This window comes from Serratia sp. OS31, from assembly GCF_014164835.1.
Lineage (GTDB): Bacteria > Pseudomonadota > Gammaproteobacteria > Enterobacterales > Enterobacteriaceae > Serratia > Serratia liquefaciens_A.
The window spans coordinates 288358-344156 of the sequence record NZ_JACJFQ010000001.1; the positions used below are offsets into that span (position 1 = coordinate 288358).

Genomic DNA, 55799 nt, shown 5'->3' on the forward strand with positions numbered 1-55799 from the left:
TTTCAGTGATACCACCTACGCCAGAACCAACAATCTTCACTTTCACTTCGTCGGTAGAGAGTTTCAACAGTGAATCCATGATGGCTTCACAAGAACCCTGTACGTCGGATTTCAGTACGATGTTCAGCTCGGAAACTTCACCGTCGGTCATGTTCGCAAACATGTTTTCCAGTTTAGATTTCTGCTGACGCGCCAGTTTAACTTCGCGGAACTTGCCTTGACGGTACAGCGCAACTTCACGCGCTTTCTTCTCGTCACGGACCACGGTCGCTTCATCACCGGCGGCAGGAACGCTGGACAGGCCCAGGATCTCAACCGGAATAGAAGGACCCGCAGAGGTCACTTCGCGGCCCAGCTCGTCACGCATCGCACGCACGCGGCCGTATTCGAAGCCACACAGAACGATATCGCCTTTGTTCAGCGTACCTTCCTGTACCAATACGGTAGCAACCGGACCACGACCTTTATCCAGGAAGGATTCGATAACTACGCCGCTGGCCATGCCGCTGCGTACTGCTTTCAGTTCGAGAACTTCGGACTGCAGCAGGATAGCGTTCAGCAGTTCGTCGATACCGGTACCGGCTTTCGCAGATACGTGAACGAACTGAGCTTCGCCGCCCCACTCTTCCGGCATAACGCCGTACTGGGACAATTCTTGCTTGACGCGATCCGGATCGGCTTCCGGCTTGTCAATTTTGTTCACTGCAACCACCAACGGCACCTGCGCTGCTTTCGCATGCTGGATAGCTTCGATGGTTTGCGGCATCACGCCGTCGTCGGCAGCAACAACCAGAACAACGATGTCAGTCGCCTGAGCACCACGGGCACGCATTGAAGTAAAGGCTGCGTGGCCTGGGGTATCCAGGAAGGTGATCATGCCGTTGTCGGTTTCTACGTGGTAAGCACCGATATGCTGGGTAATACCGCCGGCCTCGCCTGCTGCCACCTTGGTGGAGCGGATGTAGTCCAGCAAAGAAGTTTTACCGTGGTCGACGTGGCCCATGATGGTCACGACTGGCGCACGTGGCTCAGCCGCTGCACCGGTATCACGGTCGCTCATCAGCGCTTCTTCCAGCTCGTTCTCACGACGCAGGATAACTTTGTGGCCCATCTCTTCGGCAACCAGCTGTGCGGTTTCCTGATCGATGACCTGGTTGATGGTGGCCATTGCGCCCAGCTTCATCATCGCTTTGATGACCTGAGAGCCTTTAACCGCCATCTTGTTAGCCAGTTCGGCTACGGTGATGGTTTCGCCGATAATAACGTCGCGGTTAACCACCTGAGCTGGCTTGTTGAAGCCCTGCTGCAGAGTGCTTGGCTTACGCTTGCCCTTACCACCACGGGTAACGGCGCGCGCTTCTTCACGGTCTGCTTTAGACTCGGAAAGTTTGTTGCCTTTCTTCTGCTTGGTCGCTTTGCCACCACGAGTGCGGCTGCGGCGTTCGCCTTCAACTTTGGCGTCGTTTTCGTCTTCAGCTGCACGGGCGTGTTGAGAGGTGGTCACGTGGTAATCGGCTGTTTCAACCGCAGCGCTTGCTGCTTCAGCTTCGGCCCACTTCTCACCGTTCTCTTCGGCCATGCGGCGAGCTTCTTCCGCAACGCGTTTGGCGTCTTCTTCGACCTTACGGCGTACTTCCTCTTCCGCTTTACGTTTCAGTTCAGCGGCTTCGGCTTCACGGCGTGCTTTTTCTGCCTGAGCTGGCTTGGTCATTTCGTCGGTATGTTGATTCGTCACTTTTTCTTTTTCCGCTGAATTACGCTTAGCAATCTCCGCGGCCTCACGTTTGGCTTGCTCTTCGGCTGCGCGCTTCGCTTCTGCTTCGCGTTTCGCTAGCTCTTCCGCTTCGCGCTGTGCCTGCTCTTCCGCTTCACGCTGTGCCTGCTCTGCCGCTTCAGCCTGTTGGGCTTCTGGCGTATCGCGATTTACATAAGTGCGTTTCTTGCGGACCTCAATTTGCACCGATTTACTTTTACCGCCGGTGCTCGGAATATTCAAGGTGCTGCGCGTTTTGCGCTGCAACGTGAGCTTACCAGGCGCGCTACCGTGTTCACGGTTCAGGTGCGCCAGTAAGGCTTCTTTCTCATGTTGGGTTACAGAGTCTGTCTCAGACTTGTTAATCCCTGCATCAGCAAACTGCTGTACCAGGCGATCAACTGGAGTCTGAATCTCTGCTGCCAGCGATTTTACGGTTACATCTGTCGTCATGCTGTTCCTTCCTGCTACAGTTTATTACGCGTTGTCGCCAAACCAACAGATATTACGTGCGGCCATAATCAGCTCGCCGGCTTGCTCATCGCTAAGCCCTTCAATATCAGCCAGATCGTCAACACCCTGCTCGGCAAGATCTTCCAGCGTACAAACCCCACGCGCGGCCAGTTTAAAGGCCATGCTGCGCTCAAGACCCGGAAGGTTGAGCAAATCGTCAGCAGGTTTTTGGTCGCCCAGGCTTTCTTCTTGGGCCAGGGCCAGCGTGGTCAATGCAGCTTTGGCGCGATCGCGCAACGCTTCAACCATATCTTCATCCAGACCGTCGATTTCCAGCAGCTCTTTGATTGGCACGTAAGCCAATTCTTCCAGCGTAGAGAAGCCTTCTTCAACCAGTACGGTGGCGAAATCTTCGTCGATATCAAGATACTTGGTGAAGGTATCAATGGCGGCATGAGCTTCGGCCTGGTGCTTGGCCTGCAGATCGTCCGCCGTCATCACGTTCAGTTCCCAACGGTCGTCGTCACGATGTTGTTTTAACAGCTGGGATGCCAAACGCACGTTTTGGCCGTTACGGCCGATCGCCTGTGCCAGATTGCTGGCTTCAACGGCGATATCCATAGTGCAATTATCTTCATCAACCACGATCGAGGCAACATCTGCCGGCGCCATGGCGTTGATGACGAACTGCGCAGGGTTATCATCCCACAGGATGATGTCGATACGTTCACCGCCGAGCTCACTCGAAACGGCCTGAACGCGCGCACCGCGCATACCTACGCAAGCGCCGACCGGGTCGATGCGTTTGTCGTTGGTTTTCACTGCAATTTTCGCACGGGAGCCTGGATCGCGGGCTGCCGCTTTAATTTCAATCACTTCTTCGCCGATTTCCGGTACTTCGATGCGGAACAGTTCCTTCAGCATCTCGGCGCTGGAGCGGCTGACGAACAGCTGAGCACCACGGGCTTCGGGACGAACGGCGTACAGGATGCCGCGGATACGGTCGCCTGGACGGAAGTTTTCGCGTGGCAGCATGTCTTCACGGCCAATCACCGCTTCGGCGTTGCTGCCCAGATCCAGCGCGATGCTGTCACGGTTAACTTTCTTCACCACGCCGGTGACGATTTCACCTTCGTGCTGACGGAAAGCATCAACGACCATAGCGCGCTCGGCTTCACGTACTTTCTGTACGATAACCTGTTTCGCGGTTTGAGTGGTGATACGGTCGAAGGTAACAGATTCAATCTGATCTTCGATGTAACCGCCCAGCTCGATGCCTGGCTCTTCATACTGCGCAGCTTCCAGCGTGATTTCACGCGTTGGTTGAGTCACTTCATCTACGGCGACCCAACGGCGGAAGGTATCGAAATCGCCTGTTTTGCGGTCAATGCTGACGCGAACTTCGATTTCCTGCTCGTATTTTTTCTTGGTGGCGGTGGCTAATGCGGTTTCCAGCGCTTCGAAAATCTTCTCACGCGGAAGGGATTTTTCATTGGAAACAGCTTCAACAACAGCCAGAATCTCTTTATTCATCCTAGTTGCCTCATCCAAACTTTAAAAGTGGGGTACCAGGTTCGCTTTCTGGATATTGCTCAGCGCGAACACTTCATCTTTCCCTTCCACAGTAACCGTGATCATCTCGCCATCGACAGACTTGATAATGCCCTGCCATTTGCGACGGTTCTGTACGGCCATGCGCAGGACCAAGCTGACTTCATCACCGAGGAAACGAGTATAGTGTTCGGCGGTGAACATCGGGCGATCAAGGCCAGGAGAGGAGACTTCCAAGTTGTAAGCGACTGTGATTGGCTCTTCGACGTCCAATACAGCGCTGACCTGGTGGCTGACATCAGCGCAATCGTCAACATTGATGCCGTTTTCACTGTCAATATAGATACGGAGCGTCGATTGGCGCGCACGAATAAATTCGATGCCTACAAGTTCAAAGCCCAACGCTTCTACCGGTGCCGAAAGCATCTCTGTTAATTTTTGCTCTAATGTGGACAAGCCCACCCCCAAGACATAAAAAAAGGGCCTAATAGCCCAGTGATTCTGTTGCCAAATAACAAAAAACCCCGAAAATTCGGGGCTTTATGCAACTGGACCCTGTTTGCCGCTAAGCGGCTTCGGTGCAACTTTCTAACAAGTGTCATTTTCAAATGTTGATCGAGAAAAGCGGAATTCAATCGAAAAGTGTATTTGAAAATAAACACTTAAAGGAAAGTGGTTGCGGGGGCCGGATTTGAACCGACGACCTTCGGGTTATGAGCCCGACGAGCTACCAGGCTGCTCCACCCCGCGTCCGAAAACGTGGCAGATATTACGCCGATAATCGCAAAATTGCAAGTTATCTCTGGGATTTGGTACCGAGGATGGGACTCGAACCCACAAGCCCGTTAGGGCACTACCACCTCAAGGTAGCGTGTCTACCAATTCCACCACCTCGGTACTGATTCTTACTGCTAACGGCCGTTATTTTAATGAGGTAATAACAACCGTTTTCAAACTCTGTTACTGCATGCTGCTTACTGCGGGATGTCGCTGCTCGGCTTGGTTGGTGCTGCCGGCGCGGTAGTCTGCTCAGATTTCACTGGCTGACCCAGGTTTTCCCACTCGCTGCCTTTTTTGCTCTGGTTGGTGCTCAGGTTGCCCAGGATCAGACTGATGACGAAGAATAACGTCGCCAACACAGCCGTCATGCGGGTCATGAAGTTACCGGAACCGCTCGAACCGAACAATGTGCCAGAAGCACCTGCTCCGAATGAGGCTCCCATATCAGCGCCTTTACCTTGCTGCAGCATAATCAGAGCAACCAGTCCGATTGAGATCAGCAGGAAAATTACCAGAAGAGCTTCGTACATAGTTGTACCCGTATCCTTGCGGCTTCACCGCGTGCCAAATGCTTCACACCCCAAAGGCTTCTAATTCTATTAAGAAGTCGCAGGCGTTATATCAAACTGCCCACTGAAGCGGGTGTGAATACTAACCAAAGGCGCCAAACCACGCAAGGGCAATTTGCAGCCACCAGCGCGTTTGCGGAAAAAAACGCCAATAAAATTCGCAGGCTGTGATTTCCGAGGGCAGCGGTTGCCCCCGGATCGATCAAAAAAGCGTTAGCCCGCAGATTTCACCGCATCGGCAATACGATGTGCCAATGCCGTCACTTGCTGCTCGTCCTCGCCCTCCACCATCACGCGGATCAGCGGTTCGGTACCGGATTTACGCAGCAGTACGCGGCCACGGCCGGCCAGTTCGGCTTCAACCTGCTCGGTGATTTTACGCACATCTTCCGATTCCAGCGGGTTGTGCTCGCCGACGAAGCGCACGTTGACCAGGATCTGCGGCAGTAATTTCATGCCGCTGCACAGGTCGTGCAGGCTCATGCTGTTGCGGACCATCGCCGTCAGTACCTGCAGACCGGCAACGATGCCGTCACCGGTGGTGGTTTTGTCCAGCAAGATCACGTGGCCGGAGTTTTCCGCGCCAATACGCCATCCCAGCTCCTGCAGCTTTTCCAGGACGTAGCGATCGCCGACTTTCGCGCGAGCGAAGGGGATGCCCAACTGCTTGAGCGCCAGCTCCAATCCCATGTTGCTCATCAGCGTACCCACGGCACCGCCGCGCAGCTGGCCCTGGCGCAACCCTTCGCGGGCAATAATATAAAGGATCTGGTCGCCGTCGACCTTGTGGCCAAGGTGATCAACCATCATCACCCGATCGCCATCACCGTCAAACGCCAGACCGACGTGCGCTTTTTCCAGCAGCACGCGTTCTTGCAGTTGACGAACATCTGTTGCACCGCATTTTTCATTAATGTTCATGCCGTCCGGCTCAACGCCGATGGCAATCACCGTGGCACCCAATTCACGCAGTACGCTAGGCGCAATGTGATAGGTGGCGCCGTTGGCGCAGTCCACCACGATTTTCAGGCCCTTCAGGCTCAGTTCGCTCGGGAAGGTACCTTTGCAGAATTCGATGTAACGGCCAGCAGCATCGATGATCCGGCTGGCTTTACCCAATTCGGAAGATTCTACGCAGGTCAGCGGTTTTTCCATTTCAGCTTCAATGGCTTCTTCCACATGATCCGGCAGCTTTGCGCCATCAATGGAGAAGAATTTAATGCCGTTGTCGTAAAACGGGTTGTGGGAGGCCGAGATCACAATACCGGCTTCCGCACGGAAGGTACGCGTCAAATAGGCCACTGCCGGCGTCGGCATAGGACCGGTGAAAGAAGCAGACAATCCTGCAGCGGCAAGGCCGGCTTCCAGCGCAGACTCCAGCATGTAGCCGGAGATGCGGGTATCTTTGCCGATAATAATTTTACGAGAGCCGTGACGTGCCAGTACCTTACCCGCCGCCCAGCCCAGCTTCAGAACGAAATCAGGGGTAATAGGACTATCACCGACCTTGCCACGAATGCCGTCGGTACCAAAATATTTACGCTCGCTCATGTCTCTATCATCCCTTAGCTGAAATAGTTGCCTCGACGACACGCATCGCCTCGACGGTTTCTTTAACGTCATGCACTCTGACAATGTGCGCGCCCTGCATGGCGGCGATTACCGCACAGGCCACGCTGCCGATCATCCGCTGATCGGGCGGCACATTCAGCAGTTGCCCAATCATCGACTTGCGTGACATGCCGACCAACAGCGGCAGGCCGAAGTGATGAAACTCGAACAATCTGGCCAGAAGCTGATAATTGTGCGCTAAATTCTTACCGAAACCGAACCCGGGGTCGAGCAGCAATTTCTGATTTGTAATGCCGGCGGCATTACAGCGTTCAATATGATGTTGGAAAAAGGCGCTCACATCGCCAATAAGATCGTCGTAGTGCGGTGCCTGCTGCATGGTTCGCGGCTCACCCTGCATGTGCATCAGGCACACCGGCAACCCGCTTTCCGCCGCAGCGGCCAATGCGCCCGGCTCCTGCAATGAGCGAACGTCGTTGATCAGGTGCGCACCGGCCTGAGCCGACTCGCGGATCACCCCCGCTTTCGAAGTATCTACCGAGATAAAAACTTCAAAACGCCGGGCAATGGCTTCAACGACGGGGACTACGCGCGCGATCTCTTCGTCTTCGCTGACCTCAGCCGCTCCCGGTCTGGTCGACTCTCCGCCCACATCAATCATGGTCGCACCTGCCGAAATCAGCGCGTGCGCGTGCAGTAATGCCTGATTGAGCTGGTTGTGTTGGCCGCCGTCAGAAAAAGAATCCGGGGTCACGTTGAGGATCCCCATCACCCGCGGATGGGAAAGATCGAGAGTCATGTCTCGCACGGTTAACTGCATTGCTAATCCACCTTACTGTTGCCTGGTTCACTGCCCGCCGGGCAATAAAAAACCCCGGCATGCCGGGGTTCGATGTTATTACACAGCCAAAGTTACTTGTCTAGCTGTTCAGACATGGTATTGCCTGGGTTTGGTGTGCGCGGTTCATCAACCGGCGTCGGGGCTTTTGGTGTGCCACCGTTGTCGGAATTGCTGCCCTTGCCCACATCGTCCCAACCCGCTGGCGGACGCACGTCTTTACGGTTCATCAGATCGTCAATCTGCGGCGCGTCGATGGTTTCGTACTTCATCAGGGCGTCCTTCATTGAATGCAGGATGTCCATGTTTTCCATCAACAACGAACGCGCTCGCACATAGTTGCGTTCAATCAGGGATTTGACTTCCTGGTCGATGATGCGCGCGGTTTCGTCCGACATGTGTTTCGCCTTGGCCACGGAACGGCCCAGGAACACTTCGCCCTCTTCTTCCGCATACAGCAATGGCCCCAGCTTCTCGGAGAAGCCCCATTGGGTCACCATGTTGCGGGCAATCGAGGTTGCCACTTTAATGTCGTTCGAGGCACCGGTAGAGACTTTTTCCGGTCCGTAAATGATCTCTTCAGCCAGACGACCGCCGTACAGAGTAGAGATTTGGCTTTCCAGCTTCTGACGGCTGGCGCTGATCGCATCCCCTTCCGGCAGGAAGAAGGTCACGCCCAACGCACGGCCACGAGGGATAATCGTGACCTTGTGCACCGGATCGTGCTCAGGAACCAGGCGACCAATAATGGCGTGGCCAGCTTCATGATACGCGGTCGACTCTTTCTGCGCTTCGGTCATCACCATGGAGCGACGTTCTGCACCCATCATGATCTTGTCTTTGGCTTTTTCAAACTCAACCATCGACACGACACGTTTGTTGCCGCGAGCGGCAAACAGCGCAGCTTCGTTGACCAGGTTGGCCAGGTCAGCACCGGAGAAGCCCGGCGTACCACGAGCCAGCACAGAAGCATCAACATCTGGTGCCAGCGGCACGCGGCGTGAATGCACTTTCAGGATCTGCTCACGGCCACGCACGTCCGGCAAGCCCACCACAACCTGGCGGTCGAAACGGCCTGGACGCAGCAACGCCGGGTCAAGCACGTCTGGACGGTTAGTCGCAGCGATAACGATGATGCCTTCGTTGCCTTCAAAGCCGTCCATCTCAACCAGCATCTGGTTCAGCGTCTGCTCACGTTCGTCATGACCGCCGCCCAGGCCGGCACCACGCTGGCGACCGACGGCGTCGATTTCATCGATAAAGATGATGCACGGTGCCGCTTTCTTCGCCTGCTCAAACATGTCACGCACACGAGAAGCACCGACACCCACAAACATTTCCACGAAGTCAGAACCGGAAATGGTGAAGAACGGCACTTTCGCCTCACCGGCAATAGCTTTCGCCAGCAAGGTTTTACCTGTCCCCGGCGGGCCAACCATCAGCACGCCTTTCGGGATCTTGCCGCCCAGCTTCTGGAAACGGCTCGGCTCGCGCAGGTATTCCACCAGTTCGCTTACTTCGTCTTTTGCTTCGTCACAACCGGCAACGTCAGCAAAAGTGGTTTTGATCTGGTCTTCCGTCAGCATGCGGGCCTTGCTCTTGCCGAAGGACATCGCGCCCTTGCCGCCGCCGCCTTGCATTTGACGCATGAAGAAGATCCAGACCCCGATCAGCAACAGCATCGGGAACCATGAAATAAAGATAGAAGCCAGCAAACTCGGCTCTTCAGGCGGTTCACCAACCACTTTCACATTCTTGGTCAACAACGTATCCAGCAACTTAGGATCGTTGACAGGGATGTAGGTCGTGTATTTGTTACTGTCTTTCTTGGTAACGTTAATTTCACGTCCATTGATTCGCGCTTCGCGAACCTGATCTTGGGTCAGTTCGGACATGAAGGTAGAGTAATCCACCCTACGGCCATTCGACTCGCTGGGCCCAAAGCTCTGGAATACAGACATCAACACTACCGCGATGACTAACCAGAGAATTAGGTTTTTCGCCATGTCACTCAAGGGATTAACCTCATATTACAACTGTGTTAACAAACAGCGTTAGGGTACTACAGCTTGCGCCCTGTCGCTACAATGTACACTTCGCGCGAACGTGCGCGGGAAGCGTCTGGCTTACGAATCTTAACCTTCGTAAACAGGGAGCGAATTTCCCGTAGGTACTCGTCAAAGCCATCTCCCTGGAACACCTTCACCAGGAAACTTCCGCCTGGTGCGAGGACATCACGACACATTCCCAGTGCTAATTCCACCAGATACATCGATCTTGGAATATCGACGGCCGGAGTGCCACTCATATTCGGGGCCATGTCAGACATGACCACCTGAACCTTACTTTCACCTACTCGTTCCAACAGAGCCTTGAGCACCAGTTCATCACGAAAATCGCCCTGAAGGAAATCGACGCCAACGATAGGATCCATTGGCAAAATATCACAGGCGATGATGCGACCGGAACCGCCGATCTGGGTCACGACGTACTGTGACCAACCGCCCGGCGCCGCACCTAAATCTACTACGGTCATGCCAGGTTTAAACAGTTTGTCACTCTGCTGTATTTCATCAAGTTTAAACCAGGCGCGCGAACGTAGCCCTTTTTTCTGCGCCTGTTGCACATATTTATCGCTAAAGTGTTCTTGTAACCAGCGACTGGAGCTAGCAGAACGCTTTTTATTAGCCATCTCGTTTTCCAACTATCATAAAAAGAGTCTTAATGTCAGGTTCGCAGCTCTTGTAGACTCACACCGGTGAAGACCGATTTGGTGATATACATGAGATGGCGGTAGAATGCACCGTTTTCAATCCCAACTTAAGCAAAAAAGACAATGAATCTGAATAATAAACAAAAACAGCACCTGAAAGGCCTGGCGCATCCGTTAAAACCGGTTGTCATGCTGGGTAATAACGGTCTCACCGAAGGGGTGCTGGCTGAAATTGAACAGGCTCTGGAGCATCATGAGCTGATCAAGGTAAAAATCGCTGCTGAAGATCGCGAAACCAAAACCCTGATCGCCGACGCTATCGTGCGTGAAACGGGTGCCTGCAATGTGCAAGTCATCGGCAGTACGCTTATTCTTTACCGCCCGTCTAAAGAGCGCAAGATCAGTCTACCGCGTTAATAAGCATTGGGTTAACGAAAAGGTGCCATGCACCTGATTCAGATAAAAGGCCGCACGCGGCCTTTTTCCTTTCTTTACAAAACCCTGGCGAATTTCTGAACGATTGGAAGGTAATCAGAGATATTCAACCTTCAAGATCTCATAATCGACATCGCCACCCGGGGTTTTTATCACGACCACATCATCTTGTTCTTTGCCAATCAGGCCACGAGCCATAGGCGAATTCACCGAAATCAGATTTTTCTTGAAATCGGCCTCATCGTCACCAACGATGCGGTAGGTGACTTCTTCTTCGCTATCCAGGTTCAACACCGATACGGTGGAGCCAAAAATCACGCGGCCATTGTTTGGCATCTTGGTGATATCGATCACCTGCGCGTTCGACAGCTTGGCTTCAATTTCCTGGATACGCCCTTCACAGAATCCCTGCTGCTCGCGAGCCGCATGGTACTCTGCGTTTTCTTTCAAATCGCCGTGTTCACGGGCGTCAGCGATGTCCGCAATGATTTTCGGACGGCGCACGCCTTTCAAATATTCGAGTTCTTCGCGCAGTTTTTCAGCGCCAAACAAGGTCATCGGAATCTGTTTCATAGTATAAATACCTCTAAATCTTTCCTGTTCAAATAGCCGTCATCCTGACGTGTTCGTATGAAAAAACGGTGGGTACATGCCCCCCGCCTCCAGGCGATAAACAAAAGAAGCCTGACTCGGAACCCTTGCCCAAGTCAGGATCGATTTTGCATTTTGATACGCATTTTAGCCTAGAGTTCCTTGAGGGTCATCGTTTACTTTTTCCCTGAATGCACCGTAGTATGACGGCACGTTATCCAGCTGTTATCCCGAGATTATGCGTTTTTCACGAATTGTCAGTGCATTGGCTTGCGCATTTGTTCTGAATGCGAATGCGGCCCCGGTTGAAGATTACACACAATATTTGCCTGATGGGGCCAACCTTGCCCTGGTAGTTCAGAAGATCGGCGCTAGCGCACCGACCATCGATTATCACTCTCAGCAAATGGCGTTGCCGGCCAGTACCCAAAAAGTACTGACCGCTTTAGCTGCCTTGTTGCAGCTCGGCCCAGACTATCGCTTCACCACCACGCTGGAGAGCCAGGGCGATATCAGCGACGGCGTGCTGCGCGGCAACCTGATTGCGCGCTTTGGCGGCGATCCGACCTTTAAACGCCAGAGCCTGCGCAACATGGTGGCGATCCTGAAAAAACAGGGCGTGCGCCAGATTACCGGCGATGTGCTGGTCGATACCTCGGTATTCGCCAGCCACGACAAAGCCCCCGGCTGGCCGTGGAACGACCTGACGCAGTGTTTCAGCGCACCGCCGGCGGCGGCGATAGTCGACCGCAACTGTTTCTCGGTGTCGCTGTACAGCGCCCCCAACCCGGGCGATATGGCCTTTATTCGCGTGGCCTCCTATTATCCGGTCAATATGTTTAGTCAGGTTCGCACGCTGGCAAAAGGCTCTGCGGATGCCCAATACTGCGAGCTGGATGTGGTGCCGGGCGAACTGAACCGGTTTACTCTGACCGGTTGCCTGACCCAACGCAGCGATCCACTGCCACTGGCCTTCGCCATTCAGGATGGTGCCAGCTACGCCGGGGCGATCCTGAAAGACGAGCTGACCCAGGCCGGCATTCAGATCGACGGGCACCTGAAGCGCCAAACGCAGCCGGGCCTGAAGGGAACGGTGATCGCCCAGACTCAATCAGCGCCGTTGCACGACTTGCTGAAGATTATGCTGAAGAAATCGGACAACATGATTGCCGACACCGTATTCCGCACCATCGGCCATGAACGCTTTGGCGTTCCAGGGACCTGGCGTGCCGGCGCTGACGCCGTGCGTCAGGTGCTGCGTCAGAAGGCCGGCGTGGATCTGGGCAACAGCATTGTGGTGGATGGTTCAGGTCTGTCACGCCACAACCTGCTGGCTCCGGCGACCATGATGCAGGCGCTGCAATACATCGCGCAGCATGACAGCGAGCTGAACTTTATTTCTATGCTGCCGCTGTCAGGCTACGATGGCACTCTGCGCTATCGCGGCGGGCTGCATGAAGCCGGTGTTGACGGTAAAGTTTCCGCCAAAACCGGTGCACTGCAGGGTGTGTATAACCTGGCCGGGTTTATCACCACCGCCAGCGGCCAACGCTTTGCCTTCGTACAGTATCTGTCAGGTTATGCCGTACCGCCGGAAGATCAAAAGCAGCGTCGAGCACCATTGGTGCGTTTCGAAAGCCGCCTGTACCGGGATATTTATCAGAATAACTGAGGGTTATGATGAAACTGCTGATTGTGGAAGACGATGAGCTGCTGCAACAAGGTTTGGCACTGGCATTAGCCGGGGAAGGCTATGCCTGTGACTGCGCCGCCACGGCGGCGGAGGCAAATGCTCTGCTCATCACCAGCCAATACAGCATGATTATCCTCGATCTGGGCTTGCCCGACATGGATGGCGCCAGCCTGCTGCGGCAGTGGCGCCGTCAGCAGGTCGACCTGCCGGTGCTGATTTTGACCGCCCGCGACGCACTGGAAGACCGGGTCGACGGGCTGGACGCCGGTGCTGACGATTACCTGGTCAAGCCCTTCGCGTTAGTTGAACTACAGGCACGCGTGCGGGCCCTGATCCGCCGTTACCAGGGCCACAGTGACAATCTTATTCAACTGGACGACCTCCAGCTCAATCTCTCCAGCCAGCAGGTTTATGTTCAACAGCAACCGGTGGAGGTTACGCCGAAAGAATTCGCCATCCTCTCCCGCCTGATGATGCGCGCCGGTCAAACGGTTAATCGCGAGCTACTGCAGCAGGATCTTTATACCTGGCAAGACGATTTGGGTTCCAACACGCTGGAAGTGCATATCCACAATCTGCGCCGCAAATTGGGTAAGGATCGCATCCGTACCGTTCGCGGCATCGGCTATCGTCTGGAATCCTCATCATGATCAGCATGCGCCGTCGTCTGTTGTTGATGCTGGCGCTGATCCTGTTGGTCACCCAGTTAATCAGCGCCTTTTGGCTTTGGCATGAAAGCCAGGAGCAAATCAGTTTCCTGGTGGATGAAACCCTGTCGGCCAAAGTGCGCACCGAGCGTGTCGATACGGAAATCGCCGAGGCGATAGCCTCACTGCTCGCCCCTTCGCTGATCATGATGATCGTCACCCTGCTGGCCTCGTTCTGGGCCATTAGCTGGATCATCCGACCGCTTAACCAACTGCAGCAACGGCTGGAGAAGCGTTCCGCCGATAACCTGACGCCTTTGCCGCTCAGCAGTGACAGTCGCGAAATGATGGCGGTCACTACCGCACTTAATCAACTGTTCTCACGGTTGGATAACACCATCCGGCAGGAACGGCTGTTCACCGCCGATGCCGCACATGAGCTACGTACGCCACTGGCGGGGATCCGCCTGCATCTGGAGCTGATGGAACAACAGGGTGTCCCGCAAAGCCGACCGTTGATTGCCCGTATCGATCAACTGATGCACACCGTCGAACAATTGCTGATGCTTGCGCGGGCCGGGCAAGATTTTGCCAGCGGCCACTATCAACGTTTCGATTGGGTGAGCGACGTGATCCTGCCGCTGCAAGAAGAACTTGACGAGTTGACCCGCCAGCGTGGGCAGAAACTGCAATGGCAGCTCCCGGTGGCAGCCCCGACGCATGGCGACCCGGTCCTGCTTCGCCTGCTGCTGCGTAATCTGGTAGAAAATGCCCATCGTTACAGCCCGGAAGGCAGCAGCATTCAGGTGCAGCTTACGCCGCAGAACGCAGGTTACCAGCTGCAAGTGATCGACGAAGGTCCGGGAATCAAAGAACAAATGGAAGGTGAACTCACTCAGGCATTCCGTCGTATGGATCAGCGCTATGGCGGCAGTGGATTGGGATTGAACATCGTCACCCGCATAGTGCAACTGCATCAAGGCCGTTTGTCGCTGGAAAACCGTCGCGACACCCACGGGTTGAATGCACAATGCTGGTTACCTGAGAATGTCCTGAACAAGTAATGCCGATAAAAAAAGGGCCCAGTTCATTGAACTGAGCCCCTTTGTTCGTAAGATTATTTCTGGTAAATGATTTCGACGCCTTCGTCGTCATCTTCGTCCCAGTCGTCATCCCAATCGTCGTCCGCTTCGGCTTCCACTTCCGCGATCTGTTCACGGTGGTAATCATCCCACATGAACTCGACTTTCTCCGGTGCGCTTTCTTCGATAGCCATGGCTTTCGGTTGGGTGTTGATGAACTTCATCACGTCCCAGCACAGCGCATTGACGCCTTCGCGATTCACGGCGGAGATCATGTAGTACTTACCTTCCCAGCCCATGCCTTCTGCAATCGCCTTGGCGCGCTCGGCGGCTTCTTCCTCACCTATCAGGTCAACCTTGTTGAAAACCAGCCAGCGTGGCTTCTGAGCCAGATTTTCGCTGTATTGGTTCAACTCGTTGATGATGACTTTGGCGTTTTCTACCGGATCGGATTCATCGATCGGGGCGATATCCACCAGGTGCAGCAGTACGCGACAACGTTCCAGATGCTTCAGGAAGCGGATCCCCAAGCCGGCACCGTCGGAAGCCCCTTCGATCAGGCCAGGAATGTCGGCAATAACGAAGCTTTGTTCGTGATCCATACGTACCACGCCCAGGCTTGGGACAAGGGTAGTAAACGGATAGTCGGCCACTTTCGGCTTGGCGGCGGATACCGCACGGATGAAGGTGGATTTGCCGGCGTTTGGCAGACCCAGCATGCCGACATCGGCCAGCAGCAACAGCTCCAGCAAGATATCTCGTGCTTCGCCGGCGGTGCCCAAGGTTTTCTGACGTGGTGCGCGGTTAACCGAGGATTTAAAACGGGTGTTGCCCAAACCGTGCCAACCGCCCTTCGCCACCATCAGACGTTGTTCATGGCGGGTCATGTCACCGAGGATCTCACCGGTGCCCTGATCCTGCACGCGGGTACCGACCGGTACCTTGATGGTGATATCTTTGCCACGCTTGCCGGTACAGTCACGGCTTTGGCCGTTCTGGCCACGTTCAGCACGGAAAGATTTCTCAAAGCGGTAGTCGATCAGCGTGTTGAGGTTTTCGTCCGCCAACAGATAGACGTCGCCGCCATCGCCGCCGTCACCGCCATCAGGGCCGCCGTTCGGGATATACTTTTCGCGGCGGAAGCTGACGCAACCATTACCACCGTCACCTGCAACGACCAAAATCGCTGCTTCATCTACAAACTTCATTTACCGTCTCCGTAAATCATTCACCGGGCTGCTTCAAAGGAGCAACCAGGCGGGTTTCTGCCCGTCGCGGCCACCAACGGTGACCAATTGCGGAAAACATGGCGCCCGCTACCACCACGAAAGCGCCGACATAACCGACAACATTCAATGTCGGGGCGGCGAATACGTGTGGCCAGGCCAGCGCCAACAAATCTGAAAATAGCAGGGTAAACAGCGGGGTCAGCGTGATTAACGCGCTCACCTGCGCCGCCTGCCAGCGCGCCATTGCTTCCGCCAGCGCACCATAGCCAATCAGCGTGTTGGCGCCACAGAACAGCAAACAGGCCAATTGCCAGCCGCTGAGCTGGAAAATCACCTCAGGCTTGGCCAGAGGGAATAGCACGATCGCACATAAAGTGTACAACATTACCAGAATCTGCGGCGAGGCTAATCGACGCAGCAACACTTTCTGCGCCACGCCATAAGTCACCCAGACCATCGCCGCGCACACGCCTAACAGCACCCCCAGGGTGTAATCCGTCAGGCGGGTGAAAATCTCAATCAGGCTGACATTGAAGAACAACAGCAGCCCGCAAATCAGCATCAGTGCGCCAATCACCTGGGTGATACGCATCCGCTCTTTTAAAACCAGCACGCTGGCAAACATCATGCCGACCGGCGACAACTGGCCGATGACCTGCGATGCCGTCGGGCTAAGGTACTGCAACGAAGAGCTGAAGAAGATAAAATTCCCCAGCAGGCCCGCCGTAGCGATGGCCAAAATCAGCAGCCAGCGCGGCTGACGAAACAGAGTCACCGGCGGCAATCTGCCGCGTATGGCCAAGATAATCCCCAGCCCTAGCGCCGCAATGGTAAATCGATACCAAACGACGGTAAACGGCTCCATCACTACCAGCACTTCTTTCATCGCAATCGGCAATGCACCCCAGCAAACTGCCGTAGTTACCGCCAGGGAAATGCCAATTCCGACCTGCTGTTTCGTTTCCATCTTACCTTTTGCCAGCGCTGACGGGCCGATGCACAAGCAGCCCATAAATGTAAAAAGCCCCGCAACGAGTTGCAGGGCTTACATCTATTTCGTAAGGCTCGAAAAATTATTCAGCTTCGATGCTGATGAATTTACGATTGCTCGGGCCTTTAACTTCGAATTTGACTTTACCGTCTTTCAAAGCAAACAGAGTGTGGTCTTTGCCGCAACCCACGTTGGTACCCGCGTGGAATTTAGTGCCGCGCTGACGAACGATGATGCTGCCTGCCAGTACTGCTTCGCCGCCAAAGCGTTTAACGCCCAGACGTTTAGCTTCTGAATCGCGACCGTTACGAGTCGAGCCGCCAGCCTTTTTGTGTGCCATTAATCTGCTCCCCTAACTTAAGCGCTGATGCCGGTGATTTTAACGTCAGTGAACCACTGACGGTGGCCCTGCTGCTTACGATGGTGCTTACGACGACGAAACTTAACAATCTTAATTTTCTCGCCACGACCGTGAGCAACGACTTCAGCTTTGATCTTACCGCCATCGACGAAAGGAACGCCGATTTTGATATCTTCGCCATTAGCAATCATCAGAATCTGGTCAAACTCAACAGCCTCACCAGTTGCGATGTCCAGCTTTTCCAAGCGAACGGTTTGACCTTCGCTTACTCGGTGTTGTTTACCACCACTTTGGAAAACCGCGTACATATAAAACTCCGCTTTCCGCGTGCCCAACTGTTCAGTACAGAGCGCGCTATAAATATTCACAATAGGGCGCGAATTCTACGCAATAATCCAGCATATGACAAGAGCAGAATAAGACCAGAAGCAGAAAAAAGAAGAAAAAAAGCACAGTTTCTTTCATGGCGTTTATCTGAGGCGTTTTTCAAGTACAATCAGTAGGACAGTTACCGCCATGTACCGATGTGAGCAGCGATCTCAACGCGGTGAAGAGAAACACAGCTGAAAAAAATACAATGAACCTAGAGCAAATTACCGAGTTAACCGCGCAAGATATGGCGGCCGTGAACGCAACAATTCTCGAACAGCTGAATTCCGATGTCACGCTCATCAATCAGCTTGGCTATTACATTATCAGTGGTGGCGGTAAACGCATCCGCCCGATGATCGCCGTTCTGGCGGCGCGGGCATTGCATTATCAGGGCGATAAGCACATTACCGTCGCTGCGCTGATCGAATTCATTCACACCGCAACTCTGCTGCATGATGATGTGGTGGATGAATCCGATATGCGCCGCGGCAAGGCCACGGCCAATGCCGCCTTCGGCAATGCCGCCAGCGTATTGGTTGGCGACTTCATTTATACGCGCGCTTTCCAGATGATGACCAGCCTGGAATCACTCCGCGTGCTGGCCCTGATGTCCGAGGCGGTCAACGTGATTGCCGAAGGCGAAGTGCTGCAGTTAATGAACGTGAACGATCCGAACATTACCGAAGAAAGCTACATGCGGGTGATCTACAGCAAAACCGCACGCCTGTTTGAAGCGGCGGCGCAATCTTCGGCGATCCTTTCGGACGCCAGCGAGGCGGAAGAAAAAGCGCTGCAGGATTACGGCCGTTATCTCGGTACCGCCTTCCAGTTGATCGACGACCTGCTCGATTACAGCGCCGATGGCAGCACCTTGGGTAAAAATACCGGCGACGATCTCAACGAGGGGAAACCGACGCTGCCCTTACTGCATGCCATGCATAATAGTGAAGGCGAGCAGAAGGCCATGATCCGCGGCGCGATTGAACAGGGCAACGGCCGTCATTTGCTGGAGCCGGTTTTACAGGCCATGGAGCAATGCGGCTCGCTGGAATATACCCGCCAACGCGCAGAGGAAGAAGCCGACAAGGCGATTGCTGCACTGCAGGTTCTGCCGGAGTCTTCCCACCGTGCCGCGCTGGAAGGGCTAGCTCATCTGGCGGTTCAGCGCGATTTTTAAGAAATTACAAATACCCTGCAGTTTCCACAGACCCGCAATGCGGGTCTGTTCATTTCTCCGGTAAAATACGCGCCAGCAGGCCGCCAATCCCTTCTCGCATCAGGAAAGCCAACACCTTTTCGCGTTCGCTCTCCGTCAGGTGGTAGTAATACTCAATCCACACCGTCAGCGGATCCTTGCGCTCAACTTCATACAGCGCCGGGTCCTCTTTCAAGATCAGCAAATTGCGCGTCCCTGTCGGCAAACTGTCAATGTGATACTCCAGCGCCTTTCCCTGTACGCCTTTGCGCCGACGGCTGATCCAGCCTTCGCGACGCGCCATCAAGTTTATTCCCTGTGGTGAGGAAGGTAACCCTGCCACGCCTGTCAATTCCTTGGCGGCAAACCACTCTTTTTTCATGGCCATGTTCTCTGGGCAAAAGTAGGCTAAGATCTTTTTTAGGAAATTTATTGGATATTTTTTAAGAAATTTAGTGGTATCCTAGTTTCCGTATAAGCGTTTCATGTTGTTCAAACGATTAATCTTGACCTGTTAGTTATACCACTAACAGAACTTTCGCTAATCAAAAAAGGAATGCAAACATGAACTCAAGGAACAAGGATTGGCATCCGGCGGATATCATTGCGGCTTTACGTAAGAAGGGAACGACACTGGCGGCGGTGTCGCGCAAGGCAGGACTTAGCTCATCAACGCTGGCAAACGCACTGTCGCGTCCCTGGCCAAAGGGAGAATGGCTGATTGCCGAAACGCTCGATATACACCCTGCAGAAATCTGGCCGAGCCGCTATTTCGATCCCCATACCAATAACTTACTGGATCGAAAAGCCCGTATTCGGTCATAGCTGCGGGCATAAAAAAACCGCCGGTTCGCTGTCCGGCGGCCTATGCATACTCATGCACTGCTGAACGATCAGTTATTGATAAACTTTTCGCCCAGTTCGATATCTTTGTGCAGAACATCCAGCATTTCTTCCAGCGCTTTCTGTTCGAACGCGCTCAGAGTACCGATGTCTTTGCGTTCTTCAACGCCATTCTTACCCAGCACCAGCGGTTGTGCGAAGAAGCGAGCATATTTGCCATCGCCTTCCACATAAGCACATTCCACCACGCCTTTTTCGCCTTGCAGCGCACGAACCAGAGACAGGCCGAAACGCGCCGCCGCCTGGCCCATTGACAGGGTTGCAGACCCGCCACCGGCTTTGGCTTCAACCACTTCAGTACCCGCATTTTGGATACGCTTGGTCAGATCGGCCACTTCCTGCTCGGTAAAGCTCACGCCAGGGATCTGCGACAACAGTGGCAAAATGGTCACGCCAGAGTGTCCGCCGATAACCGGCACGTTCAGCTTTTCCGGCTGTTTGCCTTTCAGCTCAGCCACGAAAGTGTTGGAACGGATAATATCCAGCGAGGTCACGCCGAACAGTTTGTTCTTGTCATAAACACCGGCTTTCTTCAGCACTTCTGCCGCGATAGCCACGGTGGTGTTGACCGGGTTGGTGATAATACCGATGCAGGCTTTCGGGCAGGTGGTTGCCACTTGCTGGATCAGATTACGCACGATACCTGCGTTCACGTTGAACAGATCTGAACGATCCATGCCTGGTTTACGCGCAACGCCGGCAGAAATCAGCACCACGTCGGCACCGTGCAGAGCTGGAGTAGCGTCTTCGCCACTGAAGCCTTTGATTTTCACTGCGGTAGGGATGTGGCTTAAATCGACGGCAACGCCTGGGGTAACGGGGGCAATGTCGTAGAGAGAGAGTTCAGAACCTGAAGGAAGCTGGGTTTTGAGTAGAAGGGCGAGGGCCTGGCCGATACCGCCAGCAGCACCGAGAACTGCAACTTTCATCCTATACTCCTTTATTATCTTAAATATATAAAGCGCCGTGAATATGTTGGTTACGGACCTTAAATTATTACACCTTTAAAAACAATCTCTTAACAGTCTGTTTGAGAACTGGCGCAATAAAACAGTCGATGTCGCGCTCATTTTAGATTAAATAGCTTACGCATTAAGGGCATAGCGCACACTAATCAAAAATACTGCGAGGTTATTCACGAGCAAGTTAACCGGCGGTTACATTACACCCTTACACAACATCAGAACAACATCATTTTAATAACATTTTCTTTACCACCGCGGGCGGCATTTTCGGTCACCGAAAGGGCATATTCATGGGATACGGATTTTGTTAAAATGCTGCCCTTTCCTCGTTGTCCGGGCATTGATATTTTTTCCGGACGTCCTTTGATTGCATAAAAATTCATTTATATGCATAATCATCACTTCTATTGTCAACATTCCACGGTGCAAAATGCGTAATCCCGCAAAGCAGGAAGATCTGATCAAGGCGTTTAAAGCGTTATTGAAAGAAGAAAAATTCAGTTCTCAAGGCGAGATTGTTTTGGCGCTGCAAGAAGAAGGCTTCGAAAACATCAACCAATCCAAAGTATCGCGCATGCTGACCAAGTTCGGCGCGGTGCGTACGCGTAATGCCAAAATGGAAATGGTGTATTGCCTTCCCGCCGAACTCGGCGTGCCGACCACTACCAGCCCGCTGAAGAACCTGGTTCTTGATGTCGATCATAACGACGCGGTTGTGGTGATCCACACCAGCCCCGGCGCCGCGCAGCTTATTGCTCGCCTGCTGGATTCATTGGGTAAATCCGAAGGTATTCTCGGCACCATCGCCGGTGACGATACCATTTTCGTTACTCCAGCCAGCAGCTTTACCGCGCGCCAACTGTACGAAGCCATCCTGACCCTGTTCGAACAGGAGCTGTGATGCATAACGCTAACAAAATGCGGCGAGCCGTCGCGTTTTGTTAGCGTTTATTTAACCCTATCCTTACTTTTCCCGCTAGCCCTACCACGTTTAACGCCAGATTTCTTTCTCATCACAGCATATTTCAATGACATTACAGCTCAGCCAGTGATAGCTACTGTGTTTTTCCGCACTTTTGGTCAAAAGCACTTACCTTGTTGAAATTACATAAATTTAACATCAAAAGATCGTTTTATAACCGCTTTTTATTCCATATGGTTATAAAAGATAAGGAACATCATAATAAAGTTTCACTAGAAACTGTTAGCGAACTATTAATTTTTGTCGTTACTAGATGTATACTCATTTCCGTGACGTAAATCACAGTTCATTGGGACTGATAAAAGAATACGAAAGGGTCAAATCATGAAAATTAAATCTACCATCGCAACCATGAGCGTTCTCTCTATGCTTTCCTTCGGCGCATTTTCAGCACAATCGGTTGATGCAAACCAGGCCGCAAAAATGCAATCGGCAGGTACCATTACCGTCAGCGGCGTTGCCGGTGCACCTTCAGATATCCGTCAGGCACTGTCTGAAAAAGCCGATGCCAAAGGGGCGACAGCTTACCGTGTAATCGAAGCGCGTAACGAAGGTAACTTCCACGCGACCGCTGAGATTTATAAATAAGTACAAGGCGTTACCCGGCAACGGGCAATATCACTCTGGTACCCGGCATCACTGATAACGGCCTTCAAGTACAAAAATGCTGTAAAAGCCCTTCCAGGCGGTTATCACAACAGGACGCACTATCATGAACATGAAAACCACTCTCGCTGCACTCAGCCTGCTCTCAGTCGTTTCGTTCGGCGCTTCCGCCGCGACGTTAATCACCAATGACCAGGCCAGCACGCTTCAATCTGCCGGTACCATTACCGTCAGCGGCGTCACCGGTGCGCCTTCAGATATTCGCCAGGCGCTGTCTGACAAAGCCGACAAACAAGGCGCTAAAGCCTACCGCGTGATCGAGGCCTACGAAAATGGCAACTGGCACGCGACGGCCGAAATCTACAAATAACAATTCAGGGAGCTCTGCTTACCGAACTGATTACCCTCGTCACTGCCACTGCCGAGTTCTATCGTAAGCACTGATTCCTTGAAGAAACTTCGTCGTCCTATCCGACGAACCCCGTTGCCCTCGCTCGCGAGGGCTTTTTTATGGGCAAAAGAAAAGGCCGCAAGCGGCCTTTTAGTTTTGCTTCTTTTACGCTGATTCGACGATCAATAAGTCACTTTAGGCTCTGACTTGCGGGCCAATGCTTCCAGCAGACGGTCATGGATCCCGCCGAAGCCGCCGTTACTCATCACCAGAATGTGGTCACCAGGCTGGGCCGTTTTCACGATCATGTCCACCAGCGTGTCGAGATCGGCGCTCCAGTGGGCCGGCTGTACACAGGCTTCCGCGACTTCCGCCACCTGCCAGGGAATATGGTGCGGTTGGAACAGGAAGACCTCATCGGCACGGCCCAGAGACGGTGCCAAATCGTTCTTGCTGATCCCCATTTTCATGGTGTTGGAGCGCGGCTCGAGCACGGCCAAAATGCGCGCGGTACCACCAACCTTGCCGCGCAATGCAGCCAGCGTCGCCAGGATCGCCGTTGGGTGATGGGCAAAATCGTCATACACCGTAACGCCATGGGCTTCACCGCGCAATTCCAGACGGCGGCGAGCATTGATAAACTCACCGAGCGCGCGGCAAGCATCGGCTGGCAGCACACCAACATGGCGCGAGGCAGCAATAGCCATCAAACCGTTATGCATGTTGTGTTCGCCCACCAGCGACCACTTCACTTCGCCCACCTGCTCACCGTCGAGGAACACCGCATAATGGCTGGCGTCCGGCGTTAATTTTTGAGCGCGCCATGCGCCCTCTTCCCCGACCAGCTCTTGCTCACTCCAACAGCCCATCGCCATCACCTGTTTCAGGTGGTTGTCGTTATCAGGCAAAATGATCTTGCCCTTACCCGGCACCAGGCGCACCAGATGGTGAAACTGTTTCTGGATCGCTTTCAGATCGTCAAAGATATCGGCGTGATCAAACTCCAGGTTATTCATGATCAGCGTACGCGGGCTGTAATGCACAAACTTGGAACGCTTGTCGAAGAAGGCGCAATCATACTCATCGGCTTCGATCACAAAGAACGGGCTACCGCCCAGACGCGCGGAAACGTCAAAGTTGCCCGGAACACCGCCGATGACAAAACCCGGCTGATAGCCGCAGGATTCCAGGATCCAGGTTGCCATACCGGCGGTAGTGGTCTTGCCATGCGTGCCGGCAACGGCCAGCACCCAGCGATCGCGCAGCACATAATCATGCAGCCACTGTGGACCAGAAACGTAAGGGATCCCTCGTTCCAGTACCGCTTCAACACAAGGATTGCCCCGCGTCATGGCGTTACCGATGATCACCAGATCCGGCGCCGGATCCAACTGAGCAGGATCGTAGCCCTGGATCAGGTCGATCCCTTCCTTCTCCAGCAGCGTGCTCATCGGCGGATAGACATTAGCGTCAGAGCCGGTCACCTCATGCCCCAGCGAACGAGCCAGCACCGCCAGTCCGCCCATAAAGGTGCCACAGATCCCAAGAATGTGAATGCGCATAGTTTTCTCATAGAGTACGTCGAATGTTGACTCATTCTAACGCTCAGAATCGTCCAGAAGAAATGGATTTGCCTATGAATAGCGTTCATCTTTGGGCTACACTGCTCGCGAATACGTTGGCGGTTTGTTAACAAACCGCTACCCATCCGTAGATTCAGGGATTGTGTCATGAAAACGTTAGGCGAATTTATCGTCGAGAAACAGCACGACTTCTCACACGCCACCGGCGAGCTGACTGCGCTACTTTCTGCAATTAAACTGGGCGCCAAAATCATCCACCGCGATATCAACAAAGCGGGTCTGGTGGATATTCTGGGCACCAGCGGCGTTTCCAATGTACAGGGCGAAGTTCAGATGAAACTGGACCTGTACGCGAATGAAAAGCTGAAAGCAGCATTGAAAGCGCGCGGTGAAGTTGCGGGTATCGCTTCTGAAGAAGAAGATGAAATCGTGATATTCGACGGCGAGCGGGCTGAAAATGCCAAGTATGTGGTGCTGATGGATCCGTTGGACGGTTCGTCCAACATCGATGTCAACGTCTCGGTCGGTACGATTTTCTCTATCTATCGTCGCATTACCCCGGTCGGTACGCCAGTGACCGAAGAAGACTTCCTGCAGCCAGGCAGCGCACAGGTCGCCGCAGGCTACGTGGTTTACGGTTCATCCACCATGCTGGTGTACACCACCGGTTATGGCGTGCATGCCTTTACCTACGATCCTTCTCTGGGCGTGTTCTGCCTCTCCCACGAGAAAGTCCGCTTCCCAGCCAGCGGCAATATGTATTCCATCAACGAAGGTAACTACATCAAGTTCCCGCGCGGCGTGAAGAAATACATCAAATATTGTCAGGAACAGGACGAAGCTACGCAACGCCCTTATACCTCACGCTACATCGGTTCACTGGTTGCCGACTTCCACCGCAACCTGCTGAAAGGCGGCATCTACATTTATCCAAGCACTGCCAGCCACCCGCAAGGCAAGCTGCGCCTGCTGTATGAATGCAACCCGATGGCGTTCCTGGCGGAACAGGCCGGCGGTAAAGCCAGCGACGGTAAAAACCGTATTCTGGACATTACCCCGGTGAAACTGCACCAGCGCGCACCGTTCTTTGTCGGCACCAAATCGATGGTGGAAGACGCAGAGCGCTTTATCGCTGAGAACCCGGACGAATAACGGGTTCTATGTGGGGGACGGCAAGCCGTCCCCGGCATTATAATTTGAACACCGCCATGCTCTGCGCCAGTAACTGAGCCTGATCCTCCAGCGAGCGCGTCGCCGCCGCCGACTCTTCGACCAAGGCCGCATTCTGTTGCGCCACCTGATCCATCTGCGCCACCGCCAGGTTTACCTGCTCGATACCGCTGCTTTGCTCACGCGTAGCCGCAGAAATTTCCCGCATCAGCGCCGTCACCCGGCCCACCTCACCGGTAATGCCGTTCATGGTTTTCGCCGCCGAACCGGCCATTTGTTCCCCTTCTTGTACCCGATTCTGCGACGCTTCAATCAAACCTTTGATCTCTTTCGCCGACTGCGCGCTGCGCTGAGCCAGGCTGCGAACCTCACCGGCCACCACGGCAAAACCACGCCCTTGTTCACCGGCACGTGCCGCTTCCACCGCCGCATTCAACGCCAGAATGTTGGTCTGGAAGGCAATGCCGTCCATCACGCTGATGATATCGGCAATGCGGCGTGAGCTGTCGGTGATCGCCTGCATCTTGTCCATGACCTGACTGACCACTTCACTGCCCTGGTTGGCAATATCGGATACGCTCAGCGCCAGCTGATTAGCCTGTTCGCAGTTCTCGGCGTTCATCTTCACCGTCGAGGTCAGCTGTTCCATGCTGGCGGCGGTTTCCTCCAGAGAAGCGGCCGACTCTTCGGTACGCTGCGCCAAGTGCAAGTTGCCGGCAGCCAGTTCGCGTGAACCGGTGTCAATTTGGCTGCTGGCATCGCGCACCTTGCTGACCGAACTGACCAAGGCCTGCTGCATTCGCTGCATCGCACGCACCAGACGGCCCATTTCGGTCTCGCCTTCGCCGGTAATGCTGTGTGTCAGGTCGCCGCTGGCGATATACTCCAACTGGGCGATAGACTCATCGAGCGGACGCAGGATAATCACCCGCAGCGCAAACCAGGCCAGTACTGCCAGCAAAATGCTGAGCAGGCCGGCAATCACGATCAAGGTAATCTTGGTGCTGGCATTGCTTTGCGCCTCATTCACCCGCTGCTGGCCAATCTTCATGGCGAAGCTGCGGAAATCACTGAGGTCCTTTTCAAAAGCGATGCTCAGGGCAGAAATTTTTGTTTCCTGAATGTCGTAGTAATCATCAATTTTGCCGGCCTTGATGGCGTCGGCCATGGGCCCAACGCCCTGTTCCAGATAGGCGCGGTAGCTGTTTTGCAAACGACCGGACAGCTCACGTCCGCGTTCGGTGACGGTACCGACGCTGACAAAACGCGCCATTTCCTGCTTCGATTGCGCAAGGTAGTCATAGATACGGCCCACCGTAGCATCTGAAACCTCAATCTGGCCGATTTCCCGTTGGCGCACCGCCAATGAGGCAGCGGTTCTGGCGCGCAGCGTCAGGTTGGAACTGCTGGCCAGCGACCCCAACTCTTCCCCCAGGATTTGATTCAGGGTGTGTAACGAGCGCGATCCTTCGTTAATCGCGTTGACGCCAATGGTGCTGACCATAATCAACAGCAGCGTCATCAGGCTCAACAGGGCAATCAGCCCGGCCTTGACCGTAATCTTTTTTAGCATGAGTTCTTCCCGGCTTCAGAAATAGTGAGATCGTACGTAGAGGAGGTAAAACGCGGAGCCAGACTTCGCCGACTCATTATTATTTGATGAAGTTATCGGCAACCCTCGAGAAAACTTAACGCCGCAGGAGGATTTATCTGGAAATTCGATGGATGGCTCTGCGCCGGGGCGGGGATGATGAAAAGGGCAGGAATTCGCAAAAGAGTCCGCTATAATAGCCGCCACTCCATTTCTGGTTTGATTAAAGGAAACCGACATGAGCTTGAACCTGGTCCCTGCTGGCAAAGACCTGCCGGAAGACATCTACGTTGTTATCGAAATCCCGGCAAACGCCGATCCGATCAAATATGAAATCGACAAGGACACCGGCGCGCTGTTCGTTGACCGTTTCATGTCCACCGCGATGTTCTACCCGTGCAACTACGGTTACATCAACCACACCCTGTCTCTGGACGGTGACCCGGTTGACGTGCTGGTGCCAACCCCATACCCACTGCAGCCTGGCTCTGTGATCCGCTGCCGTCCGGTTGGCGTGTTGAAGATGTCCGACGAAGCCGGCGAAGATGCAAAACTGGTTGCCGTACCGCACAGCAAGCTGACCAAAGAGTACGATCACATCAAAGACGTGAACGACCTGCCGGAACTGCTGCGCGCCCAGATCGCTCACTTCTTCGAGCACTACAAAGATCTGGAAAAAGGCAAATGGGTGAAAGTGGAAGGCTGGGCAGATGCTGCCGCTGCCAAAGCTGAAATCGTTGCTTCTTTCGAACGTGCCGCCAAGAAGTAATTCTTGCCGCCGTCCGATAAAAAAACACCGCTCAGTGAGCGGTGTTTTTTTTTACTTTTCGTCGAGACGCTTCAGCCAGTCGCCGCTGTTAATTCGCGGGTAACCGTCCACACTGTGTTTATACAGGTAGATCCACGCACTCCCATAAGGCGTCTGAATCAGCTCGCGCTTATAGTCCTTGGTGTTGCTTTTCAGTTCGTCCAGCTCAGCCAAAATCGATGAGTTAATGCGGTACACTTCGCAATGTACCGTGCCCTCTCCAGGGATCGCCGCCGGGTAATGGCCCAGATTATAAATCTGATAGCCTTCGAGCTCATGCTCGCCGAGCCATTGGGCGTTGGTCATCCAATGGCTGTTTCCCTGTTTGCGTCGTAAACTGCCGTAGACAATTATTCGCATCGCTAAAACTCAAACTGATAGAGCAAATCTAATGCCTGGTCGAGACCAGACACCGCTTCCAGATACAATTTAGGCATCAGGCGGTAACGCAACGTCAACGTAGCCAGCGAGTCGAAAATACCCACCCCATATTTTACTTGTAAGCCTGGGAGAACATAACCGCTCACGACAACCTGGGAACTGTCGCCGACACCCTGAGTATCCAGGGCCAAATTGCTTACGCCAAACGCCTCGCCGATTTTACCCACAAGTTGACCACTTTGTGCAACCCCCATCCCAATTAACATTGAGGTCATTGCGTTACCATCGGCGCCGGAACTGCCTAATCCCTGCCCACGCAGCAGATAAGACAGCGCTTCCTGCTGAGATTTGGCCGGATCCGAGAACACTTCCAGCTTGGGTGCATCCGCCAACCCGGTAACGCGTACCCCAGCGGTAACGTCGTCTTCGGTCGAATCAGGATTACGGATGGCTTCAATATTAAGCAACGGCTGATCCGGCGGCCCTGAGAACATCAGTTGGCCCTTGCGAACGATCAAATCCTGACCATAAGCATGGAAGCGACCGGAAGGGATGTCAATCTGGCCGTTGAGGCCCAGGCCATTCTTGTCCTGCACCACTTTCAGATCGCCCTTCAGGCGGGCTTTTAAGCCAAAGGCATCCAGCCGCACGTCGTTGCCCACGTGGATCATCAGGTTACTGTTGATCGGGATCCCTGCGGTTTTCGGCTGTATCGGCTTCAGTTGGTTGTCCAGCATCACTTCGTCGGAAGAGACGCCCACCGCACTTTCCGGCAACTCCTGCACCGTAATGCGCGCCCACGGAATATCCACTGAACCATTGAGCGAGAACAACTGCGGCGTCGCTTCAAAGACCAGATCGGGTGAAACGTCGATGCGGATCATCGGCGGCACCGTCACCCGCAGCTTATCGCCCTTGGCGGCGATACGTGCGCGCCAGGCGTTAATATCCCGCCAATCGGCATCGCCCGACAGGTTAAGCTGCCCGCGCGTGGTGCTGACCAGCCCTTCCATGGTCGAGGTCATGCCGTCAAAGTTCATCACCAGGCGGCCGTCCGTCATATCAAACGGCATCCAGTGACCATCTATATCAACCTTATCCAACGCCATCCGGCCATAAACCAGGGGCTTCTGCGCGCTGCCGCCCAGGCGCAGATTGGCATTCAGCATGCCCGCGGCTTTCTCCCCCTTCATCAACGCCGAATTGATCATCGCCAGCGAGATATTGGTGATATTGACGTTGCCGCTGATATTGCGTCGTACCTGCGGATCGGCCACCTGCACGTTACCGTCAAATTGGCCATTATTGGTCAACTTGATCAACCAGTCGGCCTGCGCACGACCGTTGGACAGGCCGGCATTAAGGTTCAGCCGATCAAAGGCGATCGGCAGCGCGTTGCCCTGCACTTGCTGAACCACCTTCACTCCGTTACCCACCAGGGAAACTTTGGCGTCCGGCAGCGCACCGCCCGGCTTCCAGCTTACGTCCGCCCGCCCGGTGAATACCCCGCTCAGGGCGGTCTCCGGGCCGAGGAAAGGTTTGATCATCGCCAGATCAAAGCGGTTCAACACCACGCTGGCCTGGCCACTCGGCCCGGCTTCGATGGTTTTCGGCACGCACAGTTCGGCGTTCGGGTTCTGCCAGCAGTGCGGCCCAACGCTGATTTTCTGCGCGGTATTCAGATAATCCAGCGCAATGGCGCGAGTCAATCGCCATTCGCCCACCGGGGTATCGAAACGGGTATTGTTCAGGTTGCCGCGCCAGCGCTGCTGTTGGCGATCGAAACTGCCCTGCAGCGCCAACTGACCGGATACCGGCTTGCCGTCAATTTTCAACTGCAGCTGATGCTGCTTCTCACTGCCTTTGGCATCCAGTGTCAGTAGGCTGATATCCAGCGCATCCTGCTTAAGTTGCTCAACGCGTACCGCCAGCTGACCCTGGATCTGGTCGCTGGAGCGGACGTCGCCGTCAATCTTCACCCGGTTGATGCGCAGCGCCTGCCACTGCAGGCCGGAAGCGGTCAGGTCAGCCAGCAGCTGAGGCGCCTGCAGGTTGCCCCGCAGCTTCAGCAAGCCTTTCGCCGTACCGCCCAATCCTGGCAGAGCGCCATCCAGACGCGGCGCGTCAATGTTCGCATCCAGGTTCCAGCTTTTCTCGTCCAGTTGGCCCTTAACGTTCAGTTGGTTGCGTCCGAGCGTCAGATCGATACCCGGGATTTTCCACTGACCGGCTGCGTTGCCGCTGAGCGTGCCTCGCGCGGTGACCTTGTTTTGTTTCACGTTTCCGTCGAGCTGCAGCACCGGCACCTGCAGTTGCCAACTGCCGCCGTGCAGGCTGCCGCGCGTAGTGATTTTACCGTCCAACCTCGCCGGCCATTCCGGCCACTGCTTGGCGGTATTGATGCCGCTCAGCGTCAGCTGTGAATTCCAACTGATGGCCTTGCTCCAGTCCACCAGCGCCGTCAGGTCGGTATTGCCCTGCAAGGCCGCCAACCGCAGGCGATCCAGTTTGAACTGTTCGACGTTACCTTTACCGTCCAGCGTCAACACTGCCGGCGGGAGATCCTGTCCCTTGATATTGGCCCGGGTCGACAAGGCATAGTCGGTGGCCTTGCCATTAAAGCGCAGGCGGAAATCGTTAACCTGATATTGCGGCTCGCCGCTCAGCGGCCATTTCAGCTGTTTGCTTTGCAGCGTCAGTGCCAGCGGTAAACCCACTTCAGCCAATTGGGTCTGTACATCAAGCTGTGCACCGACCGGCCCGGAGAGGTTCAGCGCCACTTTGAGTTCTTCGCGCAGCCCGCCGCCGACGTTCAGTTTGACCTTTTCCCCTTTCAGCGGCTCGATATTCAGCGTGCTGTTGGCCACCATTTCCACCGGCCAACTGCCGGTCAGCGTCGCCTGCCCCTGCGCAGACAACGTACCCTGCGGGGATTTCACATCAAAATTATCCAGCTTGATATGCTGATCCTGGGTGCTGGCCTGCAGCAGCAGGCTGGTAATCAGCACCTCGGTATCACCGGTCAGCCGCAGTTGTTCCCCACTGATTTCCTTAACGGTGATATCCAGCGGCAAGCGAATTTCCGGCAGATCCGGCAGCAGCGGCTTGGCGAACAGTTCTTTCAACGTTTCGCCCAGCGGTTTCTCTTCCGGCACCGGTGCCGGTTTCGCCGCCTTGTCGACCTGTTCACCCACTTTTTTCGCGACCTCGACAGCCGGCTGTATCGCCTCCGGCAACGGGTTCTGCGGGGTTTTCGGCAGTGCAATCAACAGGCCGCTGATTTTGGTGGGCAGCAAGGTCAGCGCACGCTCTTGCCACTGCGCTCCGGTACGGAACTCGCCGAGAGAGATTGCCGTGTCGTCTACGCTGACCTTAACGTTGTTCAACGTCAGCATACGCAGAGTGATCGGGTACGGCGTGCTCAGATTGGTGGTCGGCTCGCTGGTCTCTTCCACCGGCGCGGACGGCGTCATTTCTTTGGTTTTCACCACCACGTCGACGTCCTGCGCGGTCAGCGCATTGACGCACAGCGAACTGTTTTTAAAGCAGGCCAGATCGAGTGACAGATGGAATTGTCCGGCATTCACCGTGACGCCCGGCATCTGATACTTCACGCCTTTCAGCGTCAGATCACGCCAGCCACCGCTCACGCTGGCAATGTCCAGCCCCGGCACCCATCGCGCCGCACCGTTGATCACCATATGCAAACCACTGGTGGTACCGAGCAAGTACGCCACCGCCCCTACCAGCAACAGCAAGACAATCAGGAAACCAAAGCAAATCTTTTTTATCAGGCTCATAGTTCAGGCCCCAAACCGATGTAGAACTGCATCCCGTGGGTGTCCTTGTCCCCCACGGGCGCGGCGATATCCAGCTTCACAGGCCCTACCGGCGACTGCCAGCGTACGCCTACGCCGGCGCCGGTCTTGAAGTTGCTCTGCTTGATATCGTTCACCGCTTCACCGGAATCGACGAACATCGCCCCCCACCATTTGCCGGTCACGTTGTATTGATACTCCAGCGAGCCGGTCAGCATCTTGGAGGCACCGGTCAACTTGCCGTCATCGTTGCGGGGTGAAATGTCTTTGTACTTGTAGCCACGGATGCTGCGATCGCCGCCGGCAAAGAAGCGCAGGTCTGGCGGCACCTTGTCGAAGTCGTTGGTTTCGATCCACCCCACCTGCCCGCGCGCCACGAACCGGTGCTTATCGGCCAGGGTGCGGATCCAGACGTTTTGCGCCTGCATCAGCGCAAAGTCCACGCCGGATCCCCAGGTGGTGTCGGAAACGTCGATGGAGTAGCGTTGGCTATCGCCCCAGGTCGGCATCAGGCCTCCGCGCGAGCGGGTGCGGTTGAGGCTGACGCCGGGGTACAGCAGCATGGTGGTATTGCTGACGTTACCCTGGGTAAAGTTATCCCAGCGCCAGGTCAGGTTGATCGCCCGCTGCCAGCCGCTGGAGAGATCCCAGTTGCGCGAGGCTACCACTTTGGAGGTGACGGACTTGGTGTCGTTGAGATCGACGTTCTTGAGCCCGCCCTGCAGCAGGTAATACTGCTCCAGCGGATTCTTCAGCAACGGGATCTTATAGGTCAGATCGAGCTGCTGCTCCGGGGCCGAAATGCTGGCGCTGGTTTCCAGACTGTGGCCGCGATCGTTAAGCCAGGGCTTCTTCCAGGTGCCTTTAATGCGCGGGCCGACGTCGGTGGAGTAACCGACCCCGGTTTCGATGGTGTTGCGAGTGCGTGGCGACACCAACGCATCTAGCGGCAAAATCTTGTTCTCTTTGGCATCTTGGAAATCAGGGGAGACCACCACCGAGTTAAACCAGTTGGTGGCGGACAAACGGCGGTTCAGTTCGGCCAGGTCTTCCGAACTGTAATAATCCCCCTGATGAAAGGGCACCAGATTTTGCAGATAGTCTTCACGAATTTGCGAGCCGGTGAACTTCACCCGGCCGAAGCGGTAACGCTGCCCGCTGTCGAAATCGATATCCCAATAGGCCTTATGCAGACCTTCCGCCACGCCGAGCTGGCTTTTGGTCATATCGGCATCGAAATAGCCTTTGCGCAGCGCCAGACCGGTCAGTGAACCTTTAAAACTGTCGTATTTACCGTGGTTGAGGATCTCACCTATCGTCGGCTTGCCTTTTTTGACCAGCGACAGATAGTCTTCATCGGTTTTCGCACCGCCTTCCAACACGATATTAGCGCCGGCAATGCGCACCGGTTCACCCGGATTGACCTTTGCGTGCAGGACCGGCCGCGCCAGCCCTGGCCGATCGTCCAACGTAAAATCGATGGTAGGCTGATAATAGCCAAGCGCTCTCAGCCCCTGACGAACCGCTTCATCCACGCGTGCGCGGAAACGGCCATCAGTGCCGACCTCTTCCGGAGTGATGGAAGACAGGCGCACCCGGACGTTTTTTTCCAGTTCCCCGCTAAGTCCTTCAACCTGCAGCCGCACATTCGCCGAAAACGCCGCAGGCGTCGCGAGCAGCGCACACAAAAAGCACAGGGCACGGTATCGTGGCACGCGTTCTCCTTAATTTATTTTACTTTCCTGTTATAACACGCGCTCTGGTGCCAGGGCATACTCCGCGCTATCAAGACGGCAGCCCTTTCAGCCTTATTCCAGACGCGGCATATTACGATTTTACTGCCGCAGTAATCTGGCGCATTCTTAGCTTTTGGCGCTCTAAATACTGCGTTAATCTGATTCATAATCTAAATGTGTAGCTTATTGTGGGCAAAGTTGCGGTTAGATACAACCGAACTGCCGCTTCTTAGGCCAATTCTTACTGTGACAACAGGAGTCAACCGTGGTGCCATTTTTCGATAAAACTCAAACCGTCGACAAGGCAAACGCACTGCCTGGCCGCACGACTCCCATGCCGGTTGCCACACTCAACGTGGTCACCAATCATTCGATGACCCAGGTGCCGGACGGCATGGAAGTGGCTATCTTCGCCATGGGATGCTTCTGGGGCGTAGAGCGTCTGTTCTGGCAACAGCAGGGGGTATACAGCACGGCAGCAGGCTACAGCGGCGGCTTTACGCCAAACCCAACCTACCGCGAAGTGTGCAGCGGCCAGACCGGCCATACCGAAGTGGTGCGCGTGGTGTTCGATCCGAAAATCATCAGCTATAAGCAGTTGCTGCAGGTGTTCTGGGAGAACCACGACCCGGCGCAGGGCATGCGTCAGGGGGGCGACGTCGGCACCCAGTATCGCTCGGCGATTTATACGCTGACGCCGGAACAGCAGAGCGAGGCCGAAAGCAGCCTGCAGCGTTTCCAGCAGGCCATGAACCAAGCGGGCGACCAGCGCAGCATCACCACCGAAGTGGTGCCGGCACTGCCGTTTTACTATGCCGAGGACGACCATCAGCAGTACCTGTACAAGAATCCTGAAGGATACTGCGGTTTGGGCGGCATCGGCGTTTGCTTACCCCCCCAGGGCTAAGCCTTTGGGCAGCGGTAATTTTTTAACCGCTGGCGGCCCCTGTAGGGCTGCTGCTATACTATGCGGGCCGCTTCTGCGGCCTGATAGCCGCCTTTCTGGTTGTTATCACTACTTTTTTTACAATGTACTACCCTTCCTCAAGAGCGCCGTCATCCCGTCGGCACGTATGGATAGATTATGTTAAACAGTATTTTACTGATTCTTTTTCTGATCGCAGTGAGTGCGTTTTTCTCACTGTCGGAAATTTCTCTGGCCGCGTCACGCAAGATTAAACTGAAACTGATGGCTGACGAAGGTAACGTCAATGCCGCCAAAGTCCTTAAACTGCAGGAAACCCCGGGGCTGTTCTTTACCGTGGTGCAGATTGGCCTGAACGCCGTGGCCATTCTCGGCGGTATCGTCGGTGATGCGGCCTTCTCCCCCAGCTTTCAAGTGTTGTTCGACCGCTTTTTGTCCCCGGAGATGGCGGAGCAAGTCAGCTTTATCTGCTCGTTCGTCCTGGTGACCAGCCTGTTCATCCTGTTCGCAGATTTGACCCCGAAGCGCATCGGTATGATTGCACCAGAGACGGTCGCCGTCCGGATCATCAACCCGATGCGCTTCTCGATCATGATCTTCCGGCCGCTGGTATGGTTCTTCAACGGCATGGCAAACCTGATCTTCCGCCTGTTCAAACTGCCTATGGTGCGCAAGGACGACATCACTTCCGACGACATCTATGCGGTAGTGGAAGCCGGTGCCCTGGCTGGCGTACTGCGCAAACAGGAACATGAGCTGATCGAAAACGTGTTCGAACTGGAGTCACGCACCGTACCTTCGTCGATGACCTCGCGCGAAAGCGTGGTTTACTTCGATTTGCGTGAAACCGAAGAAAGCATTATCGAGAAGGTCTCGACCCATCCGCACTCCAAGTTCCTGGTGTGCGACGGTAATATCGATCAGGTGGTTGGCTACGTTGACTCCAAAGACTTGCTGAACCGCGTGCTGGGCAATCAAAGCCTGGTGCTGAGCAGCGGTGTGCAAATCCGCGCGGCGCTGATCGTGCCGGATACCCTGACGCTGTCCGAAGCGCTGGAAAGCTTTAAGACCGCCGGCGAGGACTTTGCCGTTATTCTCAATGAATATGCGCTGGTCGTGGGTATCATCACGTTGAATGACGTAATGACCACGCTGATGGGCGATTTGGTGGGTCAGGGCCAGGAGGAGCAGATCGTCGCACGCGACGAAAGCTCATGGCTGATTGAGGGCGGCACGCCAATCGACGATGTGATGCGCGTTCTGCACATTGACGAGTTCCCGCAGGCGGGCAACTACGAAACCATCGGCGGCTTTATGATGTACATGCTGCGCAAGATCCCAAAACGCACCGACTTCGTGAAATACGCCGGCTACAAGTTTGAAGTGGTGGACATCGACAGCTACAAGATTGACCAGTTGCTGGTAACCAAACTGAGCGACAAACCGGCGGCGGTACTGCCGAAGGCGCCAGAAGATAACGCCCCCGCCTGATCCGGACGGTAAAAACGTCAGCGGCCCCATCGGGGCCGCAATTATTTTAGCTTTTGCAGGTGCTTCAGTTGCCGGATACTAACCGCGCATCAACCCATCTCAGTCTGCAATAACAACACCTGACGGTTTACCTCTGACATCACGCTGAAGTGGCGCCGGTCACGAATTTTCGGCAGCAGGATTTTCCCTTCGTCGAATTCGAACGCGCCCACATCTTTGATATACAGCCGGCCACGAAACAGGGTTTTTACGTACTTCGCCACTTTCAACGGATTATAACGCTGGAAGATTCTCATTCTATTACTCTCCTCCGTTTGGTCCATGCGCTCAGCGAGCCGCCAAAGTGGCAGCTTCTAAAGTAAGAACGCAACTTGATTGCATGTAGTAGACCAAGTAAAGACGATATCGTTCACTTCCGCCTGGATATCTTCACTGGATTTACACTTTTTGACAGAATTGTATATGATAATATATAACTTTTTCAGTATATCCCTTCAAAACACAGGTATTACCGGCCAGAAGAGGAAACTGCGATCCAGCTAACAGGACAGACCTCCGATCACCACCTATGCTTTAGGCTGTCGGGTGCTGTCGGCACCGTTCCCCTTCCAAGGAGAAGGCATGAAAAAAAGTCACCTGCTTATTGTTTCCCTGCTGCTTGCCCCCTTTTTAGCCTCTGCGCACAACCTGCAACTCCAGCAACGCGTCGCGCCGGTCGGCGTCAGCGATAAGGGAGAGTTGAATTACGCTAATGATAAGTTTAGCTATCAAAACTGGAATAGCGCGCAACTCAGTGGGAAAGTGCGAGTCATCCAGCATATTGCCGGCCGTAGCTCTGCCAAGGCGATGAACGACCCGCTGATCGAAGCGATTAAGAAAGCTAAACTACCGCACGATCGTTACCAAACGACGACAATAGTGAATACCGACGACGCGATACTCGGCACCGCGGTGTTTGTTCGCAACAGCATTGAAGACAGCAAGAAAGAGTTCCCCTGGTCGCAGTTTGTGGTCGACAGCAACGGCAACGTACGCAAGGCCTGGGATTTGCAGCCGAAAGGGTCGGCCATTGTGGTACTGGATAAGCAAGGCAGGATCCAGTTCGCCAAAGACGGCGCGCTGACGCCAGAAGAGGTGCAGCAGGTCATGACCCAACTGCACCAACTGCTGGCGAACTGATTTAGAACAGCGAAACCCTGAAGCCGGGGTTTAGGAAGGATTCACGTGGCGTATAGAGCAGAGGTCTGCCCTGCCAGTCGTGGATCTGTGCCCCGGCCGCCACGGCCACGGCATGGCCGGCGGCGGTATCCCAGATATTGGTGGGCCCAAAGCGAGGATAGAGCTGAGCCTTACCTTCCGCCACCAGGCAGAATTTCAGCGAAGAACCGACGGAAACGGTCTGGTGTTCGCCCAACTGTTTCAGGTAGTCCTTCAGCTCTTCGTCGCTGTGCGAGCGGCTGACCACCACCAGTGGCGGATGGGCATTGCTGACGCCAATCGCCTGCCGTTGACCCTTTTCTTCTTTCCAGGCCTTACCGCGTTCGGCCAGATACAGCACATCGATCGCCGGGGCGTAAACCACTCCCAGCACCGCCTGCCCGTTTTCAATCAACGCGATATTTACCGTAAACTCACCGTTGCGATTCAGGAACTCTTTGGTGCCGTCCAACGGATCGACCAGCCAGTAGCGCGTCCAATTCTGCCGCACTTCCCAGGTCGGTGGATCTTCTTCCGACAGCAATGGGACGTCCGGCGTTAACGCCGCCAGGCCGCGCTTGATAATATGGTGCGCCGCCAGATCGGCCGCCGTCACCGGGGAGTCATCTTTTTTTTGTGCAACATCAAGCGGTTGTTCACCGTTGTACACCGCCATGATGGCCGCGCCCGCCTCGCGGGACAGTTGGCAAATTTTTTCTAACATCATTCACCTCAGATAGACAGTTCCGTGGGTCATTTCCCCTTTCTCATTGCTAGCAGCCTAGTTTTTTTTGCATCGAATATCCATCATAACGATTTAACCTTCGGTAATGACTCAAGTCTTTGCCGTCACAACTGTGACATTTCCTCCGATACCTCGGTCGGTTTTCTGCCACACTTCACAGTTTGGTGAGACAACCAATGTTAATTACATGCCCCTCTGCGATAAAACTCGAAAAATGGAATGGAGAAAGCCAAAAATGATGAAGCGTCCGCTGACGTTGTCTGTCCTCGCTATGCTGGTTTGCGCCTCAGCGCAGGCGGCAACGGTCGATCTGCGCGTGCTGGAAACCACCGATCTGCACAGCAACATGATGGACTTCGATTACTACAAGGATAAACCGACCGACAAGTTCGGCCTGGTGCGCACCGCCAGCCTGATTGAACAGGCCCGCCAGCAGGCCACCAATAGCGTACTGGTGGACAACGGCGACATCATTCAGGGCAGCCCGCTCGGCGACTATATGGCTGCCAAGGGCCTTAAGCCCGGCGATATTCATCCTGTTTATAAGGCCATGAACACCCTGAATTATGTGGTCGGCAACATCGGCAACCACGAATTCAACTACGGCCTCGATTACCTGAAAACCGCCATCAGCGGTGCCAAATTCCCGTATATCAACGCTAACGTGATCGACGCTAAAACTCAGAAACCGCTGTTCACTCCTTACATTATCGTCGATACGCCGGTAAAAGACCGTGACGGTAAAGAACATAGTTTACGCATCGGCTATATCGGTTTTGTGCCGCCGCAAATTCTGGTGTGGGATAAGGCCAATCTGCAAGGCAAGGTTAAGGTCAACGACATCACCGAAACCGCCAAACGCTACGTGCCGGAAATGCGTAAACAGGGAGCCGATCTGATTGTGGCGATCCCGCACTCCGGCCTGTCCAGCGAGCCGTACAAGGCGATGGCAGAAAATTCGGTGTACTACCTCAGCCAGGTGCCGGGCATTGACGCCATCATGTTCGGCCATGCTCACGCGGTCTTCCCGAGCAAGGACTTTGCCAATATCAAAGGCGCTGACATCGCTCAGGGTACGCTGAACGGTGTCCCTGCGGTCATGCCTGGCCAGTGGGGCGACCACCTGGGCGTGGTCGATCTGCAGTTGAACAACGACTCTGGCCGTTGGAAAGTGGCCTCCGCCAAAGCGGAAGCACGGCCAATCTACGACAAAGAGAACAAGAAATCGCTGGCGGCGGAAGACGCCAAGCTGGTGAAAGTCCTGTCGGAAGATCATAAGGGCACTCGCGATTTTGTCAGTAAGCCGGTCGGCAAAGCCGACGACAACATGTACAGCTATCTGGCGCTGGTGCAGGATGACCCGACGGTACAAATCGTGAATAACGCGCAGAAAGCCTATGTTGAACACTACATTCAGGGCGATCCGGATCTGGCCGATTTGTCGGTGCTGTCAGCGGCAGCGCCGTTCAAGGTCGGCGGACGCAAAAACGATCCGGCCAGCTTCGTCGAAGTGGAAAAAGGCCAGCTCACCTTCCGTAACGCTTCGGATCTCTATCTCTATCCCAACACTCTGGTGGTAGTAAAAGCCAGCGGTAAAGAGGTGAAGGAGTGGCTGGAGTGTTCCGCCGGGCAGTTCAATCAAATCGACGTCAATAGCAGCAAACCGCAGGGCCTGATCAACTGGGATGGCTTCCGCACCTATAACTTCGACGTGATTGACGGGGTTAATTACCAGATCGACGTCAGCCAGCCAGCGCGTTACGACGGCGAATGCCAGCTGATCAACGATAAGGCGGAACGTATCAAGCAGCTGACGTTCCAAGGCAAGCCGATCGATCCTAAAGCCACCTTCCTGGTAGCGACCAACAACTACCGCGCTTACGGTGGCAAGTTTGCCGGCACTGGCGATCAACATATTGCCTTCGCTTCACCGGATGAGAACCGGTCGGTGCTGGCGGCTTATATCAGCGCCGAAACCAAACTGCACGGGGCGGTACGGCCACAGGTGGATAACAACTGGCGCCTGGCGACCTTCAGCAGCCCGCAACCGCTGGATATTCGCTTCGAAACCTCGCCAAGCGAGAAAGCCACGGCCTTTATCAAGGCACATGCTCAGTATCCAATGAAATCCGATGGTACGGATAACATCGGGTTTGCGGTTTATCAGATTGATTTAAGCAGCAAATAAGCAGCAGGTCGGGGGGATTGCGCATTCCCCCCCGACCGCCTACTCATTTTTCTCACTGGCGCGCCCTTTAAATTGCACTTAAAATGCATGTTATAGATTTTTCATTTAAAGAGGCACTCTCATGGATTACCGTAACCAATCCCTCGGCGCTCTCGCCATCGCTATTCCCCGGGCATCACGCCTGTTCCGCCTGAACGATTTGGATTTCTGCTGCGGCGGAAAACAAACGCTGCAACGCGCAGCCGAGCGTAAAGGGCTGGATCTCGAGCAGCTTGAAAGCGAATTGGCCGCCCTCGCCGCCAGACCGGCAGCAAGCCATGACTGGCGTACTGCGCCGCTCGGTGAACTGATTGATTATATTTTGCCACGCTTCCATCAGCGGCACCGCGAACAGTTGGCCGAGCTGGTACTGATGGCGGAAAAAGTCGAACGGGTTCATGCCGACAAAACCACCTGTCCACGCGGCCTGGCGAAACAACTGAATCTGATCCGGCTGGATCTGGAAAATCACATGATGAAAGAGGAGCAGATCCTGTTCCCGATGATCAAACAGGGTATGGGCCGGCAGGCGGCTGGACCAATCTCGGTAATGGAACATGAGCATGACGAAGCGGGCGAACAGCTGGAAGTAGTGAAGTTCCTCACCCACAACGTGACGCCACCGGAAGGTGCCTGCAATACCTGGCAGGCGCTGTATGGCGGTATCGACGAGTTTATTGATGACCTGATGGAGCACATCAATCTGGAGAACAACCTGTTGTTCCCCCGCGCGCTGAACGGCGCATAAAACAAGGGCGCCATCAAGGCGCCCAGTGAAACCTGTTAGAGAATTACAGGATTTCCAGCAGTTCGACGTCGAACACCAGCGCGCTGAATGGCGGGATGGATGCGCCGGCACCACGCTCGCCGTAGGCCAGGTCGTGTGGAATATACAGCTGCCATTTGGAACCGACCGGCATCAGGGTCAGCGCTTCGATCCAGCCAGGGATCACGCCGCTAACCGGGAATTCTGCCGGTTGGCCGCGCTCTACGGAGCTGTCGAAAACGTCGCCGTTAATCAGTCGGCCAGTGTAATGCACACGCACGCGATCCTGACGGGATGGGATTGGGCCGTTGCCCTGCTCCAGCACGGAGAACTGCAGACCGGATTCGGTCAGCGTAACTTCGTCGCGCTTGGCGTTGTCTTCCAGGAATTTCTGGCCTTCAACGGCCATCGCCTGCTGACGCTCACGACGCACGGCATCCGCACGTTCGTGGATTTCACGCAGCGCACGGTGCACCACGTCTACCGGAACCGCCGGGGCATTCCCTTCCAGCGCGTCACGCAAACCTGCCAGCAAAGCTTCCGGTTGTAAACCTTCCAGACCGGACTCTTGCAGCTGCTGGCCGACCTGTAAACCAATCCCGTAGCTCGCCTGCGCTTCAACGCTGTCAAAAGAAGGGGTTGTCATGGGGTTTTCCTTTAGTCTGTAAAAAGTCGAAAGCGCAGCATAACAGCGCCGCAATGCCGGGTAAAATCTTGTGTGGAGAATGATGACTTTTGTCGTAGAAAAAGAAACAATAACCCACAGTTAACACCCGCTCCCGCGAGCCCAGGCGAATCGCCTGCCGCAACAGGTATGGGTTTGCTGCTGCCTTTCACTTCAATCAGTTAGCGGACTATACTGAAAACAGGGCATCGGGTCGGCGGTACACCCTTTTGTACCGTGATATTTTTACGCCGTTGAAGAGAGGTTACCATGGGCAGAATCTCGCCCAGGAGAAGGAAGACCACCCGTATCTACCAGCCGTTGTTGCGTACCTGGCTGAACTTCAGTCAGCGCCTGAAACCCGGCTCCGCGCCAGCGTCGGTAGAAGACCCGGATTCAGAACAACCACCGGAAAACGGTAAGGGGCAAAACATCAAAGCGTTACTGCTGAAGATCTGGCACCTGCCGGACGGCTTCGGTTGGATGGAGCCACTGCCTTATTTTCATCGCCGCTGGACCCTGATTTTCGGCATCATCCTGCTGCTGGCGCTGCTGTGGCCGTATTCATCGGAAAAACAGCCATTCCCTGTCACCCAGCAGGATAACAGCGTTCCCTTACAGGCCGAATTGCAAAACGACACTCAGCAGCAGCACGCTGTAGAGCCGGAACCGGCAGGCAACTGGCAACGCTACCAGATCCAACCGGGCCAGACGCTGGCGCAGCTTTTCCGTGACAACAACCTGCCGGTGAACGAAGTTTTCGCCATGGCGCAGGTGGAAGGTAACGATAAGCCGCTCAGCAACATGAAAGCCGGCCAGGAAGTTCGTCTCGAACGTGACGCCAACGGCGTGATCACCGCGCTATCGGTCACCACCGCTGACAACAGTCAGGTGTTGTTCCGCCGCCAGGCCGACGGCAGCTATCGCCGCGAGCGTTAATCCGCTAACTGCCCCAACAGAAAGTCGCGCAGCACGATGCCGTGGTTGTGCTGTGTGTCTTTACTGCCGTAGAGCAAGGTCAAGGGTTGCCCCTGTCTTAGTAACGCCACCAATGGCTGCCAGGCGTCGTTTTGAGCCAGTTGCAACCGGTAGTGGCTTTCAAACTCGTCCCACCGGTCAAGATGTTGATGAAACCACTGCCGCAGCGCGTTATCCGGCGCGACCTGCTTTAACCATTGCACACCCTGCAATCGTTCCTTGCTGACGCCTCGCGGCCACAAGCGATCGATCAGATAGCAGTTCACCGGCGCCGGGCCGCTAAAGTCATACACACGCTGTAGGTTAATCTCTGCCATTTGCCGCTGCTCCTCACCCAAGGTGATCACAGGGTAACGCTTTTTGCCGGGCGCAGAAAAGCAAAACGCCAGCACGAGGCTGGCGTTTTGCTTGGCGAGCAGGAGCGATTAAGCTTCTGCTACCACAACTACATTCAGCTGTGCGAATACGTCGCTGTGTACCTGGAACTGAACTTCGTGTTCACCAGTGGTACGCAGAACGCCATTCGGCAGACGAACTTCGCTCTTGGCAACTTCAACGCCTGCCGCAGTAACTGCGTCAGCGATGTCGCGGGTGCCGATAGAGCCGAACAGTTTACCTTCGTCGCCTGATTTAGACGCGATGGTGACTGAACCCAGTTCGTTGATCTTGGTTGCGCGAGCTTCAGCAGCAGCCAGAATGTCAGCCAGTTTGGCTTCCAGTTCTGCACGGCGTACTTCGAAGAACTCTACGTTTTTCTTGGTAGCAGGAACAGCTTTGCCCTGTGGTACCAGGAAGTTACGGGCGTAGCCCGCTTTAACGTTAACTTGATCACCCAGGCTGCCCAGGTTTGCTACTTTATCAAGCAGAATAACTTGCATTACCTTATCCTCTTAAAGTCGTTAATAGACGGCGGCCGATTACTGATGACGATCAGTGTATGGCAGCAGGGACAGGTAGCGAGCACGCTTGATGCAGCGAGCCAGCTGACGCTGGTATTTTGCACGAGTACCGGTAATACGGCTCGGGACAATTTTACCACTTTCAGTGATGTAGTTTTTCAGCGTTGCGATATCTTTGTAATCGATCTCAACAACGCCTTCCGCTGTGAAACGGCAGAACTTGCGACGACGGAAATAACGTGCCATTAGGCTAGTCTCCAGAATCTATCAATTCAATCTGCTCGGCATGCAACACCATTTTATTCAGTCCATTGCGCCCTTGATGGCTGCTAATGAAACCTGAAACGGTGAGAAGCGTACCGACCGTTATACTTTGAGTAATGGCCTGATGGGCCTTGCCGCTGATAATCACCGGCATACGACACCAGGCTTGCCGGGTAAAACCGGCTTCCACTTGCACTGAACGGTGCTCAAGCACGAACTGGCAATGTGGAATACCTGACGGGCTCACTTTACGCGTCGGCGTCTTGCACACAGTGCCAGACAACGTCAGCCGATTAGCCGTCACGGTAAATTACTCTTCAGAATCCCCAGCATCAGCATCATCTGCGGTTTCGTTAGCGAAGTCTTCGCGGCGATCGCCACGACGTTCGTCTTTCGCTTTAACCATCGGAGATGCTTCAGTTACCGCGTGCTTAACGCGCATAACCATGCTACGGATAACGGCGTCGTTGAAGCGGAAGTTAGTTTCCAGCTCATCGATCGCTTCCTGCGGAGCTTCAACGTTCAGCAGAACGTAGTGGGCTTTGTGCAGTTTGTTGATCGGGTAAGCCAGTTGACGGCGGCCCCAGTCTTCCAGACGGTGAATCTGACCAGCAGCGTTAGTGATGGTAGCACTGTAACGCTCGATCATGCCCGGAACCTGTTCGCTTTGGTCAGGATGGACCATAAAAACGATTTCGTAATGACGCATCGAATTGCTCCTTACGGATTATTCAGCCTCCTGTCAGGGTCAACCGCGGCCCATGGAAGCAAGGAACGTGTATGTGTGTGCGGCTGAAAAAATGACGCGTAATCATACTTGCGCAGGCAGGGAAACTCAAGGACCGAAGGGGATTTATTATCGGTAATGCGAGCCGGATGAGGAAATAGCACGATTTGCTGTCTGTACAACCTATGTACAGAGATCCATCAGTTCAAAAAATCTTTCAATGAAATCATCACTGAGGTGCAAATTTCATTCATTTTTTTTGAAAGATGTCATCAAAATGCCCCCCTTTTTAATCCTGCGGTACGGTCTAAAATTGTTGTTATCCGCCGCAGACAGCGCGACGAAAAAGATTTGAAGTTATTCAATACATGCAAATAACTTTTTGCTGCACTGGCACCGGCTGTCAGGCCGTTGAAGCAAACAGTTAAGAGAGGCAATTATGAAACGTATTACCATCGCTACCGCCATTGCTTTGCTGTTTTCCGCCAACGTCATGGCCGCTACCGAGATCACTTCCCATCAGGCAGACCAGCGCCAGAGCGTCGGATTCATCACGCTGAACCAGAACGTAGTCTCGCCGGATGACGCCAGCAGCCAGGTGAGCAAAATAGCCGATCAGCGCGGAGCTACCGCCTATCGAATCATTGCGCTGCATGAACCGGAAAACAACAGCACTATCCACGTCAGCGCGGAACTGTATCGCTAAACCTGTATGCCGTGCCAGGGAAGCAAGCCGCGCCCAAAAGCGGCAAAGTAAAATGTGAAAATGTCGTCAGCCCCCTGCCCGCAGGGGGCTTTTTTTATAAGGTTTTCACGAAGAACTCGGCCGTCGCCTTGAGTGCCAACGGCGTGATGCGGTGCTTGACGTCCGGTTCAGTTAAAAATGTCAGTTGCCGATCCCAGCCGCTCTGGCGAAGCTCAGTCGCCAGACGTCGGCTTTCCGCCGCCGGCACCAAATCATCTGCTTCGCCGTGCCACAGCAACAACGGGCGATTGGCAATTTTTTCCAACTGATGCTCCAGGCCATAATCCGCCAGTGCAGCAATGCGCGCGTCGAAAACGCTCGCCTTCAAAAGCTTGCCCTGCTCATCCAGCGGTGGAAACAACGTCTGCGCCAAAGCACTGTAATAGCCTGCTCCCATCAGGCTCGCCGCGGCTTTCACCCATGGATAACGAGCAAAGCCTCCCAACGTTGTCATCCCGCCCATGGAGGCACCGGCAACGCCGATGCGCCCTTCGGCAATCAAGCCCCGCCGTTCAAAGTCCGCCTTCAACGCCGGTAACTCATCGATATTGCTGCGCAGGATCTCCCAAAAGCGGGACAACCGCTTTTGTTCATCGCCGTCAAAACGTTCACCGTGCAAATCGGCATCCGGCAGCACCACGCGAAATCCCACCCTGGCTAACGCGTAGGCAAAGTAGGCGTAGACTTCTTTCGACGAGGTATAACCATGGTAGAAAAATACCGTCGGCAGCGGCTGATGATACTGCCCCTGCGGCACCGCATGGATGACCGCAATATCCCCTGCACGCTCGTCATATATTTCAATCATTCATTTTCCCTCTGCATAGCTATTGCCTTCATAATGGCAAACTTGCGCTAAAAAGCATTAGCTCAATCTGTTCCAATTTATAATGGGTTACACTGAAATCATGCTATCCGCTTTCTTGAGGTGTCTATGAAAATGTCTCGCCTGCTGCTCCCCTTGACGCTGGTCACGCTGCTTAGCGCCTGTGGCATCATGACCACGACGCCCAAAGCGCCCCCACCACCGAGCGGGCAGGCGCAGGAGATCACCCGGGCACAAACCGGTAGTCTGGAAAAAATAGGCACCACCAGCGCCCTGGTTCGCGGCAGCCCGATGGATGTGGAAGCGGAAATTCAGCAGAAAGCCAACGCCAGCGGTGCGCGCTATTACATGATTATCATGAACAGCGAAACCGTGGTTCCCGGCCAGTGGTATTCGCAGGCGATCCTGTATCGGTAACTGTCGGAGTTTTAATAAGATTTACATTGGCTTTGCACAGACTGAAGTTGGATAGAGCACACTGGCCAACAGCGCGCCGCAGCCTGCGGACGTGAATCCAGGATCCGACGAAGGGGAACGCCATGACACGCTCCGCCGCACTCACCGCCCTCCTGCTTTCTATGGGGTTACTCAGCGCCAGCGCCCAATCCGCTGAACTGGCCCCCGCAGACCGCGTTACGCCACTCAGCGAAATTGCGGAAATCACCCTGAACAACCTCTCCGGCTCCCCTCAGGACGTAGAACAATTGATCGCCCAAAAGGCGGATGAGCATGGGGCAAGCTATTACCGCATCCTGCGAATGGAAGAACAGGCGCACCAGCCAGGCTGGCGCGCCTCGGCCATACTTTACCTTTAGTAGGTCATGCAGGCCGCATTCAGGACACCGCCACTGATCGACACGCCGCCGAGGAAAATCCCGGCTGCCACGTGATTGGACTCAATTTTGTCGCTGATGCGCGGCATATAGATTTTCACCGCCGCAAACAGCAGCAGTTGCACCACCAGCGCCACCACGCCCCATAACAGATAGTCCAGCAGGCTGACGGAGTTGATCGCCGCACTCGCCAGCGGGATAACATACCCCAAGCAGGCACCGACGAATCCGAAAGCGGCGGCCTGATTATCGGCCTTAATCAACGCCCATTCATCATGCGGCGTAATACGGGTATAAACGAACAAAAACACCAGAACCATGGCAAAGCCACTGAAAAAATAAGAGGCGAATGCCGCCAACGCGCTGAGAATATCCATGTCATGTTTCCTGGTCAGAGGTCAGTATCCCTTACGGGCCAAGAGCTGAATTAAAAAGCTTTTCCGGCTGCGGCGCCACCGTTTTCCCTATCCACCCATCGCGCGGGTAAACAGCGTTTCGCATAGCCTTTCCGGCAATGTCCGCTCACCACGGGCATCAAGCATCATTTGACACCAGGCTTCCGCCAACGGCGGTGAACTGTAACGCAGAAGCTGCACCGCCGCGAACAGATTAAACAAGGCACCGCTAACCGCACGCCCTTGCTCTTCCTGAGGTTTGCGCATCAGCTGAAGCAACCGTCGCCATTGGTGATCATAATGGCGATTCTGCCCTCTCACCTCACCGAGCTCCAGCTCCAGCGCTTCCTGCACCGCCGGCAGCTTGCCCCAGGCACGCATGACGTCCAGACACATAATATTGCCGGAGCCTTCCCAAATGCTGTTTACCGGCATTTCACGGTACAGCCGGGGCAGCTCGCTTTCTTCGCAGTAGCCGATACCGCCCAGCGCCTCCATGGCTTCGCCAATAAAAGGAATACCTTGCCGGCAAACTTCAAACTTCGCCGCAGGCGTCACCACACGGCATAACGCCTGCTCCATGGGCGTGCTGCCCGCGCTGTCATAAGCACGCGCCAGACGCATCAAGGCCGCCGTCTGCCCCTCCAGGCGCAGGGCCATCCGCGCCAGTACCTGTCGCATCATCGGCTGTTCAATCAGCGTCTTACCAAACGCCTGCCGCTGCAGGGCATGGTACAACGCCACCGAGAGCCCGCGCCGCATCAACCCGTGGCTACCCAGTGCGCAGTCAAAACGCGTCAGGCCCCCCATTTTCAGGATATGCCGTACGCCATCTCCTTCCTCGCCCACCAGCCAGGCGCCGGCATCCTGGAATTCTACTTCGCTGCTGGCGTTAGACCTGTTGCCCAACTTATCCTTCAGCCGTTCCACCCTTATGGCATTGCGCGTACCGTCAGGCAAAATCCGCGGCAGGAAGAAACAGGACAGCCCGCCTTCGGTCTGCGCCAGCACCAGGTGCGCATCACTCTGCGGTACCGAGAAAAACCACTTGTGCCCGACCAAACGGTAGGCTTCTCCTGGCCCGCGTGCACCCAGCGGGCTGGCGGTGGTGGTATTGCTCAGCACATCGGAACCGCCCTGCTTTTCGGTCATTCCCATGCCGATCAACAAACCGCGCTTTTGCCCGCCGGGCAATGAATGCGCGTCGTAACGATCGGACAGTAGCGGCGTTAGCCAGGACTGGAACTCCGCAGGCAACGAGCGCTGCAGCAAAGGAATAGCGCCAAAGGTCATGGTCACCGGACACAGGGTGCCGGCTTCTACCTGGGCATGTAACACAAAACGCGCCGCCCGTGCCACGAAAGAGCCGATACGGGCATCCTCCTGCCACGGCAGGTTATGCACCCGGTTGGCTATCAGCCCTTGCATCAGGATATGCCAGGCAGGATGAAAACGGACGTCGTCCAGTCGCTGACCGGTGGCGTCATAGCGCAATAGCTCCGGTGGGTTGGCGTTGGCCAGTCTCCCCAGTTCCAGCGACTCCTGAGTGCCCAACTGTTGGCCCAGCGAGGTCAGTACCTCTGCATCCCACCCCGCCTGCTCGCGCTGAATGGCTTCATGCAGTGGCGTATCGGACAGGAACAGATTGCTGTTGCCCAGCGGCTTCGGCTGATTAAAAACGGTGTGCGTATTCCAGACCATGAGCTTGCTCCCTGAGAAAAGCGTCAGGAGTAATTATGGTCGTCAGGGGGATTTCTGCCGCAGGCGAGATCACAGGGTAGGCATTGAGAAAAGAATAAGGGCGCCAGAACTGCGCCCTTACGGATAAATCAACTGCGTTGACGCACCGCTTCAAACAGGCAGATACCGGTCGCCACCGAAACGTTTAGTGAAGAAACCGTACCGGCCATCGGAATGCTGATCAGCTCGTCGCAGTGCTCGCGAGTCAGACGACGCATACCTTCGCCTTCCGCCCCCATAACCAGCGCCATCGGGCCGGTCATTTTGCTCTGGAACAGCGTGTGGTCGGCTTCGCCGGCAGTGCCCACGATCCAGACGTTCATCTCCTGCAGCAAACGCAGGGTGCGTGCCAGGTTGGTCACGCGAATCAACGGCACATTCTCTGCCGCGCCGCAGGCCACTTTCTTGGCCGTTGCGTTCAACTGGGCAGAACGATCGCGCGGGACGATCACCGCGTGCACACCGGCCGCGTCAGCGCTGCGCAAGCAGGCACCGAGGTTATGCGGGTCGGTCACGCCGTCCAGCACCAGCAGGAACGGGGTATCCACGCTTTCCAGCAACGCCGGCAGGTCATTTTCCTGATACTGACGCCCTTCGCGCACCCGGGCAATGATCCCCTGATGCACCGCGCCCTCGACCTTCTCATCCAACCACTGGCGGTTCGCCACCTGGATAACAATGCCGGTCGCCTCCAGCTCGGCAATCAACGGCTGCAGCCGGCGATCGTCGCGCCCTTTGAGGATAAACACTTCCAGGAAGCGTTGCGGATCGTTGTCTAACAGGGCTTTGACGGCATGAATACCGTAAATAATTTCGCTCATGATGCTCTTTTTACTGTGCGGCAGGCAAATGCCTGCCGGTGATAATGACGTGTGGCAGGCTAAGCCTGCTCAGCACCTTTCTTCTTGCCGGCGCGCTTGGCCTTGGTCGCCGCCGCTATTTTCCGGGTTTTGTCGGACACTTTCTTGGCTTTCGCCTTTTTGTCTTTCTTCACCTTGTCAGCGGGCTTGGCTTCATCCTTACGGAAAGCGCTGTCAGGCTCAAAATTGGCCGGCGGTTTGCCACCGCGACGTTTGCGAGGAGCAGAAGTGCGTCCTGCTCCAGCCCCACCACGCAAGGTGCGTTGGCCACCATTCTTAGCGCGGTCGCGTTCAGTTTTGCCTTCACCGCGTGGTTTGCGGGTGCTGGAGACCAGAGCGAAGTCAATTTTACGCTCATCCATATGCACCGCTTCCACACGGATCTCCACCGTATCGCCCAGGCGATAAACCACGCCAGAGGATTCGCCAATCAGACGCTGGCCGATATTATCGTAGCGATAATAATCATTATCCAGCGATGATACGTGCACCAGACCGTCGATAAACAGATCGTTGAGGCGCACGAAGAAACCAAAGCCGGTCACGCTGGCAATGATGCCGCTGAACACTTCACCGACGTGATCCTGCATGAAGTCGCATTTCAGCCAGTCGGCAACGTTGCGCGTCGCTTCATCGGCGCGACGTTCAGCCATCGAACAGTGCTCGCCCAGCTGCAGCATTTCTTCGAATTCGCTGTGCCACCCGCCGGTTGGCGTCCAGCGCTCTTTCGGTTCGCCATGCTCTTTGGCCAGTTGGTACTTGATCGCACGGTGCATCGCCAGATCCGGGTAACGGCGGATCGGTGAAGTGAAGTGACCGTAAGAAGCCAGCGCCAGGCCAAAATGACCGCGGTTTTCCGGATCGTAGATTGCCTGCTTCATCGACCGCAGCAGCATGGTTTGCAGCATTTCATGGTCCGGACGTTCGGACACTTCATCCATCAGGGTCGCGTAGTCCTTCGGCTGTGGTTTGTTGCCACCGCCCAGCGTCAGGCCCAGCTCGCCCAGCACGCTGCGCAGTGCACTGATGTGATCGTCACTTGGGCGATCGTGCACGCGGAACAGCGCCGGCTCGTTATTTTTCTCGACAAAGCGTGCAGCGGCGACGTTCGCCATAATCATGCACTCTTCGATCAGCTTGTGAGCATCGTTACGTACCGTAGGTTCAACGCGCTCAATACGGCGTTCGGCGTTGAAGATAAACTTGGCTTCTTCGGTTTCGAAAGCGATACCGCCACGTTCGGCGCGCGCCTGATCCAACACCTTATACATTGCATGCAGTTCTTCCAGGTGTTTGACCAGCGGGTGATAATGCTCACGCAGCTCCTGATCGCCCTGCAGAATGTGCCAGACCTTGTTATACGTTAAGCGGGCATGGGAACTCATGACCGCCTCATAGAATTTGGCCGTCGACAGGCGCCCCTGGGCGGAGATGGTCATCTCACACACCATACACAACCGGTCTACCTGCGGGTTAAGCGAACACAGGCCGTTAGACAGCACTTCCGGCAGCATCGGAATAACCTGCGATGGGAAGTACACCGAAGTCCCGCGGTTACGGGCTTCGTCATCCAGCGCAGTGCGCGGACGCACGTAATAGCTGACGTCGGCAATGGCAACCCACAGGCGCCAGCCGCCACCGCGTTTTTTCTCGCAGTAGACTGCGTCATCGAAATCGCGGGCATCTTCGCCATCAATCGTCACCAAAGGCAGTTTACGCAGATCGACGCGACCTTTTTTGGCGGATTCCGGTACCTGTTCACTGAGGTCGGCAACCTGTTTTTCCACCTGCGGCGGCCAAACATGCGGGATTTCATGGGTGCGCAACGCGATATCTACCGCCATGCTGGTCCCCATTTTATCGCCGAGGATCTCGACAATCTTGCCAACCGCTTTGGTACGGCGGGTTGGGCGCTGGGTCAGTTCAACCACCACCATAAAGCCCATGCGCGCACCGCTGACGGCGTCGGCAGGGATCAGGATATCAAAGCTCAGGCGGCTATCATCCGGCACCACGAAGCCAGTACCGGCGTCCATAAAGAAGCGGCCGACGATTTGACTGGTTTTCGGCACCAGCACACGGACGATACGCGCTTCGCGGCGGCCCTTGCGATCGGCTGCCATGGCCTGTGCCAACACCACGTCACCGTGGATCGCCATCTTCATCTGTTCAGCTGACAGATACAGGTCGTCTTTGCTGCCTTCGATACGCAGGAAGCCAAAGCCATCGCGGTGGCCGATCACGGTGCCGCGCAGCAAGTCCAGACGTTCCGGCAGCGCATAGCACTGGCGGCGGGTAAAGATTAATTGGCCGTCACGCTCCATCGCACGCAGGCGACGGCGTAACGCTTCCAGGGGTTCTTCGCCGGTTAAATTCAGCTCTTTGGCCAGCTCTTCGCGGCTGGCCGGCGTTTCTCTTTTCGCCAAATGGGCCAAAATAAATTCACGGCTCGGAATGGGGGATTCATATTTTTCTGCTTCTCGTTCCAGGAATGGATCTTGTGACATTGCGGTTCCTCCGTTGTCATCAGCAGGGTGCCGCTGAGCCTTGTCTTCTCAGCGACGCTTTATTCGACAAGCAATAGCTTGTAGAGCGATGGATTGTCTTCGACCATATCGGCCAGCGTGTGGTTGTCCAGCTCTTCAAGGAAATTCTGTACGCCCTGTTGGAGCACCTGCTTCAGGCGGCAGGCAGGGGTTATGTGGCAAAACGTACTGCTGCAATTAACCAGTGAGAGCGGCTCTAACGCCCTGACCACGTCGCCGAGGCGAATGGTTTCGGCCGGTTTGCCTAAACGGATGCCGCCGTTCTTACCGCGCACCGCGGTGACAAACCCAACCCGGCTTAACTGATTGATGATCTTTACCATATGGTTTCGGGACACGCCGTAGACCTCGGTGACTTCCGAGATGCTGGTCATTTTGTCCGGTGGCAGCGAGGCCATGTAGATCAACGCCCGCAGGCCATAATCAGTAAAACTTGTTAACTGCACATCTACCTCTGGGTATCATTTTACCCGTCTGATACGCCGATTTTCGGCACTATTCAAAAGATTACTTATTGGATAATAAACCAGCCAGAGAGTTCGCCGCTAATTATTTAGCGTATGTCTGGCTCTGGGACAGGTTAAAGAAAGGATTTTGGGACGTGAAACCGCAATCGGGGAAAATCAGGATAAAAACAAACCGGGACACGCCCGGTTTGTTTTATTGCAGTAAAGCCAGATTATGCGTCGAACGGGTCGCGCAGGATCATGGTTTCGCTACGGTCCGGGCCAGTAGAGATAATGTCTACCGGTACGCCGGTCAGTTCTTCAATACGCTTGATGTAGTCCAGCGCTGCCTGTGGCAGTTTGCTGTGTTCTTTCACGCCAAAAGTGGTGTCGCTCCAGCCAGGCATGCTTTCGTAGATTGGCTCGATACCTTCCCAACCTTCAGCCGCCAGCGGCGTGGTGGTCATTTCGCGGCCATCTGGCATGCGGTAGCCCACGCAGATTTTCACTTCTTTCAGGCCATCCAGCACGTCCAGCTTGGTCAGGCAGAAACCGGACAGGGAGTTGATCTGTACCGAACGACGAACCGCTACGGCATCCAACCAACCGGTACGACGACGACGGCCAGTGGTAGCACCGAACTCGTTCCCCTGTTTGCACAGGTATTCGCCGGTTTCGTCGAACAGTTCGGTTGGGAATGGACCTGCACCCACGCGGGTGGAGTAGGCTTTCACGATGCCCAGCACGTAATCCACGTAACGCGGACCAATACCGGAACCGGTAGCAACGCCGCCGGCAGTGGTGTTGGAAGAGGTTACGTACGGATAGGTACCGTGGTCGATATCCAGCAGGGTGCCCTGTGCGCCTTCGAACATGATCAGGTCGCCACGCTTGCGCGCGCCGTCCAGCAGTTCAGAGACGTCAACAACCATGGCAGTCAGGATGTCAGCGATAGACAGCACGTAATCCAGAGTTGCCTGGTAATCAACGGCTTCGACTTTGTAGTAGTTAACCAACTGGAAGTTATGATAATCAACAATTTCCTTCAGCTTAACGGCGAAGGTTTCTTTGTTGAACAGGTCGCTGACGCGCAGACCGCGACGAGCCACTTTATCTTCATAAGCCGGGCCGATGCCGCGAGCGGTGGTACCGATAGCTTTCGCGCCACGTGCTTTCTCACGCGCGTTATCCAGCGCAACGTGGTAAGGCAGGATCAGTGGGCAGGCTTCGGACAGTAACAGACGTTCGCGTACCGGGATGCCGCGCGCTTCGAGTTCACCCATTTCTTTCATCAAAGCGTCTGGCGCCAGAACTACACCGTTGCCGATGATGCTGGTCACGTTTTCACGCAGAATGCCTGAAGGAATTAAATGAAGGACGGTTTTTTCACCGTTAATTACCAGAGTATGGCCAGCGTTGTGACCACCTTGATAGCGCACTACATATTGAGCCCGTTCGGTCAGCAGGTCTACGACCTTGCCCTTACCTTCGTCACCCCATTGAGTGCCCAGTACGACGACGTTCTTACCCATTTTAAAAATCACCGGTTGCTTAAAAATGGATTCTACCACCGTAATTCGTGAGTTTCAGCACTTTTAGCGCTGAGTTGCGTATTTTTTAGGCTAACCTTTAAACCCCCGTACGACTACGCAACATGTAGTAGATCACACAGCCCGCAACCACTATTCCGCCGCCAAATCGCCGTAACGTAGAGTCAGGCAACTGGGTCATCGCCAGTATCATTTTACGCCAGGCCTGCGGAAACAGCATCGGCCCCAGGCCTTCCAGCACCAAAACCAGCCCTAACGCCAGCCAGATTGTTGAATTCATCAGAAACTCCCAAAAAGAAAGGGCCCGCGTTTAAACGGGCCCTCGATCAATTACCTGTCGTGATTACTTGCGCGTGGAGTCAGGCGATTTCATGTAGCGGAAGAAATCGCTGTCCGGGCTCAGAACCATCACGTCCTGGTTATTGCTGCTGAAGCTGGTTTCGTAAGCTCGCAGGCTACGGATAAAGGCGTAGAAGTCCGGATCCTGGCTGAATGCGTTGGCAAACAGTTTGGCCGCTTCGGCATCGCCATCACCACGAGTGATACGTGCAGTACGTTCGGCTTCCGCCAGGGTACGAGTCACTTCGTAGTCTGCGGTCGCACGCAGCTTCTCGGCTTCTTCCTGACCCTGTGAACGGTGACGACGGGCAACCGCTTCACGCTCGGCGCGCATACGCTGATAGATCGCATCAGACACTTCCGCCGGCAGGTTGATCTGCTTGATACGCACGTCGATCACTTCAATACCCAACGCCGCCATGCTGTTCGGGTTAACCTTCGGCAAGTTGCCGGTGGTTTCCTTCTCAACACGCGCCGCTGCAGAGGCGATAGCGTCATCGGCTTCGGTGGTGGTGACTTCTTGATCGTCCCCTACGGTACCGGTGTTCAATGCATCACGCACGTCGGACATCAGCTTACCGCGCGAGTCGGTGACGATGTCTTTCACATCCAGACGACCAATCTCGGAACGCAGACGGTCACTGAACTTACGTTTCAGCAGCACTTCGGCCTGTGAAACATCACCGCCGCCGGTTGCCAGATAGTAACGGCTGAAATCGCTGATACGCCATTTCAGGTAAGAATCGACAATCAGGTCTTTCTTCTCGCTGGTCACAAAGCGGTCAGCCTGGTTGTCCATGGTCTGGATACGTGCATCCAGCGTTTTCACGGATTCAATAAACGGGATCTTGAAGTGCAGGCCTGGCGCATACACCAG

Annotated in this window: 58 protein-coding genes and 2 tRNA genes (2 of these 60 only partly in view); 20 read left to right on the top strand and 40 right to left on the bottom strand. The window is 54.9% G+C overall.

The annotated features are described in order from the left end of the window. The 10 genes from infB to rlmE form a co-directional block, all read right to left on the bottom strand. A protein-coding gene (infB, locus tag H5P17_RS01330; protein ID WP_020824953.1) for a translation initiation factor IF-2 crosses the window boundary here: on the bottom strand, positions 1 to 2206 show its 5' portion. The gene continues 482 nt to the left of window position 1, outside the view; 2206 of the gene's 2688 nt are visible here — the first part of the coding sequence; it begins with the start codon at positions 2204 to 2206; its stop codon lies off the left edge, out of view. 24 nt (positions 2207 to 2230) lie between these two features. Beyond that, positions 2231 to 3739: a transcription termination factor NusA gene (gene nusA, locus H5P17_RS01335; RefSeq protein WP_004952855.1), complete on the bottom strand. Its 1509-nt coding sequence runs from the start codon at positions 3737 to 3739 to the stop codon at positions 2231 to 2233. Between the two features lie 21 nt (positions 3740 to 3760). Continuing rightward, positions 3761 to 4213: a ribosome maturation factor RimP gene (rimP, locus tag H5P17_RS01340; RefSeq protein WP_071827073.1), complete on the bottom strand. Its 453-nt coding sequence runs from the start codon at positions 4211 to 4213 to the stop codon at positions 3761 to 3763. Positions 4214 to 4430: 217 nt separating this feature from the next. After that, a tRNA-Met gene (locus tag H5P17_RS01345) sits at positions 4431 to 4507 on the bottom strand. A gap of 60 nt (positions 4508 to 4567) precedes the next feature. Beyond that, positions 4568 to 4654: transfer RNA gene (locus H5P17_RS01350), tRNA-Leu, on the bottom strand. A gap of 77 nt (positions 4655 to 4731) precedes the next feature. Beyond that, positions 4732 to 5067 carry a preprotein translocase subunit SecG gene (secG, locus tag H5P17_RS01355; RefSeq protein WP_020824951.1) on the bottom strand — a complete coding sequence of 112 codons (336 nt, stop codon included), beginning with the start codon at positions 5065 to 5067 and terminating at the stop codon, positions 4732 to 4734. 252 nt (positions 5068 to 5319) lie between these two features. Then, a complete protein-coding gene (glmM, locus tag H5P17_RS01360) occupies positions 5320 to 6657 on the bottom strand; it encodes a phosphoglucosamine mutase (RefSeq protein ID WP_044553965.1) in 1338 nt (445 codons plus the stop codon). Between the two features lie 7 nt (positions 6658 to 6664). Next, positions 6665 to 7498 (bottom strand): dihydropteroate synthase, encoded by an 834-nt coding sequence (gene folP / locus H5P17_RS01365; RefSeq protein WP_044553964.1) that lies wholly within the window; start codon positions 7496 to 7498, stop codon positions 6665 to 6667. Between the two features lie 92 nt (positions 7499 to 7590). After that, a complete protein-coding gene (ftsH, locus tag H5P17_RS01370) occupies positions 7591 to 9522 on the bottom strand; it encodes an ATP-dependent zinc metalloprotease FtsH (RefSeq protein WP_041414147.1) in 1932 nt (643 codons plus the stop codon). A 56-nt stretch (positions 9523 to 9578) separates the two neighbouring features. Beyond that, positions 9579 to 10208: a 23S rRNA (uridine(2552)-2'-O)-methyltransferase RlmE gene (gene rlmE / locus H5P17_RS01375; RefSeq protein WP_012004940.1), complete on the bottom strand. Its 630-nt coding sequence runs from the start codon at positions 10206 to 10208 to the stop codon at positions 9579 to 9581. A gap of 144 nt (positions 10209 to 10352) precedes the next feature. Here rlmE and yhbY point away from each other — a divergent pair, with 144 nt between their 5' ends. Then, the gene (gene yhbY, locus H5P17_RS01380; protein WP_004933536.1) at positions 10353 to 10646 is read left to right on the top strand and encodes a ribosome assembly RNA-binding protein YhbY; all 294 of its coding nucleotides are present in this window, start codon (positions 10353 to 10355) and stop codon (positions 10644 to 10646) included. A gap of 114 nt (positions 10647 to 10760) precedes the next feature. Here the strand turns inward: yhbY and greA are convergent, their stop codons facing one another. After that, on the bottom strand, positions 10761 to 11237 hold the full coding sequence (gene greA / locus H5P17_RS01385) for a transcription elongation factor GreA (RefSeq protein ID WP_044553963.1): 477 nt from the start codon (positions 11235 to 11237) through the stop codon (positions 10761 to 10763). A 256-nt stretch (positions 11238 to 11493) separates the two neighbouring features. Here greA and dacB point away from each other — a divergent pair, with 256 nt between their 5' ends. From dacB to pmrB, 3 genes are read left to right on the top strand one after another with little or no spacing between them, the layout of a single operon-like run. Next, positions 11494 to 12927, top strand: coding sequence for a serine-type D-Ala-D-Ala carboxypeptidase (dacB, locus tag H5P17_RS01390; RefSeq protein WP_182820913.1), 1434 nt, complete (start codon positions 11494 to 11496; stop codon positions 12925 to 12927). Positions 12928 to 12935: 8 nt separating this feature from the next. After that, entirely contained in the window at positions 12936 to 13598 is a 663-nt protein-coding gene (gene pmrA / locus H5P17_RS01395) for a two-component system response regulator PmrA (RefSeq protein WP_020824945.1), read from the top strand. Further along, on the top strand, positions 13595 to 14659 hold the full coding sequence (gene pmrB / locus H5P17_RS01400; RefSeq protein WP_182820915.1) for a two-component system sensor histidine kinase PmrB: 1065 nt from the start codon (positions 13595 to 13597) through the stop codon (positions 14657 to 14659). Before pmrA ends, pmrB begins: the two co-directional genes overlap by 4 nt. Positions 14660 to 14712: 53 nt before the next feature. Here the strand turns inward: pmrB and cgtA are convergent, their stop codons facing one another. The 4 genes from cgtA to rplU all read right to left on the bottom strand — a co-directional run bounded on the left by cgtA (position 14713) and on the right by rplU (position 17566). Continuing rightward, positions 14713 to 15885 (bottom strand): Obg family GTPase CgtA, encoded by a 1173-nt coding sequence (cgtA, locus tag H5P17_RS01405; RefSeq protein WP_182820917.1) that lies wholly within the window; start codon positions 15883 to 15885, stop codon positions 14713 to 14715. Positions 15886 to 15901: 16 nt separating this feature from the next. Beyond that, positions 15902 to 16873: a DMT family transporter gene (locus H5P17_RS01410; RefSeq protein WP_182820919.1), complete on the bottom strand. Its 972-nt coding sequence runs from the start codon at positions 16871 to 16873 to the stop codon at positions 15902 to 15904. 106 nt (positions 16874 to 16979) lie between these two features. Continuing rightward, a complete protein-coding gene (rpmA, locus tag H5P17_RS01415; protein ID WP_004933559.1) occupies positions 16980 to 17237 on the bottom strand; it encodes a 50S ribosomal protein L27 in 258 nt (85 codons plus the stop codon). A 17-nt stretch (positions 17238 to 17254) separates the two neighbouring features. Continuing rightward, positions 17255 to 17566, bottom strand: coding sequence for a 50S ribosomal protein L21 (gene rplU, locus H5P17_RS01420; protein WP_004933561.1), 312 nt, complete (start codon positions 17564 to 17566; stop codon positions 17255 to 17257). Between the two features lie 269 nt (positions 17567 to 17835). Here rplU and ispB point away from each other — a divergent pair, with 269 nt between their 5' ends. After that, positions 17836 to 18807 carry an octaprenyl diphosphate synthase gene (gene ispB / locus H5P17_RS01425; protein WP_044553960.1) on the top strand — a complete coding sequence of 324 codons (972 nt, stop codon included), beginning with the start codon at positions 17836 to 17838 and terminating at the stop codon, positions 18805 to 18807. A gap of 49 nt (positions 18808 to 18856) precedes the next feature. Here ispB and H5P17_RS01430 read toward each other — a convergent pair whose 3' ends face one another. Then, positions 18857 to 19207, bottom strand: coding sequence for a DNA-binding protein (locus tag H5P17_RS01430; RefSeq protein WP_182820921.1), 351 nt, complete (start codon positions 19205 to 19207; stop codon positions 18857 to 18859). A 182-nt stretch (positions 19208 to 19389) separates the two neighbouring features. Here H5P17_RS01430 and H5P17_RS01435 point away from each other — a divergent pair, with 182 nt between their 5' ends. Further along, complete coding sequence (locus H5P17_RS01435) at positions 19390 to 19650, top strand: helix-turn-helix transcriptional regulator (RefSeq protein ID WP_020824939.1); 261 nt, start codon at positions 19390 to 19392, stop codon at positions 19648 to 19650. A 68-nt stretch (positions 19651 to 19718) separates the two neighbouring features. On the opposite strand, the gene mdh is transcribed toward H5P17_RS01435, so the two are convergent. Further along, complete coding sequence (gene mdh, locus H5P17_RS01440; RefSeq protein ID WP_182820923.1) at positions 19719 to 20657, bottom strand: malate dehydrogenase; 939 nt, start codon at positions 20655 to 20657, stop codon at positions 19719 to 19721. A gap of 251 nt (positions 20658 to 20908) precedes the next feature. Then, positions 20909 to 21076, bottom strand: a complete 168-nt coding sequence (locus H5P17_RS01445) for a hypothetical protein (protein WP_156033866.1) — start codon at positions 21074 to 21076, stop codon at positions 20909 to 20911. A 47-nt stretch (positions 21077 to 21123) separates the two neighbouring features. On the opposite strand from H5P17_RS01445, the gene argR reads away from it, so the two are divergent. From argR to yhcN (H5P17_RS01460), 3 genes are all read left to right on the top strand, one after another. Continuing rightward, positions 21124 to 21594 carry a transcriptional regulator ArgR gene (gene argR, locus H5P17_RS01450; RefSeq protein ID WP_020824937.1) on the top strand — a complete coding sequence of 157 codons (471 nt, stop codon included), beginning with the start codon at positions 21124 to 21126 and terminating at the stop codon, positions 21592 to 21594. A 405-nt stretch (positions 21595 to 21999) separates the two neighbouring features. Further along, complete coding sequence (yhcN, locus tag H5P17_RS01455; protein WP_182820924.1) at positions 22000 to 22263, top strand: peroxide/acid stress response protein YhcN; 264 nt, start codon at positions 22000 to 22002, stop codon at positions 22261 to 22263. A gap of 124 nt (positions 22264 to 22387) precedes the next feature. Beyond that, positions 22388 to 22651: a peroxide/acid stress response protein YhcN gene (gene yhcN / locus H5P17_RS01460; RefSeq protein WP_044553956.1), complete on the top strand. Its 264-nt coding sequence runs from the start codon at positions 22388 to 22390 to the stop codon at positions 22649 to 22651. Positions 22652 to 22854: 203 nt separating this feature from the next. Here the strand turns inward: yhcN (H5P17_RS01460) and mpl are convergent, their stop codons facing one another. Continuing rightward, positions 22855 to 24234, bottom strand: a complete 1380-nt coding sequence (mpl, locus tag H5P17_RS01465; RefSeq protein ID WP_182820926.1) for a UDP-N-acetylmuramate:L-alanyl-gamma-D-glutamyl-meso-diaminopimelate ligase — start codon at positions 24232 to 24234, stop codon at positions 22855 to 22857. Between the two features lie 168 nt (positions 24235 to 24402). Between mpl and fbp the strand changes: the two genes are divergently transcribed. Then, the gene (gene fbp, locus H5P17_RS01470; protein WP_020824933.1) at positions 24403 to 25407 is read left to right on the top strand and encodes a class 1 fructose-bisphosphatase; all 1005 of its coding nucleotides are present in this window, start codon (positions 24403 to 24405) and stop codon (positions 25405 to 25407) included. A gap of 37 nt (positions 25408 to 25444) precedes the next feature. Here the strand turns inward: fbp and H5P17_RS01475 are convergent, their stop codons facing one another. Beyond that, a complete protein-coding gene (locus H5P17_RS01475) occupies positions 25445 to 26998 on the bottom strand; it encodes a methyl-accepting chemotaxis protein (protein WP_182820928.1) in 1554 nt (517 codons plus the stop codon). Positions 26999 to 27254: 256 nt separating this feature from the next. On the opposite strand from H5P17_RS01475, the gene ppa reads away from it, so the two are divergent. After that, complete coding sequence (gene ppa, locus H5P17_RS01480) at positions 27255 to 27785, top strand: inorganic diphosphatase (protein ID WP_004952787.1); 531 nt, start codon at positions 27255 to 27257, stop codon at positions 27783 to 27785. Between the two features lie 51 nt (positions 27786 to 27836). Here the strand turns inward: ppa and H5P17_RS01485 are convergent, their stop codons facing one another. The 3 genes from H5P17_RS01485 to H5P17_RS01495 are packed head-to-tail and all read right to left on the bottom strand — an operon-like array spanning position 27837 to position 33738. Then, on the bottom strand, positions 27837 to 28184 hold the full coding sequence (locus tag H5P17_RS01485) for a gamma-glutamylcyclotransferase (RefSeq protein ID WP_006317485.1): 348 nt from the start codon (positions 28182 to 28184) through the stop codon (positions 27837 to 27839). Between the two features lie 2 nt (positions 28185 to 28186). Further along, positions 28187 to 32005 carry a translocation/assembly module TamB domain-containing protein gene (locus H5P17_RS01490; RefSeq protein WP_182820930.1) on the bottom strand — a complete coding sequence of 1273 codons (3819 nt, stop codon included), beginning with the start codon at positions 32003 to 32005 and terminating at the stop codon, positions 28187 to 28189. Beyond that, positions 32002 to 33738: an autotransporter assembly complex family protein gene (locus tag H5P17_RS01495; RefSeq protein WP_182820931.1), complete on the bottom strand. Its 1737-nt coding sequence runs from the start codon at positions 33736 to 33738 to the stop codon at positions 32002 to 32004. The genes H5P17_RS01490 and H5P17_RS01495 overlap by 4 nt, the downstream gene beginning before the upstream one ends. Positions 33739 to 34024: 286 nt before the next feature. On the opposite strand from H5P17_RS01495, the gene msrA reads away from it, so the two are divergent. After that, positions 34025 to 34666 (top strand): peptide-methionine (S)-S-oxide reductase MsrA, encoded by a 642-nt coding sequence (msrA, locus tag H5P17_RS01500; protein ID WP_044553951.1) that lies wholly within the window; start codon positions 34025 to 34027, stop codon positions 34664 to 34666. Positions 34667 to 34843: 177 nt separating this feature from the next. After that, complete coding sequence (locus H5P17_RS01505) at positions 34844 to 36175, top strand: hemolysin family protein (protein ID WP_020824927.1); 1332 nt, start codon at positions 34844 to 34846, stop codon at positions 36173 to 36175. Between the two features lie 89 nt (positions 36176 to 36264). Here the strand turns inward: H5P17_RS01505 and H5P17_RS01510 are convergent, their stop codons facing one another. Further along, positions 36265 to 36471 (bottom strand): DUF1107 domain-containing protein, encoded by a 207-nt coding sequence (locus H5P17_RS01510; protein ID WP_012004917.1) that lies wholly within the window; start codon positions 36469 to 36471, stop codon positions 36265 to 36267. A gap of 325 nt (positions 36472 to 36796) precedes the next feature. Here H5P17_RS01510 and H5P17_RS01515 point away from each other — a divergent pair, with 325 nt between their 5' ends. After that, a complete protein-coding gene (locus H5P17_RS01515; protein WP_044553950.1) occupies positions 36797 to 37354 on the top strand; it encodes a YtfJ family protein in 558 nt (185 codons plus the stop codon). 1 nt (position 37355) lies between these two features. Here H5P17_RS01515 and cysQ read toward each other — a convergent pair whose 3' ends face one another. Next, positions 37356 to 38096, bottom strand: coding sequence for a 3'(2'),5'-bisphosphate nucleotidase CysQ (cysQ, locus tag H5P17_RS01520; protein ID WP_182820933.1), 741 nt, complete (start codon positions 38094 to 38096; stop codon positions 37356 to 37358). A gap of 256 nt (positions 38097 to 38352) precedes the next feature. On the opposite strand from cysQ, the gene H5P17_RS01525 reads away from it, so the two are divergent. Together H5P17_RS01525 and ytfE are read left to right on the top strand one after the other, a co-directional pair. Next, on the top strand, positions 38353 to 40305 hold the full coding sequence (locus H5P17_RS01525) for a bifunctional 2',3'-cyclic-nucleotide 2'-phosphodiesterase/3'-nucleotidase (protein ID WP_182820934.1): 1953 nt from the start codon (positions 38353 to 38355) through the stop codon (positions 40303 to 40305). 121 nt (positions 40306 to 40426) lie between these two features. Then, entirely contained in the window at positions 40427 to 41092 is a 666-nt protein-coding gene (gene ytfE / locus H5P17_RS01530) for an iron-sulfur cluster repair protein YtfE (protein ID WP_044553948.1), read from the top strand. Positions 41093 to 41135: 43 nt separating this feature from the next. On the opposite strand, the gene fklB is transcribed toward ytfE, so the two are convergent. Next, positions 41136 to 41756, bottom strand: a complete 621-nt coding sequence (gene fklB / locus H5P17_RS01535) for an FKBP-type peptidyl-prolyl cis-trans isomerase (protein ID WP_020824922.1) — start codon at positions 41754 to 41756, stop codon at positions 41136 to 41138. Positions 41757 to 42044: 288 nt separating this feature from the next. On the opposite strand from fklB, the gene H5P17_RS01540 reads away from it, so the two are divergent. After that, positions 42045 to 42713: an OapA family protein gene (locus H5P17_RS01540; protein WP_044553946.1), complete on the top strand. Its 669-nt coding sequence runs from the start codon at positions 42045 to 42047 to the stop codon at positions 42711 to 42713. Here the strand turns inward: H5P17_RS01540 and H5P17_RS01545 are convergent. From H5P17_RS01545 to rpsF, 5 genes are all read right to left on the bottom strand, one after another. Next, the gene (locus H5P17_RS01545; protein WP_044554258.1) at positions 42710 to 43069 is read right to left on the bottom strand and encodes a DUF488 domain-containing protein; all 360 of its coding nucleotides are present in this window, start codon (positions 43067 to 43069) and stop codon (positions 42710 to 42712) included. The genes H5P17_RS01540 and H5P17_RS01545 overlap by 4 nt on opposite strands. A 108-nt stretch (positions 43070 to 43177) precedes the next feature. After that, positions 43178 to 43630: a 50S ribosomal protein L9 gene (gene rplI, locus H5P17_RS01550; protein WP_044553945.1), complete on the bottom strand. Its 453-nt coding sequence runs from the start codon at positions 43628 to 43630 to the stop codon at positions 43178 to 43180. Between the two features lie 39 nt (positions 43631 to 43669). Next, on the bottom strand, positions 43670 to 43897 hold the full coding sequence (gene rpsR, locus H5P17_RS01555) for a 30S ribosomal protein S18 (RefSeq protein WP_002210155.1): 228 nt from the start codon (positions 43895 to 43897) through the stop codon (positions 43670 to 43672). A 4-nt stretch (positions 43898 to 43901) separates the two neighbouring features. Next, complete coding sequence (gene priB, locus H5P17_RS01560; protein ID WP_044553944.1) at positions 43902 to 44219, bottom strand: primosomal replication protein N; 318 nt, start codon at positions 44217 to 44219, stop codon at positions 43902 to 43904. 6 nt (positions 44220 to 44225) lie between these two features. Continuing rightward, the gene (rpsF, locus tag H5P17_RS01565; RefSeq protein ID WP_006317459.1) at positions 44226 to 44624 is read right to left on the bottom strand and encodes a 30S ribosomal protein S6; all 399 of its coding nucleotides are present in this window, start codon (positions 44622 to 44624) and stop codon (positions 44226 to 44228) included. 457 nt (positions 44625 to 45081) lie between these two features. Between rpsF and H5P17_RS01570 the strand changes: the two genes are divergently transcribed. Next, positions 45082 to 45348: a DUF1471 domain-containing protein gene (locus tag H5P17_RS01570; RefSeq protein ID WP_044553943.1), complete on the top strand. Its 267-nt coding sequence runs from the start codon at positions 45082 to 45084 to the stop codon at positions 45346 to 45348. 94 nt (positions 45349 to 45442) lie between these two features. Here H5P17_RS01570 and yjfP read toward each other — a convergent pair whose 3' ends face one another. Next, positions 45443 to 46195 carry an esterase gene (gene yjfP / locus H5P17_RS01575; RefSeq protein WP_182820936.1) on the bottom strand — a complete coding sequence of 251 codons (753 nt, stop codon included), beginning with the start codon at positions 46193 to 46195 and terminating at the stop codon, positions 45443 to 45445. Positions 46196 to 46321: 126 nt separating this feature from the next. Here yjfP and bsmA point away from each other — a divergent pair, with 126 nt between their 5' ends. After that, complete coding sequence (gene bsmA, locus H5P17_RS01580) at positions 46322 to 46630, top strand: biofilm peroxide resistance protein BsmA (RefSeq protein ID WP_182820938.1); 309 nt, start codon at positions 46322 to 46324, stop codon at positions 46628 to 46630. Positions 46631 to 46752: 122 nt separating this feature from the next. Next, positions 46753 to 47028 (top strand): DUF1471 domain-containing protein, encoded by a 276-nt coding sequence (locus tag H5P17_RS01585; protein ID WP_020824916.1) that lies wholly within the window; start codon positions 46753 to 46755, stop codon positions 47026 to 47028. Here H5P17_RS01585 and H5P17_RS01590 read toward each other — a convergent pair. From H5P17_RS01590 to hflC, 8 genes are all read right to left on the bottom strand, one after another. Then, on the bottom strand, positions 47025 to 47423 hold the full coding sequence (locus tag H5P17_RS01590) for a DUF350 domain-containing protein (RefSeq protein WP_020824915.1): 399 nt from the start codon (positions 47421 to 47423) through the stop codon (positions 47025 to 47027). The genes H5P17_RS01585 and H5P17_RS01590 overlap by 4 nt on opposite strands. A gap of 87 nt (positions 47424 to 47510) precedes the next feature. Continuing rightward, entirely contained in the window at positions 47511 to 49142 is a 1632-nt protein-coding gene (locus tag H5P17_RS01595; protein ID WP_182820940.1) for an isovaleryl-CoA dehydrogenase, read from the bottom strand. 128 nt (positions 49143 to 49270) lie between these two features. Continuing rightward, positions 49271 to 50002, bottom strand: a complete 732-nt coding sequence (rlmB, locus tag H5P17_RS01600) for a 23S rRNA (guanosine(2251)-2'-O)-methyltransferase RlmB (RefSeq protein ID WP_020824913.1) — start codon at positions 50000 to 50002, stop codon at positions 49271 to 49273. Between the two features lie 59 nt (positions 50003 to 50061). Next, the gene (gene rnr, locus H5P17_RS01605) at positions 50062 to 52548 is read right to left on the bottom strand and encodes a ribonuclease R (RefSeq protein WP_044553938.1); all 2487 of its coding nucleotides are present in this window, start codon (positions 52546 to 52548) and stop codon (positions 50062 to 50064) included. 59 nt (positions 52549 to 52607) lie between these two features. Continuing rightward, the gene (gene nsrR / locus H5P17_RS01610; protein WP_020824911.1) at positions 52608 to 53033 is read right to left on the bottom strand and encodes a nitric oxide-sensing transcriptional repressor NsrR; all 426 of its coding nucleotides are present in this window, start codon (positions 53031 to 53033) and stop codon (positions 52608 to 52610) included. Between the two features lie 233 nt (positions 53034 to 53266). Further along, entirely contained in the window at positions 53267 to 54565 is a 1299-nt protein-coding gene (locus H5P17_RS01615; protein ID WP_182820941.1) for an adenylosuccinate synthase, read from the bottom strand. 97 nt (positions 54566 to 54662) lie between these two features. Further along, a complete protein-coding gene (locus H5P17_RS01620) occupies positions 54663 to 54863 on the bottom strand; it encodes a DUF2065 domain-containing protein (protein ID WP_020824909.1) in 201 nt (66 codons plus the stop codon). A gap of 63 nt (positions 54864 to 54926) precedes the next feature. Then, on the bottom strand, positions 54927 to 55799 hold the 3' portion of the coding sequence (gene hflC / locus H5P17_RS01625; RefSeq protein WP_020824908.1) for a protease modulator HflC. Its footprint extends 135 nt past the window's final position; the window shows 873 of its 1008 coding nt (coding positions 136-1008); its start codon lies beyond the right edge, outside the window — the gene reads right to left on this strand; its stop codon occupies positions 54927 to 54929.

What these genes read in the sequence shown, in the direction of transcription:
- pmrA (WP_020824945.1), top strand. Translation starts at nt 12,936, where the DNA reads ATGAAACTGCTGATTGTGGAAGACGATGAGCTGCTGCAACAAGGTTTG.
- H5P17_RS01595 (WP_182820940.1), bottom strand. Translation starts at nt 49,142, where the DNA reads ATGGTCTGGAATACGCACACCGTTTTTAATCAGCCGAAGCCGCTGGGC.
- yhbY (WP_004933536.1), top strand. Translation starts at nt 10,353, where the DNA reads ATGAATCTGAATAATAAACAAAAACAGCACCTGAAAGGCCTGGCGCAT.
- bsmA (WP_182820938.1), top strand. Translation starts at nt 46,322, where the DNA reads ATGAAAATGTCTCGCCTGCTGCTCCCCTTGACGCTGGTCACGCTGCTT.
- H5P17_RS01445 (WP_156033866.1), bottom strand. Translation starts at nt 21,076, where the DNA reads ATGAATTTTTATGCAATCAAAGGACGTCCGGAAAAAATATCAATGCCC.
- ytfE (WP_044553948.1), top strand. Translation starts at nt 40,427, where the DNA reads ATGGATTACCGTAACCAATCCCTCGGCGCTCTCGCCATCGCTATTCCC.
- H5P17_RS01620 (WP_020824909.1), bottom strand. Translation starts at nt 54,863, where the DNA reads ATGAATTCAACAATCTGGCTGGCGTTAGGGCTGGTTTTGGTGCTGGAA.
- H5P17_RS01585 (WP_020824916.1), top strand. Translation starts at nt 46,753, where the DNA reads ATGACACGCTCCGCCGCACTCACCGCCCTCCTGCTTTCTATGGGGTTA.
- H5P17_RS01430 (WP_182820921.1), bottom strand. Translation starts at nt 19,207, where the DNA reads ATGAAAAAAGAGTGGTTTGCCGCCAAGGAATTGACAGGCGTGGCAGGG.
- H5P17_RS01590 (WP_020824915.1), bottom strand. Translation starts at nt 47,423, where the DNA reads ATGGATATTCTCAGCGCGTTGGCGGCATTCGCCTCTTATTTTTTCAGT.
- pmrB (WP_182820915.1), top strand. Translation starts at nt 13,595, where the DNA reads ATGATCAGCATGCGCCGTCGTCTGTTGTTGATGCTGGCGCTGATCCTG.
- mdh (WP_182820923.1), bottom strand. Translation starts at nt 20,657, where the DNA reads ATGAAAGTTGCAGTTCTCGGTGCTGCTGGCGGTATCGGCCAGGCCCTC.
- H5P17_RS01485 (WP_006317485.1), bottom strand. Translation starts at nt 28,184, where the DNA reads ATGCGAATAATTGTCTACGGCAGTTTACGACGCAAACAGGGAAACAGC.
- ispB (WP_044553960.1), top strand. Translation starts at nt 17,836, where the DNA reads ATGAACCTAGAGCAAATTACCGAGTTAACCGCGCAAGATATGGCGGCC.
- secG (WP_020824951.1), bottom strand. Translation starts at nt 5,067, where the DNA reads ATGTACGAAGCTCTTCTGGTAATTTTCCTGCTGATCTCAATCGGACTG.
- H5P17_RS01615 (WP_182820941.1), bottom strand. Translation starts at nt 54,565, where the DNA reads ATGGGTAAGAACGTCGTCGTACTGGGCACTCAATGGGGTGACGAAGGT.
- rpsR (WP_002210155.1), bottom strand. Translation starts at nt 43,897, where the DNA reads ATGGCACGTTATTTCCGTCGTCGCAAGTTCTGCCGTTTCACAGCGGAA.
- greA (WP_044553963.1), bottom strand. Translation starts at nt 11,237, where the DNA reads ATGAAACAGATTCCGATGACCTTGTTTGGCGCTGAAAAACTGCGCGAA.
- H5P17_RS01435 (WP_020824939.1), top strand. Translation starts at nt 19,390, where the DNA reads ATGAACTCAAGGAACAAGGATTGGCATCCGGCGGATATCATTGCGGCT.
- rplU (WP_004933561.1), bottom strand. Translation starts at nt 17,566, where the DNA reads ATGTACGCGGTTTTCCAAAGTGGTGGTAAACAACACCGAGTAAGCGAA.
- rpmA (WP_004933559.1), bottom strand. Translation starts at nt 17,237, where the DNA reads ATGGCACACAAAAAGGCTGGCGGCTCGACTCGTAACGGTCGCGATTCA.
- H5P17_RS01570 (WP_044553943.1), top strand. Translation starts at nt 45,082, where the DNA reads ATGAAACGTATTACCATCGCTACCGCCATTGCTTTGCTGTTTTCCGCC.
- cysQ (WP_182820933.1), bottom strand. Translation starts at nt 38,096, where the DNA reads ATGTTAGAAAAAATTTGCCAACTGTCCCGCGAGGCGGGCGCGGCCATC.
- rlmB (WP_020824913.1), bottom strand. Translation starts at nt 50,002, where the DNA reads ATGAGCGAAATTATTTACGGTATTCATGCCGTCAAAGCCCTGTTAGAC.
- H5P17_RS01515 (WP_044553950.1), top strand. Translation starts at nt 36,797, where the DNA reads ATGAAAAAAAGTCACCTGCTTATTGTTTCCCTGCTGCTTGCCCCCTTT.
- fklB (WP_020824922.1), bottom strand. Translation starts at nt 41,756, where the DNA reads ATGACAACCCCTTCTTTTGACAGCGTTGAAGCGCAGGCGAGCTACGGG.
- nusA (WP_004952855.1), bottom strand. Translation starts at nt 3,739, where the DNA reads ATGAATAAAGAGATTCTGGCTGTTGTTGAAGCTGTTTCCAATGAAAAA.
- folP (WP_044553964.1), bottom strand. Translation starts at nt 7,498, where the DNA reads ATGCAGTTAACCGTGCGAGACATGACTCTCGATCTTTCCCATCCGCGG.
- fbp (WP_020824933.1), top strand. Translation starts at nt 24,403, where the DNA reads ATGAAAACGTTAGGCGAATTTATCGTCGAGAAACAGCACGACTTCTCA.
- H5P17_RS01545 (WP_044554258.1), bottom strand. Translation starts at nt 43,069, where the DNA reads ATGGCAGAGATTAACCTACAGCGTGTGTATGACTTTAGCGGCCCGGCG.
- H5P17_RS01505 (WP_020824927.1), top strand. Translation starts at nt 34,844, where the DNA reads ATGTTAAACAGTATTTTACTGATTCTTTTTCTGATCGCAGTGAGTGCG.
- yhcN (WP_044553956.1), top strand. Translation starts at nt 22,388, where the DNA reads ATGAACATGAAAACCACTCTCGCTGCACTCAGCCTGCTCTCAGTCGTT.
- rnr (WP_044553938.1), bottom strand. Translation starts at nt 52,548, where the DNA reads ATGTCACAAGATCCATTCCTGGAACGAGAAGCAGAAAAATATGAATCC.
- H5P17_RS01510 (WP_012004917.1), bottom strand. Translation starts at nt 36,471, where the DNA reads ATGAGAATCTTCCAGCGTTATAATCCGTTGAAAGTGGCGAAGTACGTA.
- cgtA (WP_182820917.1), bottom strand. Translation starts at nt 15,885, where the DNA reads ATGAAGTTTGTAGATGAAGCAGCGATTTTGGTCGTTGCAGGTGACGGT.
- rplI (WP_044553945.1), bottom strand. Translation starts at nt 43,630, where the DNA reads ATGCAAGTTATTCTGCTTGATAAAGTAGCAAACCTGGGCAGCCTGGGT.
- mpl (WP_182820926.1), bottom strand. Translation starts at nt 24,234, where the DNA reads ATGCGCATTCACATTCTTGGGATCTGTGGCACCTTTATGGGCGGACTG.
- rpsF (WP_006317459.1), bottom strand. Translation starts at nt 44,624, where the DNA reads ATGCGTCATTACGAAATCGTTTTTATGGTCCATCCTGACCAAAGCGAA.
- glmM (WP_044553965.1), bottom strand. Translation starts at nt 6,657, where the DNA reads ATGAGCGAGCGTAAATATTTTGGTACCGACGGCATTCGTGGCAAGGTC.
- H5P17_RS01475 (WP_182820928.1), bottom strand. Translation starts at nt 26,998, where the DNA reads ATGCTAAAAAAGATTACGGTCAAGGCCGGGCTGATTGCCCTGTTGAGC.
- argR (WP_020824937.1), top strand. Translation starts at nt 21,124, where the DNA reads ATGCGTAATCCCGCAAAGCAGGAAGATCTGATCAAGGCGTTTAAAGCG.
- rlmE (WP_012004940.1), bottom strand. Translation starts at nt 10,208, where the DNA reads ATGGCTAATAAAAAGCGTTCTGCTAGCTCCAGTCGCTGGTTACAAGAA.
- H5P17_RS01410 (WP_182820919.1), bottom strand. Translation starts at nt 16,873, where the DNA reads ATGGAAACGAAACAGCAGGTCGGAATTGGCATTTCCCTGGCGGTAACT.
- ppa (WP_004952787.1), top strand. Translation starts at nt 27,255, where the DNA reads ATGAGCTTGAACCTGGTCCCTGCTGGCAAAGACCTGCCGGAAGACATC.
- H5P17_RS01540 (WP_044553946.1), top strand. Translation starts at nt 42,045, where the DNA reads ATGGGCAGAATCTCGCCCAGGAGAAGGAAGACCACCCGTATCTACCAG.
- yjfP (WP_182820936.1), bottom strand. Translation starts at nt 46,195, where the DNA reads ATGATTGAAATATATGACGAGCGTGCAGGGGATATTGCGGTCATCCAT.
- ftsH (WP_041414147.1), bottom strand. Translation starts at nt 9,522, where the DNA reads ATGGCGAAAAACCTAATTCTCTGGTTAGTCATCGCGGTAGTGTTGATG.
- yhcN (WP_182820924.1), top strand. Translation starts at nt 22,000, where the DNA reads ATGAAAATTAAATCTACCATCGCAACCATGAGCGTTCTCTCTATGCTT.
- dacB (WP_182820913.1), top strand. Translation starts at nt 11,494, where the DNA reads ATGCGTTTTTCACGAATTGTCAGTGCATTGGCTTGCGCATTTGTTCTG.
- H5P17_RS01490 (WP_182820930.1), bottom strand. Translation starts at nt 32,005, where the DNA reads ATGAGCCTGATAAAAAAGATTTGCTTTGGTTTCCTGATTGTCTTGCTG.
- H5P17_RS01525 (WP_182820934.1), top strand. Translation starts at nt 38,353, where the DNA reads ATGATGAAGCGTCCGCTGACGTTGTCTGTCCTCGCTATGCTGGTTTGC.